The 57,671-nt window shown below is 39.5% G+C and carries 52 protein-coding genes, 5 pseudogenes and 1 riboswitch (1 of these 58 only partly in view); of the genes and pseudogenes, 46 read left to right on the top strand and 11 right to left on the bottom strand.

Annotation, left to right across the window (positions count from 1 at the left end):
* Positions 1 to 117: 117 nt before the first annotated feature.
* Entirely contained in the window at positions 118 to 336 is a 219-nt protein-coding gene (locus tag LI074_RS04885; protein WP_173698283.1) for a hypothetical protein, read from the bottom strand.
* 132 nt (positions 337 to 468) lie between these two features.
* Here LI074_RS04885 and LI074_RS04880 point away from each other — a divergent pair.
* The 6 genes and pseudogenes from LI074_RS04880 to LI074_RS04855 all read left to right on the top strand — a co-directional run.
* Positions 469 to 1,089 (top strand): annotated as a pseudogene (locus LI074_RS04880) (AAA family ATPase); the annotation flags it as partial.
* A 115-nt stretch (positions 1,090 to 1,204) separates the two neighbouring features.
* Entirely contained in the window at positions 1,205 to 1,387 is a 183-nt protein-coding gene (locus LI074_RS04875; protein ID WP_055152723.1) for a hypothetical protein, read from the top strand.
* A 14-nt stretch (positions 1,388 to 1,401) separates the two neighbouring features.
* On the top strand, positions 1,402 to 1,479 hold the full coding sequence (locus tag LI074_RS04870; protein ID WP_334291871.1) for a hypothetical protein: 78 nt from the start codon (positions 1,402 to 1,404) through the stop codon (positions 1,477 to 1,479).
* Positions 1,480 to 1,776: 297 nt separating this feature from the next.
* Positions 1,777 to 2,592, top strand: coding sequence for a hypothetical protein (locus tag LI074_RS04865; RefSeq protein WP_055152721.1), 816 nt, complete (start codon positions 1,777 to 1,779; stop codon positions 2,590 to 2,592).
* A 69-nt stretch (positions 2,593 to 2,661) separates the two neighbouring features.
* The gene (locus tag LI074_RS04860; RefSeq protein ID WP_055152719.1) at positions 2,662 to 3,351 is read left to right on the top strand and encodes a response regulator transcription factor; all 690 of its coding nucleotides are present in this window, start codon (positions 2,662 to 2,664) and stop codon (positions 3,349 to 3,351) included.
* Between the two features lie 40 nt (positions 3,352 to 3,391).
* Positions 3,392 to 4,504, top strand: a complete 1,113-nt coding sequence (locus LI074_RS04855) for a sensor histidine kinase (protein WP_173684008.1) — start codon at positions 3,392 to 3,394, stop codon at positions 4,502 to 4,504.
* Positions 4,505 to 5,106: 602 nt separating this feature from the next.
* On the opposite strand, the gene LI074_RS04850 is transcribed toward LI074_RS04855, so the two are convergent.
* The 3 genes from LI074_RS04850 to panD form a co-directional block, all read right to left on the bottom strand.
* Positions 5,107 to 6,090, bottom strand: coding sequence for a bile acid:sodium symporter family protein (locus LI074_RS04850; protein ID WP_173684007.1), 984 nt, complete (start codon positions 6,088 to 6,090; stop codon positions 5,107 to 5,109).
* Positions 6,091 to 6,093: 3 nt separating this feature from the next.
* A complete protein-coding gene (gene panC / locus LI074_RS04845; RefSeq protein WP_173684006.1) occupies positions 6,094 to 6,933 on the bottom strand; it encodes a pantoate--beta-alanine ligase in 840 nt (279 codons plus the stop codon).
* 109 nt (positions 6,934 to 7,042) lie between these two features.
* Positions 7,043 to 7,435, bottom strand: a complete 393-nt coding sequence (panD, locus tag LI074_RS04840) for an aspartate 1-decarboxylase (RefSeq protein ID WP_173698282.1) — start codon at positions 7,433 to 7,435, stop codon at positions 7,043 to 7,045.
* Positions 7,436 to 7,969: 534 nt separating this feature from the next.
* Between panD and LI074_RS04835 the strand changes: the two genes are divergently transcribed.
* The 15 genes from LI074_RS04835 (at position 7,970) to LI074_RS04765 (ending at position 26,331) form a co-directional block, all read left to right on the top strand.
* The gene (locus LI074_RS04835) at positions 7,970 to 8,590 is read left to right on the top strand and encodes a DUF3786 domain-containing protein (protein ID WP_173684004.1); all 621 of its coding nucleotides are present in this window, start codon (positions 7,970 to 7,972) and stop codon (positions 8,588 to 8,590) included.
* A 375-nt stretch (positions 8,591 to 8,965) separates the two neighbouring features.
* A riboswitch (cyclic di-GMP riboswitch) is annotated at positions 8,966 to 9,041 on the top strand.
* Between the two features lie 217 nt (positions 9,042 to 9,258).
* On the top strand, positions 9,259 to 11,037 hold the full coding sequence (locus LI074_RS04830) for an ABC transporter substrate-binding protein (protein WP_055058322.1): 1,779 nt from the start codon (positions 9,259 to 9,261) through the stop codon (positions 11,035 to 11,037).
* Between the two features lie 58 nt (positions 11,038 to 11,095).
* Positions 11,096 to 13,330, top strand: coding sequence for an ATP-binding protein (locus LI074_RS04825; RefSeq protein ID WP_243868832.1), 2,235 nt, complete (start codon positions 11,096 to 11,098; stop codon positions 13,328 to 13,330).
* Between the two features lie 174 nt (positions 13,331 to 13,504).
* Positions 13,505 to 14,347 (top strand): MurR/RpiR family transcriptional regulator, encoded by an 843-nt coding sequence (locus LI074_RS04820; protein ID WP_029677143.1) that lies wholly within the window; start codon positions 13,505 to 13,507, stop codon positions 14,345 to 14,347.
* A gap of 332 nt (positions 14,348 to 14,679) precedes the next feature.
* A complete protein-coding gene (locus tag LI074_RS04815) occupies positions 14,680 to 16,596 on the top strand; it encodes a beta-glucoside-specific PTS transporter subunit IIABC (protein ID WP_025580245.1) in 1,917 nt (638 codons plus the stop codon).
* Positions 16,597 to 16,663: 67 nt separating this feature from the next.
* Positions 16,664 to 18,097 carry a 6-phospho-beta-glucosidase gene (locus LI074_RS04810; RefSeq protein ID WP_025580246.1) on the top strand — a complete coding sequence of 478 codons (1,434 nt, stop codon included), beginning with the start codon at positions 16,664 to 16,666 and terminating at the stop codon, positions 18,095 to 18,097.
* Positions 18,098 to 18,741: 644 nt separating this feature from the next.
* Entirely contained in the window at positions 18,742 to 20,382 is a 1,641-nt protein-coding gene (locus tag LI074_RS04805) for an AAA family ATPase (RefSeq protein ID WP_025580247.1), read from the top strand.
* Between the two features lie 334 nt (positions 20,383 to 20,716).
* Positions 20,717 to 21,226, top strand: a complete 510-nt coding sequence (locus tag LI074_RS04800) for an RNA polymerase sigma factor (RefSeq protein WP_025580248.1) — start codon at positions 20,717 to 20,719, stop codon at positions 21,224 to 21,226.
* A 1-nt stretch (position 21,227) separates the two neighbouring features.
* A complete protein-coding gene (locus LI074_RS04795; protein WP_022381005.1) occupies positions 21,228 to 21,881 on the top strand; it encodes a zf-HC2 domain-containing protein in 654 nt (217 codons plus the stop codon).
* A 188-nt stretch (positions 21,882 to 22,069) separates the two neighbouring features.
* Positions 22,070 to 22,924: a YitT family protein gene (locus LI074_RS04790; RefSeq protein WP_022381004.1), complete on the top strand. Its 855-nt coding sequence runs from the start codon at positions 22,070 to 22,072 to the stop codon at positions 22,922 to 22,924.
* A gap of 90 nt (positions 22,925 to 23,014) precedes the next feature.
* A complete protein-coding gene (locus LI074_RS04785) occupies positions 23,015 to 24,328 on the top strand; it encodes a Na+/H+ antiporter NhaC family protein (RefSeq protein WP_173745069.1) in 1,314 nt (437 codons plus the stop codon).
* Positions 24,329 to 24,481: 153 nt separating this feature from the next.
* Positions 24,482 to 25,123: a MerR family transcriptional regulator gene (locus LI074_RS04780; protein WP_055060018.1), complete on the top strand. Its 642-nt coding sequence runs from the start codon at positions 24,482 to 24,484 to the stop codon at positions 25,121 to 25,123.
* Positions 25,104 to 25,421: a YbjQ family protein gene (locus LI074_RS04775; RefSeq protein WP_019163048.1), complete on the top strand. Its 318-nt coding sequence runs from the start codon at positions 25,104 to 25,106 to the stop codon at positions 25,419 to 25,421. Before LI074_RS04780 ends, LI074_RS04775 begins: the two co-directional genes overlap by 20 nt.
* Before the next feature lie 88 nt (positions 25,422 to 25,509).
* Positions 25,510 to 25,845, top strand: a complete 336-nt coding sequence (locus tag LI074_RS04770; protein ID WP_019163047.1) for a hypothetical protein — start codon at positions 25,510 to 25,512, stop codon at positions 25,843 to 25,845.
* Between the two features lie 57 nt (positions 25,846 to 25,902).
* Entirely contained in the window at positions 25,903 to 26,331 is a 429-nt protein-coding gene (locus tag LI074_RS04765; RefSeq protein ID WP_173745070.1) for an SseB family protein, read from the top strand.
* 23 nt (positions 26,332 to 26,354) lie between these two features.
* Here the strand turns inward: LI074_RS04765 and LI074_RS04760 are convergent, their stop codons facing one another.
* Positions 26,355 to 27,722, bottom strand: coding sequence for an MATE family efflux transporter (locus LI074_RS04760; RefSeq protein ID WP_173745071.1), 1,368 nt, complete (start codon positions 27,720 to 27,722; stop codon positions 26,355 to 26,357).
* 358 nt (positions 27,723 to 28,080) lie between these two features.
* Here LI074_RS04760 and LI074_RS04755 point away from each other — a divergent pair, with 358 nt between their 5' ends.
* Positions 28,081 to 28,539: a ferritin-like domain-containing protein gene (locus LI074_RS04755; protein ID WP_026649487.1), complete on the top strand. Its 459-nt coding sequence runs from the start codon at positions 28,081 to 28,083 to the stop codon at positions 28,537 to 28,539.
* 243 nt (positions 28,540 to 28,782) lie between these two features.
* Here LI074_RS04755 and LI074_RS17755 read toward each other — a convergent pair.
* Positions 28,783 to 28,836 (bottom strand): annotated as a pseudogene (locus LI074_RS17755) (hypothetical protein); the annotation flags it as partial.
* Between LI074_RS17755 and LI074_RS17750 the strand changes: the two are divergent.
* The 9 genes and pseudogenes from LI074_RS17750 to LI074_RS04715 form a co-directional block, all read left to right on the top strand.
* Positions 28,813 to 28,920 (top strand): annotated as a pseudogene (locus LI074_RS17750) (DUF6783 domain-containing protein); the annotation flags it as partial. The pseudogenes LI074_RS17755 and LI074_RS17750 overlap by 24 nt on opposite strands.
* Before the next feature lie 376 nt (positions 28,921 to 29,296).
* Positions 29,297 to 30,277: a LacI family DNA-binding transcriptional regulator gene (locus LI074_RS04750; RefSeq protein ID WP_118330553.1), complete on the top strand. Its 981-nt coding sequence runs from the start codon at positions 29,297 to 29,299 to the stop codon at positions 30,275 to 30,277.
* 349 nt (positions 30,278 to 30,626) lie between these two features.
* Positions 30,627 to 31,856, top strand: a complete 1,230-nt coding sequence (locus LI074_RS04745) for an ABC transporter substrate-binding protein (RefSeq protein WP_173721209.1) — start codon at positions 30,627 to 30,629, stop codon at positions 31,854 to 31,856.
* A gap of 179 nt (positions 31,857 to 32,035) precedes the next feature.
* Positions 32,036 to 32,914 (top strand): carbohydrate ABC transporter permease, encoded by an 879-nt coding sequence (locus tag LI074_RS04740; RefSeq protein ID WP_118340273.1) that lies wholly within the window; start codon positions 32,036 to 32,038, stop codon positions 32,912 to 32,914.
* Between the two features lie 50 nt (positions 32,915 to 32,964).
* Complete coding sequence (locus LI074_RS04735) at positions 32,965 to 33,795, top strand: carbohydrate ABC transporter permease (RefSeq protein ID WP_118136107.1); 831 nt, start codon at positions 32,965 to 32,967, stop codon at positions 33,793 to 33,795.
* 18 nt (positions 33,796 to 33,813) lie between these two features.
* Complete coding sequence (locus LI074_RS04730; RefSeq protein WP_118136105.1) at positions 33,814 to 35,295, top strand: glycoside hydrolase family 32 protein; 1,482 nt, start codon at positions 33,814 to 33,816, stop codon at positions 35,293 to 35,295.
* Positions 35,296 to 35,360: 65 nt separating this feature from the next.
* Positions 35,361 to 36,719, top strand: a complete 1,359-nt coding sequence (locus LI074_RS04725) for a NosD domain-containing protein (protein WP_265107647.1) — start codon at positions 35,361 to 35,363, stop codon at positions 36,717 to 36,719.
* 334 nt (positions 36,720 to 37,053) lie between these two features.
* Positions 37,054 to 37,254: a hypothetical protein gene (locus LI074_RS04720; protein WP_055058821.1), complete on the top strand. Its 201-nt coding sequence runs from the start codon at positions 37,054 to 37,056 to the stop codon at positions 37,252 to 37,254.
* Positions 37,255 to 37,273: 19 nt separating this feature from the next.
* A complete protein-coding gene (locus tag LI074_RS04715) occupies positions 37,274 to 38,641 on the top strand; it encodes an MATE family efflux transporter (protein WP_173705130.1) in 1,368 nt (455 codons plus the stop codon).
* Between the two features lie 223 nt (positions 38,642 to 38,864).
* Here the strand turns inward: LI074_RS04715 and LI074_RS04710 are convergent, their stop codons facing one another.
* Together LI074_RS04710 and LI074_RS17745 are read right to left on the bottom strand one after the other, a co-directional pair.
* A complete protein-coding gene (locus LI074_RS04710) occupies positions 38,865 to 40,895 on the bottom strand; it encodes a right-handed parallel beta-helix repeat-containing protein (protein ID WP_265107646.1) in 2,031 nt (676 codons plus the stop codon).
* 93 nt (positions 40,896 to 40,988) lie between these two features.
* Complete coding sequence (locus LI074_RS17745; RefSeq protein ID WP_318269296.1) at positions 40,989 to 41,078, bottom strand: DUF6783 domain-containing protein; 90 nt, start codon at positions 41,076 to 41,078, stop codon at positions 40,989 to 40,991.
* Here LI074_RS17745 and LI074_RS17740 point away from each other — a divergent pair.
* Together LI074_RS17740 and LI074_RS04705 are read left to right on the top strand one after the other, a co-directional pair.
* Positions 41,037 to 41,273: pseudogene (locus LI074_RS17740) on the top strand (DUF6783 domain-containing protein); the annotation flags it as partial. The gene LI074_RS17745 and the pseudogene LI074_RS17740 overlap by 42 nt on opposite strands.
* Positions 41,274 to 41,428: 155 nt before the next feature.
* Complete coding sequence (locus LI074_RS04705; protein WP_265107645.1) at positions 41,429 to 41,659, top strand: hypothetical protein; 231 nt, start codon at positions 41,429 to 41,431, stop codon at positions 41,657 to 41,659.
* On the opposite strand, the gene LI074_RS04700 is transcribed toward LI074_RS04705, so the two are convergent.
* The 3 genes and pseudogenes from LI074_RS04700 to LI074_RS04690 form a co-directional block, all read right to left on the bottom strand.
* On the bottom strand, positions 41,625 to 42,809 hold the full coding sequence (locus tag LI074_RS04700) for an SAM-dependent methyltransferase (protein ID WP_026649491.1): 1,185 nt from the start codon (positions 42,807 to 42,809) through the stop codon (positions 41,625 to 41,627). The two genes, LI074_RS04705 and LI074_RS04700, sit on opposite strands and share 35 nt — an antisense overlap.
* Positions 42,810 to 43,381: 572 nt before the next feature.
* Positions 43,382 to 43,504 carry a hypothetical protein gene (locus tag LI074_RS04695; RefSeq protein ID WP_259838393.1) on the bottom strand — a complete coding sequence of 41 codons (123 nt, stop codon included), beginning with the start codon at positions 43,502 to 43,504 and terminating at the stop codon, positions 43,382 to 43,384.
* Positions 43,505 to 43,646: 142 nt separating this feature from the next.
* Positions 43,647 to 43,952: pseudogene (locus tag LI074_RS04690) on the bottom strand (IS1634 family transposase); the annotation flags it as partial.
* A 347-nt stretch (positions 43,953 to 44,299) separates the two neighbouring features.
* On the opposite strand from LI074_RS04690, the gene LI074_RS04685 reads away from it, so the two are divergent.
* From LI074_RS04685 to LI074_RS04625, 13 genes are all read left to right on the top strand, one after another.
* A complete protein-coding gene (locus tag LI074_RS04685; RefSeq protein ID WP_055058817.1) occupies positions 44,300 to 45,022 on the top strand; it encodes a GntR family transcriptional regulator in 723 nt (240 codons plus the stop codon).
* Between the two features lie 269 nt (positions 45,023 to 45,291).
* Positions 45,292 to 46,863 carry an amidohydrolase family protein gene (locus LI074_RS04680; RefSeq protein WP_055058816.1) on the top strand — a complete coding sequence of 524 codons (1,572 nt, stop codon included), beginning with the start codon at positions 45,292 to 45,294 and terminating at the stop codon, positions 46,861 to 46,863.
* A gap of 35 nt (positions 46,864 to 46,898) precedes the next feature.
* The gene (locus LI074_RS04675; protein WP_055058815.1) at positions 46,899 to 48,320 is read left to right on the top strand and encodes a YfcC family protein; all 1,422 of its coding nucleotides are present in this window, start codon (positions 46,899 to 46,901) and stop codon (positions 48,318 to 48,320) included.
* 43 nt (positions 48,321 to 48,363) lie between these two features.
* Entirely contained in the window at positions 48,364 to 49,335 is a 972-nt protein-coding gene (locus LI074_RS04670) for an SIS domain-containing protein (RefSeq protein WP_055058814.1), read from the top strand.
* 59 nt (positions 49,336 to 49,394) lie between these two features.
* Complete coding sequence (locus tag LI074_RS04665) at positions 49,395 to 50,255, top strand: PfkB family carbohydrate kinase (protein WP_025577722.1); 861 nt, start codon at positions 49,395 to 49,397, stop codon at positions 50,253 to 50,255.
* Between the two features lie 143 nt (positions 50,256 to 50,398).
* Complete coding sequence (locus tag LI074_RS04660; RefSeq protein ID WP_173700945.1) at positions 50,399 to 51,385, top strand: SIS domain-containing protein; 987 nt, start codon at positions 50,399 to 50,401, stop codon at positions 51,383 to 51,385.
* Between the two features lie 66 nt (positions 51,386 to 51,451).
* Positions 51,452 to 52,288 carry a sugar phosphate isomerase/epimerase family protein gene (locus LI074_RS04655; protein WP_055058823.1) on the top strand — a complete coding sequence of 279 codons (837 nt, stop codon included), beginning with the start codon at positions 51,452 to 51,454 and terminating at the stop codon, positions 52,286 to 52,288.
* A gap of 24 nt (positions 52,289 to 52,312) precedes the next feature.
* The gene (locus LI074_RS04650) at positions 52,313 to 53,794 is read left to right on the top strand and encodes an ABC transporter permease subunit (protein WP_081026552.1); all 1,482 of its coding nucleotides are present in this window, start codon (positions 52,313 to 52,315) and stop codon (positions 53,792 to 53,794) included.
* A complete protein-coding gene (locus LI074_RS04645) occupies positions 53,787 to 54,509 on the top strand; it encodes an amino acid ABC transporter ATP-binding protein (protein WP_055058812.1) in 723 nt (240 codons plus the stop codon). The genes LI074_RS04650 and LI074_RS04645 overlap by 8 nt, the downstream gene beginning before the upstream one ends.
* A gap of 384 nt (positions 54,510 to 54,893) precedes the next feature.
* On the top strand, positions 54,894 to 55,196 hold the full coding sequence (ureA, locus tag LI074_RS04640; protein ID WP_008705098.1) for an urease subunit gamma: 303 nt from the start codon (positions 54,894 to 54,896) through the stop codon (positions 55,194 to 55,196).
* 14 nt (positions 55,197 to 55,210) lie between these two features.
* Positions 55,211 to 55,570 (top strand): urease subunit beta, encoded by a 360-nt coding sequence (gene ureB / locus LI074_RS04635; RefSeq protein WP_195480774.1) that lies wholly within the window; start codon positions 55,211 to 55,213, stop codon positions 55,568 to 55,570.
* A gap of 12 nt (positions 55,571 to 55,582) precedes the next feature.
* Entirely contained in the window at positions 55,583 to 57,304 is a 1,722-nt protein-coding gene (ureB, locus tag LI074_RS04630; protein WP_008705097.1) for an urease subunit beta, read from the top strand.
* A gap of 172 nt (positions 57,305 to 57,476) precedes the next feature.
* A protein-coding gene (locus LI074_RS04625; protein WP_008705095.1) for an AmiS/UreI family transporter crosses the window boundary here: on the top strand, positions 57,477 to 57,671 show its start. 312 nt of this gene lie beyond the right edge of the window; the window shows 195 of its 507 coding nt (coding positions 1-195); it begins with the start codon at positions 57,477 to 57,479; its stop codon lies beyond the right edge, outside the window.

Raw genomic sequence — 57,671 nt, 5'->3', positions numbered from 1 at the left:
AAACTAACCGCCTACCGTTATGATAGCACCCATGTTTCGATTATAACAGTCAAGGTGGGAATCTGCAACCGGAAAGTTGACAGCTCATGAAAATCTGGCTGTGATACTGTTATGATACTATTTCTGTTCGTTATTGGAAAATTTCTGTGTTAAAAGTTCATCTCGTTTATGGATTCGTGTCTCAAAATCCAGTTCTTCAGTTTCTTTATGGGTGACAGGTTTGGAAGTGTAGTATTCCAACGTCTGCTTTTTCCACATATCAAACATATCTTTGCCTGTGAAATAAGATTCCAGGCTTTCTCTGTTCTCCTGCAGATCAGCAAGAAAATTACACATATCTGCGTTTAAAGAATGTTCCGGATTATTTCCATAAAAGCGAAGTCCGGCATACCATTTCTGTGTTTCTGTTTCTATATCACTGGGAAGTTTATTATTTATATCCAGTTCATACCAGAGTTCATTGGATTCATGATTGATGAGAGACTGGAATCTGCTATCAAACAGACTGGTGCGAGAGTGCTTATTTTAGATCCGATTCAGGCATACCTTGGAGGAACAATGGATATGAACCGGGCAAATGAAGCAAGGGATATGACAAAAAGATTGAGCTTGCTGGCAGAAAAGTATAAATGTGCAATTTTATTAATCGGACACATGAATAAAGCTGGGGGAAATAAAGCTGCACATAGAGGAATGGGTTCGATTGACTTTTTTGCGGTAGCCAGAAGCGTATTACTGGTAGGAAGAATAGAGGGAGAATCGGATTTAAGAGCAGTGGTTCAGATTAAAAATAATCTGGCTGCATTTGGGCATTCCAAAGCATTTCACCTGACAGAAACAGGATTTGAGTGGATAGGTGACTATGAAATCACAGCAGATGAGGTGCTTGGTGGAATTGCCCCAAAGGTAAATAAACTGGAACTGGCAAAAACATCAGCTTCTGTGCAAAGCAGTGAAATCTTTGATAAGGCAGAAGAGTTGAACATTTCTAAAAGAACACTGGAAAATGCAAAAAAGGAGCTTGGAATTAAGGCAAGACGAATCGGTAATTCATGGTATTGGGATTTAGATAAAGTTAAGCCGGAATAAATTAAGGGTGCAACATTGCAGAGTATATAGAAAATGCGGAATTAAAATGCAAGGTTGCAATCTGTAAAGACATTGCAGTGTTGCGTCCTTACATAAATTGTAAGAAGGTGAGAACTTGAAAAACGTTATGATTCCAGAGGAGTTATTCGGAAAGATTATAAAATATCATTTACTGGATCAGGAACAGGAAGCAGATGATATAAGAAAAGGTCTAGAGAAAAAGCTGGATGCAATGGTAAATCGTGAGGTATACAGTAAATCCAAAACTGCACCAACAAAAGAAGAACTGAAGAATTAAAGGTACAGGATCAGATGAAGTGGGTTGGGTTAATGAATAATATAAAAGTTAGTGCAGAAGAGATTATATTGAAAAACATGGTATATGTGTGAGTGTGAGAGAAGAGATCGCTCTTTTACACTTTTGTATATATTAGAATAGCACTTTAGAAAGCACTATGGTATAATAAGGTGAAGGTAAATCGGAATTGCAGATTTAGAAAAATTTTGGGTATTTGAAAAAAGATTGTAACCCTTAAGAGGCGAGAGTAAATATGGTTTATAGGAAATCTTGTGCTGTTACACTTTCTTGACATTTTCATGACTGTTCTAAGGATATTTTTACATTTGCCTGAGCTATACTTTAGCCATACCGAACAACCGGTAAATAAAAAATCAGGAGGTACTAAAATGATGAACAGATTATTCAAAAGAGGAATGGTAATAGCACTTGCAGCAGCAATGACTACATCCGCAGGTATTCCTGCCATGGCTGCCCAGAAGGAGACACAGGAGGAGACAGTGACTACATCAGAGGTAACACAAACAAATGTAGATTATGGCTCTCTCACTCAGAAGGAGATTGAAGAGTTTAACTCCATTTATGACCGACTTGACGCTATCGACAAAGAGGTAATGAAAGATGCAGATGGTCTTTCTGATGAAGATATCTATGCCAGATACGATCAGTATCAGGATGAAACCGATACCCTCATGGATCGCCTTGAGGAGCTTGATAAAAAAGCCGGGTGGATCGACAACGAGGAATATGAATATTCCGAGGATGGGTATAATGCTCTGTACGATACAGGCAAACTCACCGCAGAGGAAGCAGAACAGCTTCAGAAAGCATATGAAAGAATCGAAGAAATTGATGCGGAAGTGTGGACGGACGATGATCTTTCAGACGATGAGATCGAAGCCCGCTATGCAAAGTATGATGACGAGATTACATCACTGAACGCACAGATTGAAACGCTTGAAAAGAAAGCGGGTTGGTATGAGGGATACTATGGAAATTTGAGCGAAGATGAAGTCAATCAGCTTAACAGTATTTACAATAAAATTGATGCAATCTATGACAATATTTATAACGGCTCTGATAACCTCTCTGACGAGGAATTTGCTTCTCGCTATGCGAAGTATTCAGATGAGATTGATGCTTTGGAGGCACAGGCAATCGCTCTTGAAGCGAAAGCAGGTGGAACTAAAATACAGACATACTGATTTTGAAAGATATAATATGGGGAATCTCACGGAATTTCTGAGGGACTCCCCTCATGTGGGATTAAAGATATGGCAAAAAAAATCTATTTGGCAGATGATGAACAGGATATACGAGAAATACTCACAGAATTTTTATCCAATGCCGGATATGAGGTAACAGCATACAAGAATGGTGATACACTCTTTTCTGTTTTTCAGGAGAAGCCCTGTGATCTTGTTATTCTTGATATTATGATGCCGGGTTCAGACGGTCTTTCCATATGTAAAAAGTTAAGGACAATATCATCAGTTCCTATTATTATTTTGACGGCAAAGGATTCAGAGTCTGACCATATGAAGGGATTTATGTATGGAGGGGATGACTATCTGATTAAGCCATTTTCGCCGTCACTTCTTGTTGTCCGGGTAAATGCGTTGTTCCGAAGAGTTGAAATGAATATACCGGTAAAGGCAGATATTTCCTTTGGTGATGTGTGTTTTTCATGGGAGAAGCATAATGCCATTGTGAAAGAGCATGATATTGGTCTGACTATGACAGAATTTTCGCTTCTGGGATGTCTTATGGAACATGGTGGAACGGCAATCCCCCGGAATGAAATTCTCGACAAAGTATGGGGAATAGATTCTACGGAGATAGAAACCAGAGTTGTCGATGAGACAGTAAGAAGAGTCAGGCAGAAAATGAAGACCGCAGGCAGCAAAGTTCGCATTAGTGCTGTCTGGGGCTATGGCTATAAACTGGAGGATTGTAATGAATAAGACACGTTATAAAATTGCCACACTTACAGGTTCCGCCGTTATGGCAGCCATGCTTTTGAGCCTGCTGATTCTGAACATAGTTTTTAATAAAAAAATAGAGCTGAGAGCTGAGAATGCAATTAAAAACGTTTTTACTTTGAATTCAGACGAATATTTGAATTACGAATCTGAAAATGATACGGGCTCTTTATATTATGCCTCACTTGTATATATGGGGGCAGATTCAGAAAACAGGGATGACATATATCAGATTCTGACACCCAAAGAGAAGAAACTTATTGACTGGTATGAAACACACCCGTCTGATGAAATGCAAAGGGCAAAAATTAACGAAGCAACTTATTATATGAAAGCCAGAACAGAGTATTACGAAGACAGCAATGAGAGATTACTTGCTTATGTGGATGTTACCGGCGAACCAGAACTCGTAAAAGAAATCAGTTTTGGTGTTTTGCTGGATGCTTTTGTCATTGCCGCTCTCGGTGCTGCCATTGGATATTTTCTCGGGAAAAAACTTGAACAAAATGACAAAGCTCAGAAGACCTTTTTTGAAAATACATCTCACGAATTAAAAACCCCGCTTATGGCAATTTGCGGATATGCGGAGGAGATTGAAATGGGAGTCATTACCGATTATTCTCAAGCGGGCAGAATGATAGTGTCTCAGACGGAGCGTATGAGTAAACTTATTGAGGATATCCTGTATTTATCAAAAATGGAAAGCGGTACGGAACCATTAAAGTGTGAACCAATAGAAATGGCATCACTGGTTCAAGATATTTTGATGCCGCTTGAAGGAATTGTGAACAGGCGAAACCTTTCAGTATCGTTAGAACTGGACGAAGGATATGTCAACGGAGACCCGGAGAAGCTGGAACACGCTGTTGCTAACCTGATAACTAATTCCGTAAAATATGCGTGTAGTCAAATCGAAATATCGTGGAAAAATCAAGTCCTTTCCATCTGGAACGATGGAGGAGAACTTAGCACAGAGGATTTTTCCCATATGTTTGAACGTTTTCATACGGGACAAAACGGAAACAGCGGAATAGGGCTTGCCCTCTCAAAAGAAATCGTTGAAATGCACGGATGGAAACTTAGTGCGAAAAATGACAGGCATGGCATATGTTTATCAATGGTATGCCACAGTTAATTTAGAAACAATCAGGTTTACAGCTTCCAGTTTGTTGAGATGTTGCAAAATTTGGAATCAGGAGAGAATAAGAATGATTAACAATTTAATGTACATAGAATTAAAAATGGGATATTCTGATGATGATCCGGCATGGATTGGATATGTCAAAACTTCAAAAAGTAGAATAAAAATTTTTTGACATTTCTGCATATGGCTTAGCCCTCCTTTCCAGTGGATTCTCTTTCGAGTTTCTATGTAATCAGAGGGTCACAGGTCTCCGTTTCACTTCGGTCGTTGCAAAACGAGTGCCGCTGGCACTCAGCAACCTCTGCTGAAGGACTAACCGCCTACCGTTATGATAGCACCCATGTTTCGATTATAACAGTCAAGGTGGGAATCTGCAACCGGAAAGTTGACAGCTCATGAAAAATCGGCTGTGATACCATGTTGATACTAAAAAATGAAGAGAATAGAAATATAGCTTGGAAAATCCGCAATACAGGACAATATAGACACGAAAATCATAGAAAATAATGAGATTTTAAGAACCTCACAAACGTAAGATACCCCGGAACCGTAAGGTTTCCGGGGTTTTTCTGTTTTCTATGTTCTTTTGTTATTTATGCTGCAGACACACCATTTTCACCTGTGCGTGTCTGGTTCTCTGCGCCGGAACGGCGGATCCCTGCAAAGATAGAGCCGGCAATATTATGCCATACACTGAAAATAGCACCTGGAAGTGTTGCCAGTGGATTGGCTGCAAAGTTAGCTGCTGCCAGAGAAACTGCCAGTCCGCTGTTTTGCATGCCGACTTCAATAGCTATAGCTGTTGTCCGTGTATATTCTACATGGAAAATTTTGGCTGCAAGGAGTCCAAGCATCATACCACAGAAATTGTGGATTGCAACAACACCAAGGACCAGAACTCCGCAGTTTAAGATTTTCTCTGCATTAACGGCCACGATTCCGCCAATGATCATAACAATGGCAACAACAGAGATCAATGGCATGACATCTGAAACTTTATCTACATGCTCTCCTGCAAGTGTACGAAGAAGGATTCCAAGAAGTACAGGAATCAGAATTACTTTTACAACAGACAGTACCATTGCCCAGAAGGATACTTCCACCCAGGCACCTGCCAGAATGTACACAAGAAATGGAGTCATAACAGGAGCAGCCAGAGTGGAAACAATTGTCATTCCTACTGAAAGTGCAACATCACCGCCTGCAATATAGGTGATCACATTGCTGGCTGTTCCACCAGGACAGCATCCCACAAGGATCACACCCAGAGCCAGATCTGCAGGAAGATTCATGACTTTGCACAATACCCAGGCCACGACTGGCATAATCGTATACTGTGCAACTGCGCCAATGATCACTTCCTTTGGTCTGGAAAAAATTGCACGGAAGTCTTCCAGACGTATGGTCAGTCCCATGCCAAACATGATCACACCCAGAAAAACAGACGTATAATTTGTCATCCATGCAAATCCATCCCTCCAGAAAAAGGCAAGGCATGAAAAGGCAATGATGATGATTCCAATATATCTGGATGCAAAACTGCTGATTTTTTCGATTTTCTTTAAAATATTTTCCATATATTATACCTCGTAGCTGAAGTTATCGATCAGTCTTGTTTTGCCAATATAGACAGCCATTGCTACGAGAACATTATGATCTGCTTTTTCCACAGGCTGCATGGTAAGTGCATCTACCATGGAAACGTAGTCGATTTTTGCCAGAGGCTCTTTTTCGATCACTGCACGCATTTTGCCGAGAAGTTCTTCTGCGGAAATGCCTGCGTGGATGATTTCCTGTCCGAGTTTTACGGATCTGGACAGACAGAGAGCAGCCTTTCTCTCTTCATCGCTTAAATATGTATTTCTGGAGGATTTTGCCAGTCCGTCCTCCTCACGGATGATTGGGCAGCCTACGATCTCTATATCAAAATTCAGATCCTGGACCATCTTGCGGATGATGGCAAGCTGCTGAGCATCCTTCTGTCCGAAATATGCTCTGTCCGGGGCTACAATATGAAACAGTTTGGTTACAACTGTGCACACACCCTTGAAATGGATAGGACGTGTTTTTCCACAAAGTGTTTCAGATAATGTATCGATACTTACAAATGCATGGGGATCATGATACATTTCAGAAGGTTCAGGGCAGAAGATCAGGTCTGCGCCAAGACTCTCACAGAGTTTACTGTCTCGCTCGAAATCTCTTGGATATGCCTCAAGATCCTCTGTCGGACCAAACTGTGTTGGATTGACAAAGTCAGACACAACTACAATGTCGTTCTGCTCTCTGCATTTTTTGATCAGACTTGCATGTCCCTCATGAAGAAATCCCATTGTTGGAACAAGACCTATAGTTTTACCTTCTTTTTTCCATGCTTTGATCTGTTTTTTTGTTTCTTCTACTGTTTTTGTTACCTGCATTGTTATCTCCTCTTTCTCGGTCAATGGACCGGTATCATAGATTTTGAGATAGCCTCTTTTCTGAATTCACTTTCATCTTATGATAGTCTCTAACCTGATATCAATGTTTTCAGGCCATGTCTTTCAGCAGACCATGTTTCTCATAATTGGTCACTCTGCTGATCTTATTCTCTTCATCTACAAATACAACTGCAGGCTTATGAGTACGTGCCTCTTCAGGCTCATACTCTGCGTAAGCCATGATGATAATCTTGTCACCTGTGCTTACACATCTTGCTGCTGCTCCATTCAGACAGATCATACCGCTTCCGCGTTTTCCGCAGATTGTGTATGTCTCGAATCGACTGCCGTTGTTCACATCTACAATCTGAACTTTCTCATATTCCAGTATTCCGGCAGCTTCCAGCAGTTCTTCATCCACAGTAATGCTTCCCACATAATCCAGTTCGGCCTGGACAACAGTTGCTCTGTGGATTTTTCCTTTTAACATTTCTATTGTCATCTTATATAGTCCTTTCCTGCGGGAAAAATCAGAGTCATGCAGCTCCATAAAAAGGAAATATACCTTTATGATCTGCAAAAAAAGCGCATCAGGATACACTTTGACCCTGAAACGCTTCTGATTGATTCCCTGTATATTGAGTCCTGTTTCTGATACATAAAATATGGCTTGTTATTCCATAGATTAGGGGAAATCTGATTTCCTGTATCATAAATACCGGCTCCTATCTTTTAAAATTACATACATCCTTCCGTTTCCGCTTTCGGGTTCCGGCTGGCTGTTTTTATATAAGATTCCAGTGATTTCAGCCAGAGTATAGTTTTGAGTCCAAATACTATCTCTGAGTGGTATTATTACATCTGGTCGGTTATTTGTCAATAAATTGTTTATCTACTGTTCACATACAACTATCCCAAATCCCGAGACGATAAAACATAATTGATTTCTGACAGACAGTTTGCTAGAATATATCTATGAAAAGAGAGTAGTGTGCCGGGCGGATTCGGTTAAATAAGAAATGGAATAAAGTATATTATGGATAATTATGAAAAACAGGTATATACGGGAAGAAAGTTGTTTCTAAAGTATGATCAGGATAAGCTGATAGAGAAATATGGATTGAAACATGATGAAGAATATCTGTATTTGAAATATATCGGAACAGAATATCGGATCGATCGCGGAAATGGTGCCATTGAATATGTTGCGGATGATGAATGGACGGATTGCAGAGAATATACAATTGTTATGACAATTTATGATTTTCTCTGTTGCTCCGGACAGGAAGTACTGCCGCCTTTGACCGGGCAGTGGCAGCCTGTGAGCAGGTTTGTAACTGCCGGAAGCAGTCCGTCAACAGCCCCCTTTGTGGAAAAGTATGCAAAAGCATTTTCAGGAAAAGTGGAAGAGGTAAAGCAGGCCTGCACCTGTCTGGGGGGAAAGCAGACGGAGCGTTTGGCAGGGGCGGATCTGACATTTGAAATGCCTGTTCTTCCGGGTTTTTCTGTGTTGCTTCAGTTCTGGGATGGGGATGAAGAATTCCTGCCAAAGATTTTACTGTTGTGGGATAAGGTATCGTTATCATATCTTCATTTTGAGACAACCTATTATCTTCAGGGAGATCTTCTGAAGACTATACTGCAGACCATCGGCTGAATACATTGCAGCCGGTCATTTGGAGGGCGGTACGCAGTATCTGAAAGCTGAACACAAAAGAGGGAAAGAACCGGATGAACTTGTCACTGCGAGAATTGAAGTGGGGGATCAGATGGAGCTGTTGTTTTAAGAATATGGAATAATCAATCTATAGCAATCCTCGTAAATAATGCATTTAAGAGGATTGCTATAAGTACAAATGAGCAGAAAACAGTAATGTCAATGTTGCGTGGAATTCGGAAGTAGGAGAACAGTTCGAATATATAATCGGCTGTTCTTTTTTTAGCGTTAAAGCGGCGAGGTTTTTCTTGTGTACAGTGGAATGTAGGAGTATAATGAAATCAATATTTTGCACAAATTTACAATCTGTAATAGAACGACGATCGGCAAAGCAGATGAAAGTCTGTGACGCAAAGCTACAGGGCCTGTAAAATGGCAGCCAGTTGCATGAAATGATGTGCGCTGTCTGTGAGACGGTGTTTTTTTATGTTATAGGAAATTACTCCGTAATGTTCCTATAACATAAAAAAGCCCTCCGGGCAGGATCGCACTGCGACGGAGGGGAATTATGTCGCTGAAGCGACCCTTCGCAGGCGAAGAATCCTGCAAGCAGGGATGTTATTTCATAAACGGAACCATAATGATTTTATCGGAGAAGAGAGAAAAATATGAAAATCAAAAAAGTACAAAGTGCATGTCTTATTTTGGCATGTATAGCGGCAACAGGACTTATAGGGTGTGGGAAAACAGATGAAACACCAAAGAAGCACGAAGCAATTACTTTTATGGCTCCTTATCTGGAAGTGGACAATTTTATAGAAGAAGTGCATAAAACATATCCAGAGATTGAGCTTGAAGTAGTCCCGTACAGCGGAGCAAATACAACAACCTGTCTGCAGAATATGTTAGAGGCAGATGATCTTCCGGACATCTGCACACAGACTTTTTATAAGCCAGATGTGGTGGATGTCAGTGATAAGATGATTGATCTCTCAGGATACGATTTTACAGATAATTATGTGGAATCACGTCTGAAAGATGTATCCGATGAGGGTGCACTTTATATGCTTCCATCTTTGTACAACTGTTATGGAATCACCTATAATAAAACACTGCTTGAGAAGCATGGCTGGAAGCTGCCAACATCTTTTACAGAGCTTGAAGAACTTGCAGACAAGGCAAAAGAAGCAGGAGTTACGTTATGTATGGCACAGATTCAGTATCCTGGTTCAGCCTTCCAGTATATATGTAATATTGCGGATGCGGGATTCCTTGGTACTATGTCTGGAAAGCAGTGGCAGAAAGATTACCTGTCAGGAAAGGCAAATGTCAGTGACACGGAAGGCATGATGGACAGCATGGAATATATCCAGAAATGGAAAAATCTCGGTATGCTTGACTGCAGCAACAGTGATCCGGTAGATGATAGTAAAACAAGAGAAGCTTTTATAAAGGGAAATTCACTGTTTCTATTGGGACCACAGAATGGCATTATGGAATCAGAAGATACAACGGACAAATTTGGTCTGATGCCATACCTGTCTGAAGATGGAAGCAAGAATGTATTTATTTTAAATGTAAACCGTTTTTATGGATTGAATAAAAAGCTGGAGAATGATCCTGAGAAACTTGAAGATGCATTAAAAGTCATGAAGGTGCTGTCTACGGTAGAAGGAACCAGTGCCCTGTATCCGGACAGTACATTAAAAGCAGGACTGCTTCCTTTCAAAGATGCAAAGGCAGATGACACCTTCTATGCAGATATTTCGGATTTTATCAATGCAGGGAATACGACACCGTTTATTTATTCCGGATGGGAAAATACGATTGTAAATACCGGAACCAAAATGCAGGAATTCATGCAGGATAAGGCATCAATAAAGGATGTGGCAGATCAGCTGGATGAGGATCAGGACAGCGTGGTAAATAATCAGCCGGAAGTGATCACAACAGCTACAGAGGAAATTTCACAGGAAAGTTGTGCAAAGCTGGTGGGCAGATGCTTTGCCGAGGCAACCGGAAGTGACGTTGCTCTTATATCCCTTGGAACATGGATCAGTGGAAATGGTACGAACCAGAACAATGATGGTGTGAGCGGAAAACTGTATGCAAAGAATATTACAGACTATGATGTATGTATCATTCTTCCGACTGGCTGGTCACAGACGATTAAAACAATCAGGCTGACAGGAAAACAGATTCAGGCATTGTATGAAGAAGGTTATGATGCAGTTGGTACAGGCAAGAATTATCCATATATGTTGGTAAATCCTGAAGATATGGAACTGGAGGATGGAAAGACTTATCAGGTTGCAATTTCCGGAATCAGTGAAAAACTGGCATCGGAAACGGAAGTGACAGACAGTGGTATTGTAGGTATGGATGCGGCAAAAGAGTTTTTTGGGCAATTTAAGACTTTAAGTGAAGCAGACGCTCAATGGAAATAAGCGGAGGGGAAGGATGCAGAAGGCAAAGAGTTACCGGAACTTAATATGGGGTTGTTGTATGACTGGTATAGCGATGTTTTTTGCATTCTTTTTCCTGTATCATACTTATATCCAGGATATTATCTATGAAGAACGATTAAACCAGATGGAAGAGATTACCCGTCAGATGTTTCAAAATCTGGAGGATGTGATCGATTCCCACTGGGATCGGGTAACGGAAGAATGTAATTATCTGAGAGATGCAAACATACAGACTACAGATGAACTCTGCAGACATATGAAAAAGAAATATGAATTATCAGCATATGCAGATCATAAGATCACGTTGATGGCCGTGGATTCAGAAGGCGGATATTATACAGAATCCGGAAAAAGGGGACTTTTCCGGGATCTGGATTATTTTGAAGAAAGTCCTGAAAAGACCAGTTTTGTTTTTGATTCCATGACAGACAATCAGTCAAAGATGGTATTTCTGAATCGTCTGCCGGAGCCCATATATCTTCAAAACGGAGAAAAGAAAACTTCAATTCTTTATTTTGGAATTGCCCAGGACATGGAACAGTTGAATCCATATTTTAACTGCGAAGCTTATAACGGAAACAACAGTGTGTATGTACTGGATGATAATGGATCTAAACTGTTCAACAGCAATCAGGTGGAACTGATCAAGGGCCATAATGTATTTTCTGTTTTACAGAATATGAAGTATCTTCACAATTCTTCCTTTGAGAAAACAAAGGCGGAACTGGAAGAAAAAGGCTGCAGTTATTCTAATGCAGTTCTGGATGGAACAGAATATTTTTACGGATTAAAAAGAATGGAAAATGCCGAATGGACACTTATCTTTCTGGTTCCGGCAGAATATGTTGCTACGAATACATTAAAACTTGTCAATTTTGTTATGGTATTTATTGTTATCTTTACGGTTATCGTAGCTGTCTGTGTTATGCTGGGGATTTCCTTTGTCATGTACAGAAACCAGCAGGAAGCGATTCGCGTGGAGCGGGAAAATAATGCCAAACTGGAAACAGTGAATACAAAGCTGCGGCAGGCAAAACAGGCAGCGGAGGATGCTTTTCAGGTGGCACAGGAGGCGAACAGATCAAAGAGCAGTTTTCTTGCCAATATGTCTCACGATATACGTACTCCTATGAATGCGATCATTGGTATTACGTCCTTGATCAGACATGATGCCGGTGATAAAGGCAAGGTAATAGAGTATGCGGATAAAATTGACACTTCCTCACAGCATCTGTTGGGGATTATTAATGAGGTTCTGGATATGAGTAAGATTGAGGCAGGAAAAACTGTCTTCAAGTATTCTGATTTTTCTATTCCGGATTTCATACAGGAGCTTGATACTATATTTCGTTCTCAGATATATGAAAAGAAGCAGACTCTTACAATTACAAAAGAAAACATCCGGCATGAGTGGGTGAATGGGGATCAGGTTCATCTGATGCAGATTTTCAGCAATCTGCTGTCTAATGCAATAAAATATACACAGGAAGGCGGAGAAATTCAGCTTCTGGCAGAGGAATGTGAATCAAATTCATCTGTTTATGCAAAGTATCGTTTTTTAGTTTGCGATAATGGTATGGGAATGTCGGCAGATTTCAAGGACAGGATTTTTGATGCCTTTACCCGTGCAGAAAATTCTCTGACAAATAAGATACAGGGAACCGGTCTTGGAATGGCAATCACCAAAAATCTGGTTGACTTGATGGGCGGAACCATTGATGTAGAAAGTGAACCGGGACAGGGCAGCTGTTTTGAGGTTTTTATGGATCTGAAAATCGCAGAAGAAAGATCTGCTTCTCCGGCTTCACAGGCAGAAACAGAAGAGCAGGATGGCAATATCCTGAAAGGAATGAGATTCCTATGTGCAGAGGACAATGAACTGAATGCGGAGATTCTGACGGAACTGTTAAAGATTGAGGGCGCAGAGTGTACAATCTGTGAAAATGGTAAAAGGGCTCTGGAGACATTTGAACAGTCTGTTCCTGGTGACTATGATATGATCCTGATGGATATACAGATGCCTGTCATGAACGGCTATGAGGCGACGAAGGCAATCCGCAGAAGCTCCCATGAGCTGGCAAAGACAATTCCGATTATTGCCATGACCGCCAATGCATTCTCAGAGGATATTCAGCATTCTCTGACGGCTGGTATGAATGCCCATATTTCAAAACCGGTTGATATGAAGACGCTGGAAAAGACAATAAGAAGCATAAAATCCGGCGGCGGGGGGGGGGTACCGAAACGCAGGTCATTGCTCAGTAACCATTAAATAATAAACCCGTACTCTAAAGAATAATAAGAAAGCAAATATCCCAATCGTTGCCATGACCGCAAATGTATTTGAGGAAGATAAAGAGAAGTCATTTAAAGCCGGTATGAATGCACATATTACGAAACCAATTGGTACAATTATAGAATCAAATCAGACGATGGAGGAATGTCTATGTCGCTGATACAGGATATGAAAAAACATAAGAATCTGACGGAACGGGAACAGGATATCCGGAAGTATATTCTGGAACATCCGGAAAAGATTGAAGAGATGTCATCCAGAGAACTTGGTCATGCCACATTTGCCAGTGCGGCGTCGGTGACAAGATTCTGTCAGAAATTAGGAACGAAGGGATTCCCGGAATTCAAACTGCAGCTGGTCAGGGAATTACAATATGAAACGATTGAGGAAGAAGAAGTCATAACGATGTCTGAACGTGAGAACGTTGTAACGATGGTGAGAAAGGCAACACAGGTTCAGAGGCAGGCAATTGAAGAAACAAAGAAGGAATTGTCGTATAGTCATTTGGTAAAGATCGGCCGTATGATCGCAGATGCATCGTGCGTGGACTTTTACGTATATGATATGAATGTGTATCTGGCAGATTATGGATGTTCACTTTTCTTCCATGCAGGAAAAGTGGCGAATGTCCATTCCGCGACGAATATTCAGGGACTGCATGCAGCAATGCCGGCAGATGGGCATGTAGCGATTCTGATCAGTCATACGGGGAAAAATGAACGACTGGCAGAGATTGCCGGAATGCTGCGAAAGGGCGGTACGAAAGTTATCGTAATCTCTGCAGTGCGTGACGGGATTGTATCAAAACAGGCGGATGAGTTCCTGTATGCAGCAGGTTCTGAGAAAGTAGAAGAGTTCTGGAGTTCAATGTTCTTTGCTTCGGGAAAATATCTGCTGGATATCTTATATGGCATGGAATTCAGCAGGAAATACGATGAGAATCTTGCATTGAATAATAAATATGAGAAGTCGGGCAAAAAGTTGTTATGGTAAATGTTCTGGATCAATGTCGGGAAGTGATACCGGAAATGTAAATTTTGATATAGGCAGATTTCGCAAAGACATGTTGTGCAATATATACAAAAACAACATGTCTTTTTTTACGCCTGAAACATTGTTTCGAGAAAGATAAAAAACAAAAAGAAAAATATGAAACGATTTAACAGAATAAAGCAAAAGAATTGTAAGAAAACGATAAATTATTTATAGTGTACTTGTCAGATAGAAAGAGAGATACATGCATGTAAAAACTCTTAAACAAACATACAGAGGTATACAGATTCCGGAGGATACAGGGATCAGAAAAAGGAAAAGGAGAGTTTCATATGGCAAAGGTAAGAGATTATCATAAGCTTGCCCTGGATATCATCGATGTCGTGGGCGGACAGAAGAATATTGTAAATGCCACAAGATGTGCGACAAGACTCCGTCTGGTATTAAAAGAGACGCCGGAAGGAGCAAAAGAAAAAGTATCTGCACTGGCAGGAGTTATCACGGTTGTGGAAAATAACGGACAGTTCCAGGTTGTAATCGGAACTCATGTTGGAGAAGTCTATGATTCGGTTGCAGAAGCCCTGCATCTGGATGCATCTGCACAGGAAATCGAACAGCCTAAGCAGAACATTGTTAACCGTATTATCGCAACGATGTCTGCAGTATTTGCACCATTCGTATACATTCTTGCAGCAGCAGGTCTGTTGCAGGGAGCCTTGATTCTGATCACGATGGCGGCACCTTCATTTGCAGAGACAGGAACTTATGAAGTGCTGAACTTCATGTCATGGACGCCATTTACATTTTTACCAATCTTCATTGCGATCACTGCATCAAAGCATTTTAAATGTAATACATACATTGCAATCTTATGCTGCTGTGCACTGGTTAACCAGTCATGGGCAGATATCGCAGCAAGAATCGCAGATGGTGATGTGGTAAGATTCTTAGGTGTGAAGTTATCAGAGACAACTTATACATCTACCGTACTTCCACCACTGCTTCTGGTATGGGTACTTTCTTATCTGGAGCATTTTATCGAAAAGAAACTTCCGGATGCAGCCAAGCCGCTTTTGACACCACTGATCTGTTTTGTGGTCATGGTTCCGGCAACGATCATGGTAATCGGACCTGCATCTGCGATTACAGCAAATGCAATTGCGAATGGTTACAATGCATTAGTAGCTTTTGCACCGGCACTGGCAGGAGCGATCATCGGTGGATTATGGCAGGTAGTCGTTATCTTTGGCGTGCACTGGGGAATTACACCGGTCGTACTTGCCAACTTCGATATGAATGGCTGTGATACATTCCAGGCATTCCAGACAATCGCTGTTGTGGCACAGGTAGCTGCAGCATTCGGAGTATTTATCAAATCCAGAAATAAAGAATTTAAAGGTGTGGCACTTTCAGCCGGAGTAACAGGAATCTTCGGTATTACAGAGCCTACCATCTATGGAGTAACATTAAGACTTAAGAAACCATTTATCTGCGGATGTGCAGGCGGTGCAGTCGGAGCAGTTGTAATGAGTTTCTTCCATTCTGCATACTACGCATATGCCGGACTTCCGGGACTTCTGACAATCGTAAATGCAATCAGCAAAGATGCACCGATGTCCTTTATCGGGGAGGCACTGGCATGCGTGATTGCTTTTGTGATCACGATCGTGGCAATTCAGATTGTCGGATTTGACGATCCGGTTGATGAAGCAGAAGAAAGTGAAGAAGAAACAAAAAAAATTACAGGGACAGAGATGCTTTCCGGTGAAAAACAGGAGCAGAAGGAACAGACAGCAGAGATCAAAAAGATTGAGAGCCCACTTGCAGGAACAGTCATTCCGTTAAGCGAAGTACACGATGAGGTATTTGCAAGTGAGATGATGGGAAAAGGATGTGCGGTCATTCCGGAAGAAGGAAAGGTTTATGCGCCGTTCGATGGTAAAGTTGTCGGATTATTAGACAGCCATCATGCAGTTGGAATGGAAAGTACAGACGGAGTAGAAATTCTGATTCATGTAGGTATGGATACTGTAAAACTGAATGGAAGATGCTTTACCATCCATGTAGAAGAAGGTGAGCAGGTGAAAAAAGGACAGCTTCTTCTGGAATTTGATATTCCGGGAATCAAAGAAGCCGGATATGAAGTGACTACACCGATTGTTGTTACAAACAGTGACGAATTCAATGATGTAGAGATGAAGGCAGAAGGACAGGTAACTGTCGGAGTGGAGCTTCTTGAACTATCTTAAAAAATATAGAAAAAAGAGTGCGGAAATCTTTGAAAAGATTTCCGCATGAAGTGCAGGAGGAAGAATTATGGCATTACCAGATACATTTTTATGGGGCGGCGCGGTAGCTGCCAACCAGTTAGAAGGCGGATGGAACGAAGGTGGAAAAGGCCCAAGTGTCATTGATGTTATGACTGGCGGAAGCGCAACAAAGATGCGTGAGATTACAGACGGAGTAGTAGAAGGAAAGTATTATCCGAACCATGTGGCAGTGGATTTCTATCATGAATACAAAGGAGACATTGCTCTGATGGCTGAGATGGGATTCAAGTGTTTCAGAACAAGTATTGCATGGACACGTATTTTCCCAAATGGTGATGAGGCAGAGCCGAATGAAGAAGGTCTTAAATTTTACGATGATATGTTTGATGAATTGTTAAAATACGGTATCGAGCCGGTTATCACATTAAGCCACTTTGAGATGCCGTATCATCTGGCTAAGGAATACGGCGGATGGATCAACCGTAAGGTGATAGATTTCTTTGTACGTTATGCAGTAACCGTTATGGAACGTTATAAAGATAAGGTAAAATACTGGATGACATTTAACGAGATCAATAACCAGAGTAATACATCGGCAGACATCTTTGGATGGACAAATTCAGGAGTGCGTTTCTCGGAATATGATAATAAGAAGAAAGCCCTGTATCAGGCAGCACATCATGAACTGGTGGCAAGTGCACTGGTGGTGAAGAAAGGCCATGAGATCAATCCGGACTTCCAGATCGGATGTATGTGTTCATTCGTACCGTTTTATCCTTATTCCTGCAACCCGGATGATATTATGGTTGCAACAGAGTGTATGCATGAGAGATATTATTTCTCAGATGTACATATCCGCGGCCATTATTCGGCATTCGCAAAGAAGGAATGGGAAAGAGAAGGTACAAAACCAGTGATGGAGTCTGGGGATGAAGAGATTCTGGCAGAAGGAAAATGTGATTACCTTGGATTCAGTTACTATATGACCAATGCAGTGAAAGCAGATGTTCAGAAAGATACTGCAGAATCCCTGGACGGAAGTTCTCCAAATTCAATTGCCAATCCATATGTAAAGGCAAGTGACTGGGGCTGGCAGATTGACCCGGTGGGACTGCGTTATGCACTGGTTACTTTATATGAACGTTATGAAGTACCTTTATTTATAGTAGAAAATGGATTCGGAGCAATTGATATTCTGAAGGAAGATCATACCTGTGATGACGATTACCGTATCGAATATCTGAAAGAACATATTACTGAGATGAAGAAAGCGGTAGAGATTGATGGCGTAGATTTGATGGGATATACTCCATGGGGATGTATCGATCTGGTATCATTTACAACAGGTGAATTAAAGAAACGTTATGGTTTTATCTATGTTGATAAGAATGATGATGGAACCGGAAGTGGTAAGAGATATAAGAAGAAATCCTTTGGCTGGTATCAGAATGTGATCCGGACGAACGGAGAAGAGCTTTAATCAGTTATAATATAAAAAGAAGATGAGGACTGTTATTTACATATGCAGATGTAAAATAACGGTCCTTTATTGAAAACTAATAATAACTTAAAAACTTGATTTTAACAAATACTAAGTTAAAATGAAATAAATTAAGTTAAAAGGAGAATGAGAAATATGCTCACAAGCGTATTCGGGATTTCTATAAAATATGAAGCATGGAATCAACAGGATTCTTTGCCTGTTTATATTGCAGGGAGTTATGATTTTTGCACAGCATATACAGTATCTGGTACGTTGTAGCTGTAATAGCTGTGGGTATGTTGGCAGTGTCTTTGACCAAAGGAATATTGCATTATAAAGTCAAACAGGTAGTGTAAGTATCCGCAGTCATAGTTATTATTTGTAGAAGAAAAGTCGATAATCAGCTACATGGTGTCCAAACGTAAGATATCCCGCAACAGTAAGGTTTCTGGAGGTTTTTCTGTTGAGAAAATGAAAATGAAAAATCGCATATAGAAATAGAATTCCCAAAAGAATTATGATAAAATAAAATCAGTATTGATGATTCACAGAGTAAAAAGCATAATGACATAAAATTGTTGGTGTTTATGAGCAAGTAGCGAAGCGGATGATTTTATCCGCCTGACTTATGAGGTGACAGTATGGGGATATATCTGAACAGTATTTCATCCTATTCTTTATACAAAAGCGAATATACCAGACCTTATTTTGTAGATAAATCCAGTCTGTTGAAGGAATTGATTCCACTGGCAGAGCAGGGAAATGCACATATATGTATTACCCGCCCCAGGCGATTTGGAAAAACTGTCATGGCAAACATGATTGGAGCATTTTTCAGTAAAGGTGTTGAAAGCAGTGATGTTTTTGACAGGCTTCAGATTTCAGCAGATAAAGATTACAGAAAACATTTGAATCAGCATAATGTAATTTATATTGATTTCAGCAAAATGCCGGGAAATTGTAAATCCTATATGGAATACATTACACGTATTGAGGAACGTTTAAAAAGGGATCTTCTGAAAGTATATTCTGAAATAGAAATATATCCGGAAGACTCTCTGTGGGATATTTTAGAGAGCATTTTCATCGAATATAATGGACAGAAGTTTATTTTCATTTTTGATGAATGGGACTGTATTTTTCATAAAAATTTTGTTACCGAGGAAGACAGACAGAATTACATTTCTTTTCTGAGCAATCTGTTAAAAGATCATGCCTATGTTTCTTTATCCTACATGACTGGAATTTTACCGATTGCCAAGTATTCCAGCGGTTCTGAATTAAATATGTTCATTGAATATACAATGGCTTCAGAAGAGAAATTCAGTGAGGATTTTGGATTTACTGAATCAGAGACAGATATGCTTTACAGAAGGTATCTGGAGATATGCAGAAATGAAGAGAAAACACCTTATGTGACCAGAGAGGGACTGGAAACATGGTATGACGGATACTATGCTAAAAATGGAGAGAGAATGTACAATCCAAGATCAGTAGTGGCTTCTCTGACAAACAATAATCTTGACAGCTACTGGACAAGTTCAGGACCTTATGATGAAATTTTCTACTATGTAAAAAATAATGTAGCAGAAGTAAGAAATGATCTTGCAGTTATGATATCAGGTGAAGGAGTTCCGGCTAAGATAAAGGAATACGCAGCTACGTCTATGAATCTGACAACCAGAGAGGAAATTCTGTCAGCAATGGTAGTGTATGGTTTCCTGAGCTATTATCAGGGAAAAGTTTATATTCCGAATAAGGAACTGATGGACAAATTTGATGAAATGCTCCAGAAAGAAGCCTCTTTGGGATATGTGTACAGACTGGCAAAAGAGTCCGAACGCATGCTTAAGGCAACACTTGAAAAAGATACTTCTACTATGGAAGAAATACTGGAATATGCTCATAATACGGAGACGCCGATACTTTCTTATAATAATGAAGTGGAGTTATTTTCTATTGTAAATCTGGTGTATCTTTGTGCGAGAGACAGCTACCGGGTGGAGAGAGAGGACAAGGCAGGACTTGGATTTGTGGACTTTATTTTTTATCCTGAAAATCCGGCAGATACAGGCATTATTCTGGAATTAAAGGTAGACCATACTGCAGATGAAGCTGTTCAGCAGATTATAGATAAAAAATATAGTTTACGCTTTTCGGGAAAAGCAGGAGAAAAGGCAAAATACACAGGAGAAATCCTTGCAGTAGGAATTGGATATAACAAAAAGACAAAGAAACATCAGTGCAGAGTGATTACTTTACGGAAGGGCACGTTATATTAATTCTTGTATAAGGTGGAAGATAGAGGATATAAGCGGCTGTATAGAAATTTTATACAGCTTTTTTTATGTATAAGTTTGGTGAACTTTTTTTCATCATTTATGGTTATATAAATTTTCCTGTAACGTTTCTTCTGTCTGTGACTTAGTTATATAGAAAGACATCAGATAAAATAATGATACAGCAGACAGGAGGATCATCATGAAACGATATTTTGGAATATTCAATGCAGATGAAACAAAATCAGGATCATGTTCAGACATTCAATGGAAGAAGACCGGGCTATTAAAAATCCCGAAAGATGCAGTAGGATAATAAAAAATACAAGGAGCAGGAATGGAGAAATCAGAAATCGAAACAATCTACCGGAAGTATTTCCATGATGTCTTTCTCTATATCCGGGCACTTTCCGAAAATGAAAGTCTGGCAGAGGAGATCACCCAGGAAACATTCCTGAAGGCAATGAATAATATTGAGAAATTTGATGGCCGGAAGGATATCCGCGCATGGCTATTTGTAATTGCGAAGAATACATATTTTCGCTATTGCAGACGAAATAAAATCTATGTAGGCGAAGAATTTTCAGAAATAATGCAGGATTCCATGCAGGATACATCTCCGGCAGTACTGGATCAGATCGTGCAGGATGAGACAGTTCGGAATCTCAAACGCTATGCAGAACTGATACCGGAACCCTACAGGGAAGTATTTCACCTGCGGATATACGGTGAGCTCTCCTTTGAGCAGATCGGAAAATGCTATCAGAAAAGTGCAGGGTGGGCAAGAGTAACCTGCCATCGTGCACGACAGATGATAAGAGCACAGATAAGTCAGGAGGAAAAGTAACATGGAAAAAATAAACTGCAACGTGATCCAGGATATTCTGCCATTATACATTGATGATGTGGTAAGTGATGACACAAAAGAACTTGTAGAAGAACATCTGCAAAACTGCGAAATCTGCCAGCGGGTATACCATGAGACAAAGACAGACCTTGAAAATGATATGAAGGTTTCAGTGCAGACAAAAGAAAGCAGCAATGAAGCAAATGATCTGAAGAATTTCAGGAAATTTTTAAAGAAAAGAAAGATAAAAACAATTCTGCTTTCCATAGCAGCAACCATAGTTTGCTTTGTGGCAGTGTTCATGTTCATGAATAAACATGTCACATATATCAGCTACAAAGATGCAGGGATAACTATTATTGAGGATAATAAAGATGAAGTAACATATAGAACAAATATAAAAGGAAATTATCGCTGGAGAACATCCTTAGACAGGGAAACAGGCGTAATGACTATCCATTTTGAACAGAGCCTGTGGGAAAAATATGTAAGCTGTATTTTTTATCCATATGATCATATTCATGATATTTTGAAGAAAGATGAGATAAAAGAAGTATATGTAGATAAGGATGGAACTACAACAACAATCTGGGAAGCTCCGGAGGAAGAACAGAAGGCTTATTTATCTGAAGAACATACAGAGCCGTTAGGATAAAATATTAGAGTATTTTTCAAACACGCTCTAAAATATGAAAGTGAATTTTAAAGCAGTCCTATAGGTTATAAGGATTTACAAAGGGGTTGTCATGGAAGGCAGCCTCTTTTTGTAATTGCTGATGGACATTCTCTTCCCATATGTTACAATAGAACAAGAATATGGAAAGAAAGACAGGAAACCTAACTATGAAAAAACAACTAAATTATGCAGATATCATAAAGGAAGCGCTGATCCTGACAGGTGCGGTAGCGATCATTGCGGCAGCAGTTTATTTCTTCCTGGTGCCGAGCCATACCTCTGTAAGCAGTATCTCCGGTCTTGGTATCGTGTTATCAAACTTTGTACCTTTATCATTGTCTGCAATCACCATGATTTTGAATGTGGTACTTCTGATTATTGGCTTCATCACCTGCGGACGCGAATTTGGCGTAAAAACGGTTTACACCAGCATCGTTTTGCCTTTATTTCTCGGATTATTTGAGAAAGTATTTCCGGATTTTGGCTCTATGACCAACAGTCAGGAGCTGGATGTGCTGTGCTATATCCTGGTGGTCAGCGTAGGACTGAGCATTCTTTTTAACAGAAATGCATCCTCCGGCGGACTGGATATTGTGGCAAAGATCATGAACAAACATCTCCACATGGAACTGGGAAAAGCAATGTCTCTTTCCGGTATGTGTGTGGCTCTTTCCGCAGCACTTGTATACGATAAGAAAACAGTGGTGCTGAGTATTCTCGGAACATACTTTAATGGAATAGTTCTGGATCACTTTATCTTTGACCATAATATTAAACGTCGTGTCTGCGTCATCACTCAGAAAGAGGAAGAACTGCGTAAATTCATTATCAAAGACCTGCACAGCGGAGCGACGATCTATGAAGCGACAGGTGCCTATAATATGAAGAAACGCAATGAGATCATCACGATAGTAGACAAAACAGAATATCAGAAGCTGATGGCTTACATTAATCATGAAGATCCAAAGGCCTTTGTGACAGTTTACAATGTATCGGATATGCGTTATCAGCCCAAGCTGTGAGAAATATTATGGCAGGAAAGCTGTGGGTATGATAGAATAGCAGAGTGATTATATAACCATAAAGAGATTATGGTAGAAAGAGGATGAAAGATGAAAAAAGGAAAAGGAATTGCCCTACTTCCCATTGTTGTATTTCTTGTATTATACCTTGGACTGGGCATTTTATTTGAGTATGTGATGGAAATCCCCATGGGATTTTATAATGTGCCGATCGTAGTAGCATTTCTTGCTGCAATCCTGGTTGCCTGTCTGCAGAACAGAGCACTGGATTTTGATAAAAAACTGGAGATCATGGCACAGGGAGTGGGGGACAAAAATATCATCACCATGCTTCTGATCTTCCTTGCTGCAGGTTCCTTTGTAGGGGTTGTGGGAAGAAGCAGTGCTGAGAGTGTTGCATATTGTATGCTGAGCCTGATACCTGCCAGATTTTCAGTATCTGTGCTGTTTATAGTTGCCTGTTTTGTGTCTGTGGCTATGGGAACTTCTGTGGGAACCATTACCCTACTGACACCGATTGCAGCAGCAGTTTCCACAGCATCAGGATTTGATCTGGCATTTTGTGTGGCTTCTGTTATGGGAGGAGCCATGTTTGGGGACAATCTTTCTTTTATTTCAGATACGACGATTGCTGCATGTAATGGTCAGGGATGTGAGATGAAAGACAAATTCAGGGAAAACTTCTGGATTGCTCTTCCGGCAGCCGTCGCCACACTGATCCTAATTCTGATCCTGTCATTTCAGACAGAAATCCAGGGGCGTGTGATCCAGCCCTATCATCTGACTCAGGTAATACCGTATGTGCTGGTATTGATCGGAGGAATTGTTGGGATCAATGTGTTTGTGGTATTGCTGACAGGAATCGTATCCGGAGCATTTATTATGCTGATCGGAGGACATACCACACCTGTAGAGATCCTGAAAAATATGGGATCCGGTGTATCCGGAATGTTTGAGACCTGTATGGTGGCGATTCTGGTAGCTGCCATGTGTGCGCTGATACGTGAGTATGGTGGATTCGATGCACTTCTTGGCTGGATCCATAAAATTTTCCGCGGAAAGAAAGGCGGACAGCTTGGAATGGGACTTCTGGTAGGAACTATGGATATTGCCACTGCCAATAATACAGTGGCGATCGTAATGGCAAACCCTATCGCAAAGGAAATGGCAGAAGAGTATGGGATTACACCGAGAAAGACAGCTTCCATACTGGACACTTTTTCCTGTGTTTTCCAGGGAGTGATTCCATATGGTGCACAGATGTTGGTTGCAATCTCAGCAGTGAACGAATTGGGCGGTGAGATTTCTGCATTTCAGATTATGCCGAAATTGTTTTATCCCATGCTATTGCTGTTCAGTTCTCTGATCACAATTATGAGAGGTTCAGACCGTACAGGAACTTAAAAGATTCCCCCTGCCGGAAGCTATACTTTTTTCGATTTTTTTCAAAAAATACTTGACCTTCCTCCTTGTGGAAGCAGTATAAAGAAAGCACAGACAGGGCAGTAGAGCAGCGGATCAGCTATATCTGCTGTCAGGAAAGCAAGAGGTAGCAGTATGAAGATCAAACAGGTGGAAGAGCTGGTAGGCATCACCAGAAAGAATATCCGTTTTTATGAAGAGCAGGGTCTCCTGAATGTGGAGCGTGCAGAGAACGGATACCGGGAATATCATACGGCAGATATTGCCAGACTTCAGGAAATCAAATTATTCCGGAAGATGGATATTTCCATAGAAGAGATGAGAGCTCTTTTTGAAAAGAGGAAAAGCCTGCAGTTTTGTCTGGAACAGCACCTGGGAGAACTGGAACGCCGCAGGGAGGGCCTTGTGAAAATGCAGGAAATGTGTGAGCGCCTGATCGCAGAGCATCAGTCCCTGGATACCTTGAATGCCGAGAACTGTCTGGAAGAAATCGAGCAGATGGAGAAAGAGGGTGCAAGGTTTATGGATATAAAGAAAACAGATATCCGTAAGAAAAGAAGGACAGGAGCGATCATTGGAGCAGTAGTTATGATCTTGCTTATGGGATTTACCATAGGGCTTATGCTGTGGGCAAATACACAAGATCCCATACCGACCGGACTGCTGATATTCCTGATTGCCATACCGGTTGTGATCATCGGAGGAATCCTGGCAGCACTTGCAGGACGCATGAAAGAGATTGAAGGAGGAGAAGAGGATGAAGCTTCTAAGTATTGAATACATTCCGGGTGTAGAGTTTGAGGCACTGGGAATTGTAAAGGGAACAGTTGTACAGACAAAAAATGTAGGAAAAGATTTCATGGCAGGGATGAAGACTCTGGTAGGCGGAGAGATCACAGGCTATACGGAAATGCTCAATGAGGCAAGACAGATTGCCACCAAGCGTATGGTGGATGAAGCCAAAGAGATGAATGCGGATGCTGTGATCGGTGTGAAATACGGCTCCTCCCAGGTAATGTCAGGGGCAGCAGAAGTGATCGCATATGGAACTGCTGTGAAATATAAACAGGATTAAAAATTAAGAACAAGAGCAGAGAACGCATAAAGAGATCTTAAGTAAAGCAGAAAATCCGTAATGAAGGCTGGGAAAGGAAATTCAACATATGAAGATTGAAGGAAATCAGAAGGAATTAGACGCAATGGCTGAGTTTCATAAAGGAAACCGTGCAGAGGGTCTGCGTCTGCAGGAGGAATTCGCGGCAGAATTTCGTGAAGAATACAAGGAGAAGGATCACTGTTCCTGCCAGAAGGCCTGTCGTTATCACGGAAACTGCAAGGAATGTGTGGCAATCCACAGAGCACACCAGGAACATGTTCCGAACTGTATGCGGCCTCTGCTCAATAAGAAGCTGAAACTGTTATCAGAGCTGACAGAACATACGCTGGCAAATGAGATAGAAGCACCGCATGAAATCCTGAGAAAGCCATCAAAAAGCTGAAAAATTCAGAAAATGTACTGGAAATAAAACGATGAAAGGCATAAAAGAGATATTAATATGAGCGATAATAAGAATGTAAATCAGGACAAAGGTCTTCAGGAAAATGAAAAAATAGAGCAGGCGATCGCTGCTCTGCAGCAGGAAGCCACTCAGGAAATGCTGGCACATACACTGACTGTAATCCGTAGACGAATGAGAGAAAACGGCCAGTTTATCCTTTCAGTAGAACCGCCCACAGGAGACAACCAACTCCGGATCGGCACAGTGAAAACCGGAGATGGAAAAGTCTGGTGGGCGGCATTTACAAGCTTTGAGGAAGAACTGAAAGGCGGCGGAAGCGTACAATCCACTTTTCTGACAGACATAGATCAGCTTTTTCATTCAGCATTACAGGTAAATGAAATTGAGGGAATCATCCTCAACCCATGGAACCGGACGATCATGCTGGATAAGAACCTGATTAATATTATATTGGGAAATGTGTGAAGCTATGTAAAGGACTTTTCTGCTTATCGGGAGTTTCCCATTTTGTTTAATTCAGGCAATATTGTAACCAACATGGTAATAAAACACAGAGAACCACCGATCACATTGGATACCGGTTCTGCCATAAACACGCCATCTGTGCCCATGTGTAATCCATAGGGCAGGAAATAAGTCAGCGGAACCACGATAAATACTTTACGAAGCAGGGAGAAAAAAATAGCCTGCTTTTTTTTATTCAATGATTTAAACACTGTCTGACCAATATACTGCAGATCCATAAAAATAAAGGCTGCAAAGTAAAGCTTCAGCGCAGGAACGGCATCCTTCAATAACAATTTATCTGAACTGAAGATTCCAATCAGAAATTCAGGGGCAATGAGAATGACGCTCCACATGATACCTGTATAGATCAGAACCATAATGATCAGAACAACCCCTGCTTTCTTTACCCTGTCAGGACGTCTGGCTCCGTAATTGTAGCTGAGAACAGGAGAGGTTCCCTCATTGATCGCATGGATAGGCGTCTCCACCATCTGGCGAACACTGGATATAATAGTCATGACAGAGATATAAATATCACCGCCTGTCACGGAAAGAACATTATTGCAGCAGATACTTACCAGGCTGTTAGTCAGCTGCATGATAAATCCAGCAGACCCCAGACTGATGATATCCCTGGCATGTCTGGTGCACTCAGAAATCTCATTTATATGAATCCATCTTACCTTCAATTCTGATTTTCCATGAAGAAAATAAAATACAAGCAAGGCAGAGAGAATCTGAGAGATGACAGTAGCAATCGCTGCACCCTTAATCCCCATATTCAGAACAAAAATAAAAATCGGATCAAGAATAATATTTGCCACTGCACCGACTGTTACTGACAGCATACCGATAATGGCATATCCCTGTGCATTGATAAAAGGATTCATTCCTGTTGCTATCATGGAAGGGAGAGTACCCAGAAGGTAAATCATCAGATAGGGATACGCATAAACCAGAGCATCATCTGAAGCACCAAACAGAGTCAGTAAGGGGCGGGCAAAAAGAAATCCGATCAGCATCAGCACAGCAGCACTTCCACATAACATGGTGAAAGCAGTATTCATGATCATGTCAGCAGTCCTGGAATCTCCTTTTCCGCGGTTGATAGAGAAAATTGGTGCACCTCCGGAACCAAAGAGATTACTGAAAGCAGTAATGATCATGATGATTGGAAAGCATAAGCCCACAGCGCCAAGTGCAGTTGTTCCTATATCATGGATCCTGGCGATATAGATACGGTCCACAATGTTGTATAAAAGATTCAATATCTGCGCTACCAGCATGGGAAGCGCAGCGCTTAATATATTGTTGGTCACAGTTCCGTTTTCAAAATCAATTCGTTTCATTATAAATCTTCCTAAGTTTAAAACTTTTATCGTGCATATAAGTATATCATAAAGTAAACAGAAATTCACTCTGATACAGTGGTGTTGGAACAAAATAGTTACTGTTCACTCCGTTCACAGTAACGTAGCCAAAATTCATTCCAGATTGCCTGCGGCAATGGAATTTTGGCTTGTATGTCTCGGGATTTTGGCATATTCATGCCAAAACACCTCGCGGGACAGTGGCATGTGAACAGTAACACAAAATATTCTCTGAAATTGTCATAAGTCATGATACAGAGAATAAAAAAGCATTTTTTATCCATACTATTTTCATGTAACAAAATACAGTATTTCTTAAAAAAGGAGACAACAGACTATGATTTTAAAAGAAAAGGAACGTTCAGTAATCGAAGATCTTCAGACACAAGAGAAAAGCTGTGTGGAAAAGTATGGAAAATACGCAGAACAGGCCAGAGACCCGGAGCTTAAAAATCTTTTCAGGAATATCCAGCAGGAAGAACAGAAGCATTATGAGTCTTTGTCAATGATTCTTTCCGGAAGTGTGCCTGAATGTAACTGTAATGACAGATCAGGCAGAGATTATCAGCCAAAAGCGGTCTATACAGCTATGAGTTCACCGGAAGATAAACAACACGATGCGTTTCTTGCAACAGACTGTATTGGTACAGAGAAGCTGGTGTCAGGAACATACAATGATGATGTATTTGCCTTTGGCGATAGTGGTGTACGCAAGCTGTTGGCTGATATACAGATTGAGGAGCAGAATCATGCAGAGATGCTGTATAAGTATAAGACTGTGAATGGAATGGCATAAGAAGTCTTAAGGCATTGAGCAGAGTAGCATATTGGGAAAATTCTATACCAGGACTGCTATAATTACCTGACAGGAGACAATTGGTTTTGACTGTCTCTTGCCAGGTACATCTTATTTTACAAAAAATATGATGGTATAAATGTTGGGATATTTTATGAAAAATTTTGTAAAATTTGTCATGATAAAAGCCATAAGATAATTGCTAGAGCGTGTTTGAAAAATCATTCCCATAATCTGCACGCCCTACTTTGCGATATATTTTGCCCAAATTTGTTTTCCGTAGCTCGCTACGACGCCCTTATTCGAACAAAATCTCCTACAAATTGTGATGCACATCTTGCGGAAAGCATTTTTCAAACACATTCTAGGAATTCCGATTAGTTACGTAAGGTGTAATAGTGAATTTTGGCAGGAATGAATAAGAATTTTTTATAAATACTTGAATGAATATAGTAAATATAATACACTACTCATTAGTAGTATATTATTTATATTTGTTGGAGTATTTGTATTGGATTTTTTGGGTCTGATAATATTAAAAATAATTTATTTGCAGAAGGTATATCTCTAGATGATGAATTTCAGGTATCTTCTAAGTGAAGTCATGAAATCATAAATATTTGGAATTTGCTGATTCATTACTTGAATCGTTGTTTCTTAATGTTTGACAAGTTCTAAGTTTAAATATCTCATCGTGTACGCTCGAACAAATTTTAAACTTGGGAATTTAATATCATAATATGAAAGTGTGGAAAAAATGGCAGGGATTAAAGATGTTGCAAAAATGGCAGGAGTAGGTGTGGGAACAGTTTCAAGAATGCTTAATGACAGTGGATATGTTTCTCTGGATACGAGGGCCAAAATAGAAGCTGCTATGAAGGAATTGAATTATACACCGAATGAACTTGCCAGAAATCTGTATTATAAAAAAAGTGGTATAATTGCGGTACTTGTACCGAATGTATCCAATCCTTTTTTTGCTGAGTTTGTTGATTGTGTAGAAGGGGAACTGCGCAAAGCCGGCTTCAAAATTATGTTATGTAACACATTGAAAGATGTAAAGGCTGAAGCTGAATATCTGGATTTGCTGAACAGACATATTGTAGATGGGATAATTGCGGGAATGTCTTCTTTGGATGAAAGTGAGTATTCTAAAATTCATAAGCCGATTGTTGCGCTTGACAGATATCTGGGAGAAGAAATTCCGGTAGTAGCTGTGGACCATAAAATGGGTGGACGCCTGGCAGCAGAAGTGTTGCTGCGTAATGGCTGCAAAAGAATACTTCATTTCAGAAGTACAGCAGAAAAAGAGTCTTTATATCATGATCGTCATGCAGAATTTCAAAAAATTATGGATGAGCAGGGAATAGAAACCTATTGTTATGATCTGGACTGGCGGCGTTTGGATATTCAGTATTATCATCAGGTTGCAGAAGAAGTTATGGAAAAAAATCTGAAATTTGATGGTGTGTTTGGTGTAGACCGACTGGCTATTGAATGCATGAATGGATTGCTCAGGCAACACAAAAAAATCCCGGAAGAGGTAAAAATAGTTTCTTATGATGGAACGTATATTACAGAATTGGTAGAACCGCAAATAAGTACAATTGTTCAGCCCATTGACAGAATGGCAGAGGAATCTGTAAAAAGCCTTTGTGAGCTAATTAATGGAAAAAAAGTGAAAAATAAAAAAAGTATTTTAATACCTGAATTCCGTAAAGGCGGAACAACAGTATAAACAGACGTCATACATAAGTTGTGCATTTGTTACAAAATAAAGGATGAAAAACAAAGACAAGTACAAAATATTTGGACATAATTTATAAAAAAAATAAAAAACACATAATCAGATTGACAAAAACTATAAAAAGGTTATAATAAAATTAACAAGACGAAGAAAACAAATAATTTTTTTAAGCAATGTGGAACGCGTTCCACATTGCAAAACAAAATCTGTTTTCTCAATGTTAACCCGTAAAATTAGATTACTCCGGAGAATATCTAAAGCGGTTGAAGCAGTATGTAAATGGAACGGCATGATATTTAATATCATGGAATTTAGAATCTTTAAGAATAGGAGATTAAAAATGAGAAAAAAGATTGTTAATTCATTAATTACAGCAACTGTGATTGGAAGTATGCTTACAGGAATGGCAGTTCCCTGTTTTGCAGGTGAGAAAAAAGACGATGGAAGCAGTATTACAGTTCTTGTAGAAAGTGGTTCACCTGCAGAAGCACTTGCCAATGATACAGCAGCTGATTTTGAGAAAGAAACAGGCTGTAAGGTTGTTGTTGATGCTGTTGCCTATACTGGTATGTATGATAAGCTTTCTACCGAAATTAAAGCAGGACAGGCTGCTCATGATGTTTCATGCATGGATTTCGTATGGCTGGCAGCTTTTGCTGATGCAATCGAACCAATTACAGATGCAGATACCAGTGATTTCCTTCCAACGCTGGAAGAAAGCGGAACAGTAGATGGTAATCTTCTGGGATATCCGATGTGGGTAAACGCTAAGATTCTTATTTACAGAAAAGATCTGATTCCGGAAGATAAAGTGCCAAAGACCTGGGATGAATATAAAGCACTGGCAAAAGAAATGAAAACAGACGATATGTACGGAACAACAGTTTTTGGAAGTGGTTCTGACGCAGTTTGTTCCTTCCTTGATTTTGCCTGCCAGGCCGGTGCAGATGGATTAGTATATGACAAGGATGGAAATGTAAATATTACAGATCAGCCATATGTGGATGCGCTTGATTTTATGGTTGAAATGGCAAATGAAGATTGTACGCCATCAGATTCTCTGGCTACTGCTTCTACAGAGTCTCAGGAACTTTTCAATAATGGTAAAGTTGCAATGCAGTTGAACTGGAGCCATCAGTATCCTGCAGCTGTTGAGGCACTTGGAGCAGATAAGGTGGGATGTGCACCAATGATTGCCGGCAGTGCAGGAGCAGGAGCAACCACAGGTCCATGGTATGAATGTGTAATGAAAAATTCTGAGAATAAAGACATGGCACTGAAATATGTAGAATATATGTACGATCATAATGCAGATTATATGAACGGAACCCTTAAAATTGCCGGCAGAACTTCTGTTTATGAGGAAGCTGGAAAAGAGGCTGGTAATGAGCATACAACAGCAGTTCTTGACACATTGAATGAAAAACAGTCTCAGCCAAGACCTATGATTTCAACCTGGTCACAGGTAGAGCAGGTTCTTACAGGTGTTGTAGAATCCTGTCTTGGTGGAGCAGATGTGAAAGAAACCCTTGAATCTGCAAAAGAAGAGATTGAAGCAATTGGGAAGTAAAGTGACAAAGTAATAAAGAAAAAGCAGATTGCAGACATCTACCAAATAATAAAAAATGTAATTAAATCAAGGGTGATTTTACCTGGACATCGAACACACTAACTATGAATTTACTAATCTATGATGTATGATGCAGGGAGTAAATCGCCCTTGATTTTTATAAGAAAGCGGGAAATATTATGAAATTGATATCAAAAAAAACACTATTGCTGTTTTTTCTTCCTGGCGCGATTTTCATGGGTGCCTTTTTGATTTATCCTATTTTTAAAATGGTATTTGACAGTTTCTTTAAGGTTGGAATTACAGGAGCCAGAACTTTTATTGGATTTGATAATTATATTAAAGCATTTACAGCTGGCGGTTTTTTGAAGCAGCTGAAAAATACATTGATTTATATTTTGATTGCGGTATCTGTGGAAACAGTTTTGGGATTTATTTTTGCATTATTATTTGAACTTGATTATAAGGGCAGTAAAATAGTACGTTCATTAATGATGACACCACTTATGATCGCACCGCTGGTTGCAGGTCTTATCTGGAAATTGATGATGAGTTCAAACTTTGGTATTGTCAATGAGTTTCTGACCAGAATAGGGATCTTATCCAGTCCAAGTGAAATTTTGTGGCTTGCAGATTCCCGATGGTCATTGATCGCCTGTTGTATTGCAGATATATGGCTGACTACACCGTTTATGATGCTGATGATTCTGGCTGGCCTTCAGGGATTGGATACCAGCGTGTCAGAAGCAGCAAGAATGGATGGAGCAAGTAAGCTGCAGGAAATTTTTTACATAAAAATACCGGGAATTAAACCGGTTCTGTTGACAGCATTGTCAGTGAGAATTATAGATGCGGCAAAGACTTTTGACATTATCTGGGCAATGACAGAAGGTGGACCTAACAGTTCATCGGAGACAATTAGTATTATTATTTATAAGACACTTGTAAAGTATAATAATACAGGATATGCCAGTGCAATGGCTGTTATCTTTATCATAGTTCTTGTAGTGTTTACATTAGTATTTATGCAGAGTTTATGGAATCCAAAGAAAAAGTAAAAGCTGTCAAAGAAAAACAGTAGTAAAAAGGATTCAATAAGGAGACCAAAATGAAGAAAGGTAATAGTATCAAACTAAAAATAGCAGTTATTATTTCTATAATTATTACAATATTCTGGCTGCTTCCATATATTTATGTAATTTGTTGTTCGTTTAAACCCGGATCAGAGGTAATTGCTGTTCCACCATCTTTTCTTCCAAAAAGCTTTTCGGTTGAAAATTTCACTCAATTATTTGTAAGAATGAACGCGGGTGGGTATCTGCTGAACAGTTTGATTACAGCAGTTTGCAGTACAATTATTGCAGTTATCTTGGGTTCACTGGCTGCATATGCTATTCAGAGATCTGGAGCGAAGCTGTCAGTAGGGCTGGTGGTATTGATTTTATGTCTGAAAATGATTCCTACATCCAGTATTGCAGTACCTATTTATGAGATTATTTGTAATATGGGATTGTATGATACCAGAATTGCATTGATTATTGTTTATGCGGCAGTAAACATGCCTTTTGTAATGTGGACAATGCTTAGTTTTTATGAGGGAGTACCGTCTACTTTGGATGAGGCTGCATATGTAGATGGCGCTTCCAGCCTTCAGACATTCAGAAAGGTTATTTTGCCGATTTGTAAGCCGGGACTTGCAACTGCCTTTATATTTACATTGTTCTTGGCATGGAATGATTTTCTTATTTCTCTGTTGCTGACCAGTATGAATGCTAAAACATTTACAGTAGGTCTTGCCGGTTTCCTGTCAGCGTATAATCTTGACCTTGGACCGATGTGTGCAGGAGCATTTTTATTTAGCTTCCCGGTAATGATTTTATCAATGTTTGCACAGAGATACATTGTTCAGGGAATGACAGCAGGAGCTGTAAAAGGATAATAAGAATGGAGAAAGCCAGTGAATAAAATATTAATGAGACAAAGAATAGAAAACGCGCAAAAAGAAATTGACAGTAAAAAGATGATTGTTCAAAATGGAAAAATGCGTCAGCATTATCATTTTATGCCCCAGAGCGGGTGGATGAATGATCCTAACGGACTGATCTTTTTTAACGGACAGTATCATGTGTTTTATCAGACTAATCCATATAATGGATTTTGGGATTGTATGCATTGGGGACATGCAGTCAGCAAAGATTTAGTTCATTGGGAATATTTGCCTCTGGCATTGGCACCCAGTGAAGAGTATGATGATTATCAAAAAGGTGGATGTTTTTCCGGCAGTGCAATCGAACACGAAGGTAAGTTATATGTATTTTATACGGCAACTGCAAATCATGGAAACGGAAGTGAGCAAAGCCAGTGTCTTGCTATAAGTGAAGATGGAATAAATTTTGAAAAGTATGACGGAAATCCTCTCTTTGATGCACCGGAAGGTATTCAGCCGGATTCATTCCGCGATCCAAAGGTATGGAAGCATGAAAATAAATATTATATGGTTGTAGGGGCCAGTCGTAATAACAGAGGATTAGCATTGATATATGAATCTGCAGATCTTTATCATTGGAATTTTTTAAACGTGCTGGCAGAAAGCCGTGGAGAATGGGGATTCATGTGGGAATGTCCGGATTTTTATCAGCTTGGCGATAAATATGTTCTCACTTTTTCTCCAATGGGCTCAGGAGATCATACATCAGTATACCTGACAGGAGATTTTGATTACAAAACAGGAAAATTTGACTGGCATATCAGTGGTGAAATGGATTGGGGATTTGATTTTTATGCGCCACAGTCCATGGTTGCTCCTGATGGAAGACGTCTGATTGTTGCCTGGGCGAATGAATGGGAATGGATGCCTCTCTTTAAGGACTGGGGACCTACTTATCAGGAGGGCTGGTGCGGATTTTTTAATGTGATTCGTGAAGTTCGGATGTGCAAGGATGGAACGCTGGCGTTTGTTCCTGTAGAGGAAATGGAAAAAATCCGTGAAAACAAATTTACGCAACGGGAAATACAGATTACAGAAACACCTCAGCAGTTAAAAGCAGGAGATGGAATCAGCTTTGAGATGAAATTTACATTGGATCTTGAAGAAACTGATGCAGACAGGGTAGAACTGAAGCTCAGATGCGGAAAAGAAAAAGAATCCCGTTGTATTTTTGATCTGAAAAATGGTGAATTGCTGGTAGACAGAAGCTGTGCAGATGGATGGAGTGTAGGAACATCCAGAAGTGTACTTAAGGTCAGCGAAAAAAGTCTGGATGTACATATCTTTTCAGATCAGAGTTCTCTGGAGATATTTACAGATCAATACAGAAATAATCATTCCAATAATATTTTTGCAGGAAATGATCAGGATGCAATAAGTATATCTGCGTTTGGTGGAAGAGCGGTAATCAGAGACTATGAAGCATATGGATTGCAGGAGTGTTTTAACTGAATCAAGTAGCGGAGCGGATTGCGAATATCCGCTTGACATGAACTGAAAGCAGGAGGAGTATTGAAATGAAACGTAATAATTATTATGATGTCACTGACTGGCAGGTAGGTAACCCATATACGGATATCGGAGAAGTGATCAACAGTATCATTGCAGACATCAAGAACAGACAGAAGGATACAAATGTAAATGATGGAGGAAAACCGGGAGCAGTAATTTATATTCCGTCTGGAGATTATCATTTAAAAACGCAGGTGAAAATTGACATCAGTTACTTGAAAATCCAAGGATCAGGACATGGATTTGTGTCTTCAAGTATCCGATATAATGTGCCAAAAGAACAGTGGAAGGATCTTCATGACATCTGGCCGGGCGGTAGCAGGATTCTGGTAGATTTGGAACCATTAAAGGGGGATGAAAGATCCGGTGCTGCTTTTCTGGTGGAACGAGAGGGAGATCCGAGAATCAGTTCCGTGGAGTTTGAAAATTTCTGTATTGATGGACTCCATTTTGTAGATGACGGAAATGGAGATCCAGAGAATACATATTTAAATGGAAAAACAGGAATTTATGTAGCCAGTGCACAGGATTCTTTCAGAATTACAGGCATGGGTATTATTTATCTGGAGCATGGAGTGACTCTTTACAATTCTGATGCATTATCTGTTCATGATAATTTTATAGCAGAATGTGGAAATTGTGTAGAACTTCGTGGAGCCGGACAGGCATCTAAAATAACAGATAATCTTATGGGGGCTGGTTATAGAGGTTATACAATTTTTGCCGAAAATTTTGGAGGACTTCTGATTACTTCCAATAACATTTTTCCAAGAGGAAAAAGTATAGTACATCTTAAGGGTGTTCTTAGATCATCAGTAACTGCAAACAGATTTCATTCTTTTTATCCGGGAATGCTGATAATGGAAAATTGTAGAGAAAATCTCATATCTTCCAATCATTTTCTCAGAGACCATGAACCATGGCCTCCGATGCTGGAATATGATAATGGATTAGAGGATGATTTTGGCCTGATTCATATTCAGGGAAGTAGCAATTCACTGATTGCTAATCACATTTCGGAGACGATTGAACAGCAATATCTGAAACCGGCAGGCGTAAAACCGATAATCATTCGTTTGGTTTCCGGAAGAGAAAATTACATTGCAAACAATCATATTGTGGCAACTACAAAAACTGATAAAAAAGAAAGTGAAGAAAATCAATCCTGCTTTGATGCGCAGGTTGGAGCATTGTTAAGTATGGATGAACTGGTTAAACTTCCGATTGAAGCAGTATATGTTGATGAGGCATCATTGGATAATATAATACTGGATACATGCAGAGAAAATGAAGCAGTTATGGATTTTGCAGAAAATGTGTTTCGGGGAATTCCTTGTCTTTCGCAGTCTGCGGAACTGTCTTGATTGCATTATTATAAATTGTAAAAAATTTCATGATTTTAAAAGAAAAAAGGCACAGTAATCAAAGAGAACTGGGAAAATTTATAATACTCTCGTATAGTTATAACGAGGCTACTGTAAATAAACATAAGTTAACAGTAAAAAGGATGTCGGATTTGCTCCCGGCATCCTTTTTATATGGGATCATACAGGATAAAATAGTATAAAAAAATGTCAAAATATTTTATTGAAACTCCTCGTGATTTTGCTATGATATAGTAAGATTATGTCGGCAGAAGGTCAGTACTATAGATATATAGTGAATCGGAGACAAAATTCAGAAAGGGGATTTTTACATATGTACACAGGAAACTATGAATGTCTGGAATTATTTGTAAAACCAGAAGCCGGGAAAAAAGGCAGTGTGAGCCTGAAGAAGGTAAAAGAAAACAAAACAGAAATAAAAGAACTGCAGCATATCTATGGGAACTGGATCAAGTTCCGAGCCGGGAGCTTATGGAAGCATGACTTTGCCAAGAGAACTCCATGTGAAGAATGAAAATGAGGGATAAATAGAAATGACCACATCTATGATAAAGGGCAATCCGCTGAAGTTGATGTTACAGTTTGCGTTTCCTTTATTATTAGGAAACTTGCTGCAACAGACTTATAATATTATTGATGCTGCGATCGTAGGCCAGATTCTTGGCGCAAAAGCACTGGCAAGTGTAGGAGCCAGCAGCAGTATTCAGTTTCTGGTACTGGGATTCTGCATGGGAAGCTGTACAGGCTTTGGTGTTCCTGTAGCTAAATATTTCGGTGCAGAGAAAATAGAAAAAATGCGGGATTATATCTTTAATGGAGCTGTACTATGTGCAGGAATCGCAGTGATCCTGACAGCATTATGCAGTGTTTTATGTCCTCAGATTCTGCATATTTTATCTGTACCAGAGGACATTTATGACAATGCATATAGTTATCTGCTAATCATTTTCCTGGGGATTCCCTTTACGATTTTATATAACTATCTGTCCAGTATTTTGAGGTCAGTGGGAGACAGCAGGACACCGTTTATATTTCTGGCGTTATCTGCTGTTCTGAACATTTTTCTGGATTTATTCTGTATCGTAGTGCTGAAACTTGGATGTGCCGGAGCTGCCATTGCAACCATTTCCGCACAGGCGATCAGTGGAATCTTGTGCCTTATTTTTATTATCCGCAAAATGAAACTTCTGTGGCTCAAGAAAGAAAACAGGACAATAAAAGGGGATGCAGTAAAGGAACTTCTGGCAATGGGAATGCCTACGGGACTTCAGTTCTCCATCACAGCTATCGGAAGTATGGTTATGCAGTCTGCGAACAACGGGCTTGGAAGTACATATGTATCAGCTTTTACTGCAGCAATGAAGATCAAGCAGTTTACCATGTGTCCATTTGATGCTATCGCAACCTCTGCTTCTGTATTCTGCAGCCAAAATCTTGGAGCAGGACAGTCTGACAGGATTAAGAAAGGATTGCGCTGTGGTATTACAGTGGGAGTAGGATATGGTATTGCGGCAGGAATTTTACTGATTTTTGCAGGGCATACACTTTCTATGCTGTTTGTTGGAAAGAGTGCGGTGGCAGTTTTGGATGCCTCTGCCAAATACCTCAGATGTATGGGATTTTTCTACTGGAGTCTTGGTATTCTCAATGTCGCCCGTATGGTAACTCAAGGACTTGGATATTCAGGCAGAGCCGTTTTCTCCGGCGTAACAGAAATGATCGCCAGAACAGTTGTCTGTCTTGGATTTGTAGGAACTTTTGGCTTCACAGCCATCTGCTTCGCAGACCAGACTGCCTGGATCACAGCAACCTGCTATATTTTTCCGACATGCCTGTGGTGCATCCGAAAGTCTACAAAAATGCTTGCATCTATAGCAGCCCGAGTAAATAATGCATCATAATCCAGCCCATCAGAGTGTGAAATTCTGCGTCAGATATCTTCCTTGTCTTTCGCACTCTGCTGAACTGTCTTAAATGCATTATTTATTAGGACTGCTATAAAAAAGTATGACAAAATAAGAAAACAGCTATGCAAGAGCTGCAGATAAAAATATCTGTACTCTTCATAGCTGTTTTTATGTATGGTTTATATATGGTAAAGCTATTGACTATATGGATATCAGGTTAAAAGAGCTTCTGCTCAGATGCTTTTTTATCCGTAAATGGTCCTGCGACAGTTTTGACATCTCTGTGATTTCCAAAGAAATCCTGATTAAAGATAATCGGGCTTCCGTCAGGATTTTCGTATTTCTGCTCCGGTTCGAATGCCATACCAAGTGTTTCAGTTGAGATGATACCGTCGTTTTCTTCTTTGATGATATCATACAGGTTGGTCTTCAGATACCAGCCATCTTCTTTCTCTTCAACAGAGATATCTACAGTGTGTTCTGTATCTGTGACTGCATCTGTTTCTTTTTCCCATGCACGTGCTCCATTGAAATAGAGATTGCCGGATGCCCATACAGGAAGATGATCATAATAGCAGTTGCCTGTTGTCTCAGAACCCATTCCGCAGTAACCTTCGAACTGTCTGTTCCATTCATCAAAGGTTGGATATCCGTTAAATTTGAAAGTTCCTGTGATCACATTGCAGTCATCCCACATATTTCCATTGTTACCCATAAGATCAGCCAGATCCTGCATACAAGGACGGATTGGTTTCTGAACGAAGATGTTGTTGTAGAATCTGTCATCTCCATGAAGGATGGTCATAAATCCTGCAACCTGAGTTTCGTGTTTGGTGTGATATGGAGTATATCTCGGAGATGGAATATCAGGTGCACCGTTGTCTGTACCGATACCAACAGAAACGAAGCCACCGCAGATCAGGTTATGTACAAGGGCAACACCCTGAGTTGCAATTTTCAGTGCACGGTCAGACAGCAGGATATTGTGGTCGATTAATGTCGGACCATGGGAAACCTCAACGAAGATATCTTCTCCTACGCTTGTGACAGCGTCATCCCCTGCCTCGAAGTCATTAGGAAGAGCATTGTCATGGAAGAGATTTCCTGTAACGCGGGTTCCCTGTGCCTGCCAGTCAAGCCACAGACCACGGGTGCAGTTGTGGATATGGTTGCGGCGGAAAATAACATCGATAGCAGCATGCATTTTGATACCGCCGATCTCTGCTCCTGCCAGATTCTGCTTGTTGTTAATGTGATGAATATGGTTGTCTTCAATAACAGAGAATACGCCTCCAAGATGTCCTACAATACCTGTCTGACCGCAGTCATGGATCTCACATCTGCGTACAATATGGGAACCGATGTGTTCTTTATCCCATCCTTCATAGGAAGCCTGGCAGATGCAGTCGCGTTCTGTCTGAGTTCCGTCTTTGTATTTCCACTTTAACCATTTGTTATCATTTTCAGGCTGCAGATATTTACCAAGAGAAATACCGCTGCATTTGGATTCATAGATTTCACAGTCTTCGATGATCCATCCTTTGGACCAGTGAGGACCGACCATTCCCTCCTGATAAGCGGTAGGGGGAGCCCACTGAGTAGCAGCCTGACTGATGCGGAAACCGGAGAGAGTGATATATCCGATTCCTTCACTTTCTGGATAGAAGCAGTTTCTTCTTACACTGATCTCAACATTTTCTTTATTGGGATCTTTTTCATGGAAGTTTGCATAAATAATTGTCTGATTATTGGCTTCATCCTGTTCTGCGTACCATGTATATACAGAGAAATCAGGATCCCATGAGATAGTACTTTTTTGTGGATTTTTAACTTTATCCAGAGTGGTTACTTCATACATGGATTTTTCATTTAGATATACATCTCCTGTATGAGCAATAAATGTAGCGATAAACCAATCTCCGGATACCAGGGTAGTAAATGGGTTATAATCACCGAAGATTCCGTTTGGAATGACTGCTTTCCATACAGTGCCTTCTACATTTTCCCAGTCTTTGACAGCTTCACTTCCTGTAATGTGCGCCTGTCCTTTTATTGCAGAACGGTAGGTGATACGCTTGTCTGCCGTTCCAGCGTGAATCGGATTAACAGCTTCACGGTATAATCCCGGTGCAACGATGACTTCATCTCCCGGAAGTGCCTTTGCAGCGGCCTCCTGAATAGTTTTGAATGGATTTTCTTTTGTTCCGTTTCCGGTCTGGATCACGGATGCATCAACGTAAATAATCATTATAAAAACCTCCCGGCCTTCTGGCCTGAATCCTTCTGTTTGCGGGCGAAATGCCCATAAGATATGTAATCTAGAGCGTGTCTGAAAAATGCTTTACGCAAGATGTGCGTCACAATTTGTGGGAGATTTTGTTCGGATGAGGGCGTCGTAGTGGACTACGACAACCGAATTCGGACAAAATATACCGCAAAGTGGGGCGTGCAGATTGCGGGAATGATTTTTCAGATACACTCTAGTGTAGCATGTAGATATGCAGCGAAACAATGGAATCCTGTGTCATTTTGTATGAATTTTGTGATGATTCATTACTGTTCACTGAAAACGTCGGATTCGAAAATAAGAGAACGAAAGAATTTCTGGCAAAAATCCTATAAATAGAATAAATCTTGATACTTAAAACTTAAAATAGTGAGTAAATACCGGGCTTTATTTACCAGTAACTTTTGCCTGCATATCACATAGATTTTGATGTAAATACTCTGCAGATGATATATTATAAAAAATACAAATATTTTCAGAAAGTGCAGGCTATCATGAATAAAAAGAAATCAAAGAATAAAAAACAGGATAAGCAGAGTGAGAAGCCGGTTCCGAGGAAAAAGGAAGAGGAGCAGACAGAAAGAACTGGTAGAAATTCAGCTCAGAACCCTTGCTATGGATTACTGGTCTGTACTGGAATATCATATATATACTGCCTGGATTTTAAAAACAAAAATCCAGGCAGTTATTTTAATACCAGCGTGTCATTGGCAGATCATTATTGATTCCTTTAGTCATCAGAATCTGGTGCAGATCAATAATTCCGTTATGGAAGGTTGCAGCACATGCTGACAGGTAAAGTTCCCACATACGCAGGAAGGATTCATCAAACATGGTCTTTTCCTTTTCTATATTCTCACGGAAATTCTTTTCCCAGTGGAGCAGAGTTTTATTGTAATGCAGACGTAGATTTTCAATGTCCAGAGTGTGGAAATTGTCCTCTGCCATATGATTCAGGATTTCTCTCAGACTGGGAACGGTTCCGCCTGGAAAGATATATTTCTTGATCCATGGATCACCCGGATGTTCTTTCAGTGCACTGATAAAATGAAGCAGGAATAATCCGCCCGGTTTCAGAACTTTCTCTACACAGTCAAGGAAGAGCTGATAATTGTCACGGCCAACATGTTCCAGCATTCCCACACTGACTACCCGGTCAAACTGATAGTCATGCTTTGGCAGATCGCGGTAATCCATCAGTTCCACTGTAAGATAATCTTCCAGGCCCTGATCTTTGATGCGCTTTTGGAATTCTGTATATTGTTCGTGGCTTAAAGTGATTCCTGTACCATGTACTTTGTATTTTTTGGCAGCCTCAATCAGCAGAAAACCCCATCCGCAGCCGATATCAAGAAGACTCATACCTTCTTCCAGATGCAATTTTTTCAGAATATAATCTACTTTATTAACCTGTGCCTGATATAAAGAGTCATCGTCATGAATGAAGTAGCCACAGGAATAACTCATGGTTTCGTCCAGCCATAATTTATAAAAATCATTTCCGATATCATAGTGGCTGGTGACTTCCTTTTCCTGATTCTTTTTGGATGTAGAACTGAACATGATCTTTTTCAGAGCAGATTCATTGGTAGAAAATTTGCTCATCTGTCCCAGAAAATGATCCAGTGCCTCGTAAAGATTTCCTTCAATATCCAGATCTCCCCGCATATAAGCCTCGCCTAATGCCAGGGAAGTGCTTTTGAGCAGCTCGGCCAGAGGAATTGTTTCCTTAAAATTTACTGTAAATGTGGGTTCTCCCTCTCCGATTGGATATTCGGAATTCTTGAACTTTACCAGAAATGGATAGTCCGTAAAGCGTTCAAGGAATTGCACCATTGCTTTTTCTTCAGCCTTTTCTCCTAATGTTTCAAACATAATAGTTTACCTCCTTTAACACAAAACTATGATACACCTTTGGGGGCGCTTATCGTCAAGGGGAGAATTAAACAAAGATATCTGGGAAATTGGTCAGACTTGTAGCAGAATAATGGAAATAGAAGAAGAAACAAAAAGTTCACAAAAAACATCTTGACCATCAAAGAAACACAAGTTATAATCCTGTCTTTGACAGTTACTAAACAAAAAAATTGCTGTACCTCTTGATTTTACTGAGGTTCGGCGATTTTTTGTGTTGTTTTGGAATATAGTATTTTATTCCCGGCCTTTTCATCGTTCTTAGTTTATCCAAGATCGTTTCGTAGCTGATGGCATTTTCCAGGTCTCTTTCAAGGTAACGATATATCACTAATGCAAGGAAACAGATAAGGAAATGGGCTTTTATGCGTATATCGTCTTGAAGAAAAAATGGTTTTGTTTCAAAATCAGTTTTCATTATACGGAAACATTTCTCGATTTCCCATATGTCGATATTTTAGAAATGCCGATAAATTTTCTATAAGATTCCATGCCTGACCCAATGTCAGGCACAAGTAATGAACTATCGGCATTTATTTCAATCCACAAAGCCGCTTGATAGTATCTTCGTCATTGGCATACTTGAACATCACATCATCCTTAAAGATGGAACTGTCACTATCGCTAAGTTTATACCGTGTCTTCATCATCAACATCGCTTATCTCATAGATTGTCTCATACTCATCAAATGAAATACTATAATAATGACTGATTACGTCTCTATAGTGAGAAATGCCGATATATTTACAAAGTCTTATAAATCCAATATTTCAGAAAGTCAAAAATCGGCATTTCTAAAATATCGGCATAATATTCCAACGACCTTCGCTGACTTTTAAGATATCTTTTACGTCATCGTCTAAGAGGTCTGTAGTTACTGCATACATCCCATCATATAAGGCTTCCTGTTCGATCTTTTCTGTGTCCAGATAATTGTGGATCTTTGCAGTTTCTCCATCTTCAGTTGCTGCGACTTTCCCTATGAATCGAGCAGGATCATTCGGATTCCTACGTTCCTTCTTTATCGTACCGGTGCTGAGCATTTTTTCAGCACGTTCTATCTGGGCATCTCAAACGGATTTCTGATATCTTGCATACTGTGGTTTTAAAGAAGTTTGTTTATTTGCATTTCCCTTATTGTTAATATAGCTTTTGGCAATATAAAAGGATTCCGAATTTTTTGATTTTGATGTAGTTACTTTCATGGAAAATCCCTCTACACACTTCTGAAAATAATGCTATATAATACTATAAAATAAAGCAAAAAATTTGACATAAAAAAGCAGGTACCATAAGGACTGCAAGCATTTTTTCTTATATTCAACTGTCAAACTCCCGTGTTCACTGACAATGTCGGATTCTGATTTTTTTCTGACAGTTTTTTGCGATTTTCTAAGAAATATGATATAATATAACATTATATAATGTTTGCATATGGAAGGAGTCATCAATGAGTTTGGATAAAAAATCACAGTTACCATTATATGCTCAGTTAATGAAAGAGATAAAAGATCAGATTCGAAAGGGAACATATAAGGAGGGAGATCAGATTCCCACAGAAGGAGAATTATCCGCTGCCTATCAGGTCAGCAGGATTACAGTGCGCAGAACAATTGAAGAGTTATGCTCTCAGGGATTTCTTGTAAAAAGACAGGGAAAAGGAACTTTTGTGGAAATACCCAAAATATATCGTAAAATAGAAAATGATAACAACATGAGTTTTTCTGAAGCGTGTCGTTCAAATGGAAGAAAGCCGTCTTCACATATCATTTCCTGTCATATTATGGAAATGCAGGAATGGCAGCAGGATTTTTTTAAACCTGAACATACTAAGATATATCACATAGAACGAATTTTGTCAGCCGATAACTTGCCGATTATTTATGAACATATTTATATTCCAACCGATTTTCTTCCAGATTTTCAGGTGGAAAAGCTGGAAAATGGATCTCTTACACGTCTTCTCAATAAAGAATATCATATGAAAGAATCTGAAAAAGCGAGAAGTACAGTAGAAGTCAGTACAGTTTCTCAACCAGTGGCAGGATACCTTAGAATGAATGAAGGAGAACCTGTTATGATTCTGGCAAGCTATATTAATAATGAAAAAGAAGAACCTTTATATATCAGTTATGAAATTATTGCTGGTTCACGTTACAAAATTTCCATATAGACAACGAAAATGTAATATTAATAGATGGTGAAGAACCGTTTAAACACGAAAGGTTATATTGAATAAAAAGAAGGATTTCAAATCTTGTTTTCAGCACAGAAATATACTCTGAAAATGAGAAACGGAAATCCTTTTTTTGTGTGTTATAGACAAAAAAATAAAGAATAAAATATCAAGAATTCACAAAGTTATGATTTGCCCAAAAGATCATATTGTATTATGACGTTATATGATGATATAATACAAACCAAGAAAGGAGGACGTGATAAATGAAAAAAAGATTTTCAAAAGTGATTATTGCAAAACATCTTTTTGACGGTATAAATGAGAAAGATTACGAAGGATATCTGTGTTTAAGTGGAAATCATATTGTCGAAAAAAAAGCAGGAAAACCTGAAAAAGATATTTTGAATCAGGCACAGGAAGTTCTTAATTTCAGGGATGAACTGGTTATGCCGGGAATTACAGATACTCATACATTTTTTACCGGATATGCAATTTATCATGTAGGAGCAGATTTTTCGAAAGTGACAGATAATGAAGAGGGATGCTGTATTCTGAGAAAATATGAGCAGAAGAGACATCCGGAGGGAGCATTACTGGGGCATGGATGGAATCCGGAGATGTGGGACAGGCAGAACGGAGAAGAAATGCTGGAAGAGAAATTTCCAAATAAAGCGGTGATCATTTTTTCGGCAGATCGTTCCTGTTGTATTATGAATCAGAAAGCCAGAAATATTTATCAGTTTTCGGCAGAAACATGTTATCCGGAAAGCTATTACCGCATCATGAGAGAATATCTGAATGACCGGGAATTTATTAAAAAGGAATTTTCAGATTATATGAAAATGATGAATTCCAGAGGGGTAACTACTGTAAAGGAAATGGGATTTGATGACTTCTATGGATTTACAGATTATCTTAAAGAACTGGAAGATTCTGAAGATCTTAATCTGAGAACCTTCTTTATGTCACAGCCTGTAGGTGAAGGAATGAATCTTGTTTATGCCCGCAGAATGAGAGAGCAGTTTACAGGAAATAAGATTCGTTTCAGTGGTTTTAACCGGATGACTGATGGTACGATTGCTTCTTATAAGGGTGATTTAAAAGAGCCATATGAAAATCAGGATTTCTGCTGTAAAGATCCGGTTCCATATGAAGAAATTGAAAAAGACGTTCTGGCAGCAGATGCAGAAGATTTCAGATGGTCTTTACATGCACAGGGAGATGGTGCAGTAGGAAAAATTACAGAAATTTATCAGAAATGCAAGAAGGTTCAGGGAAAGCTGAAAAACAGACATGCAATTACAGATATGGAGTTTACAGATCCAAAGGATTTGGAAATCCTTGGTCGGATTGGGGTAACAGCAGAATTATATTTTCAGATTATGTCACTGGATCCGGCAGATGTGCTGATTAATAATATTAAACAGACGATAGGTACAGAGCGTGGAAAATATTACTGGAACCGCCGTAAAATGCAAGACAGTGGAATGAATTTAAGTGGTGCCACAGATTTACCGTTACTGCTTACCAGTATACCGGAATCTATCTATTATTCCTGTGGAGGATACATGGATGGACGTGCTGAAGCATTTCAATCAGAAAATACTCTTACTGTACCGGAACTTCTGAAAGCATGGACAATCGGTGGACAGAAAAATCTGGGTATGGAAGAAGTGCTTGGAACGTTAGAAGAAGGGAAACTGGCAGATATTACTGTGTTTGACAGAAATTTACTTGAAATTAATCCGGTAGATGCCAGGGATGCAAGGGTTGTAATGACAATCATGGACGGAAGAACCGTTTTTACAGAAAATAGTCAGACAGAAAAAAACTGATCTGACAGAAAACAATAAGAAAAGGGGAAGGTAAAATGGAAGAAAAGAAAAAATTCAAACTTCATATGCCACATGTGCTCACATTGATTTTTTTCCTGATAATTGTAGTGGCAATACTTACATGGATTCTTCCAAGTGGTGAGTTTGAACGAAAGGTAATGGAAACTTCTGCAGGAGAAAGAAGTGTAGCAGTAGCAGGAACTTATCATTCGGTAGATAAAGTTCTTGAAGATGGAACAAATTTAAGACAGGGAATTGCTCAGGTACTTATGGCACCTGGAAAAGGAATTCAACAGATGGTAGAGGTTCTTGCATTTGTCTTTATTATCGGCGGTGTATTTCAGATTATGGCCAAGACTAATGCACTGAATATGGGAATTCAGAAGATTGTGAAAAAACTTGGAGCAAAAGAAATTCTGATCATACCGATTCTAATGGTTCTTTTTGGATTGGGTGGAAGTACCTTTGGAATGTCAGATGAGTTGATTCCATTTTATTTATTGATCATGCCAATTATGTTTGCAATGGGATATGATTCCATGACTACTTTTATGACAGTCTGCTTATCTGCAACAGTTGGTTATGCTGCATCTACAGTAAATCCATTTTGTGTATTGATTGCACAGGGCATTGCCGGGATTCAGGGAAATCCACAGCTGGTATTTAGAATGCTCCAGTTTGTGATTATGATGGCTTTGGTTATTGCTTTTGTAACCTGGAGAGCATTTAAGATTAAGAAAAATCCTGAAAAGTCTATTACGTATCAGGATGATTTGCTCAAGAAAAAAGAAATGAATACGGATATTGATTTTAATCAGGAAATGACAATTCGTCAGAAGCTGGTGCTCCTCACTTTTGTAATCGGAATGGTTATAGTGGTAGTAGGACTTGTAAAAAATGGCTGGTATATGAATGAATTATCCATGTGTTTTCTGGGAATGGGAATCCTGATGGGAATCTTTGGTGGTATGAATGAAACAGAAATAGCAGAAGAGTTTATCAATGGCGTAAAGGATATTGCATTTGCAGCTATGGTAATTGGTTTTTGCAGTGGAATCATGGTAATTGCGCAGGATGGAATGATTATTGATACTATTTTAAATGCATTAAGTGGACTGGTAGAAAAATCCAATAATGTTGTTTTCTCGGCAGTGATGTATGTGGTTCAGTCTTTACTGACATTGTTAGTACCGTCCTCCTCAGGACTGGCAGCATTATCTATGCCAATCATGGCACCTTTATGTGACCTTCATGGTGTAAATCCGGAAGCGGCAGTTACAGCTTTACAGTATGGAAATCAGTTGACAAACCTTATGAGTCCAGTAGCAGGAACAACAGTAGCGGGGCTTGCAATCTGCAAGATTTCATTTGGACAGTGGTGGAAAACTATCTGGAAAATGTTTTTGATCATGGCTGTTATAGCAATTGTATTCTGTACAATTTCAGCAGGATTATAGAAAACTATAAAATAAAAAATATAAATAAAAGGAGATTATTAAAATGAACAGACCAGAAGAATTAATCAAAAAAATCTATGAAGAGCAGGGACAGATTAAAGATGTATTTTTTACAGCATGTGGAGGTTCTTTAGTGGATCTTTATCCGGGATTCTATTTTATCAATGCAGAATCAGAAACTATGCACTCTCATTGGCTTACAGCAAAAGAGTTGATTGTATCCCCATCCAAATTTCTGAAAAAGGGTGCACTTGTAATTCTTTGCTCTCATGGTGGTAATACAAATGAAACTGTAAATGCAGCGAAACTTGCCAAAGAACGTGGTGCAGCAGTGATTACTATGACACATAATCCAAATTCTATCTGTGCACAGGAAGATATGAATCCAGTCGTATATAGCTGGGAAGATGATACAAATGAAAAAGAAAGACCGCAGGGAATTGTAATGCGTGTTCTTAATGAACTGATGAAGTTACAGGAGCCATCTTATACAAAATATGAAGCTGTACTGGATGGACTTGAAAAAGCTGACGGTATTGTCCGTGCAGCAGTAAAGAAAGTACAGAACCGTACATGGGTATTTGCTGAGAAATATTTTGAAGAGCCGTTCCTTTATATTATGGGCTCTGGTGCTTCTTATTCACAGGCATATGGTTTCTCTATCTGTTCTCTTCAGGAAATGCAGTGGATGGATTGCTGCTATCTGCATTCCGGTGAATATTTCCATGGGCCATTCGAATGCACAGATGAAGACCATCTCTACATTCTTCTTATGGGAACAGGTGCAGCCAGAGTTATGGATGAACGAGCACTTACTTTCCTGAAAAAATACGGAAAGAAATATGAAGTAATTGATGCTAAGGAACTTGGAATTGATGCAATTGACGAAAGCGTAAATGAATACTTCTGCCCAATGGTATTCTATGCAATGTCAGTAGCATATCGTACAGGTTTACAGGACAAGAGAAGACATCCTCTTGATATGAGAAGATACATGGGTGTTGTAGAATATTAATATTCTTTCGTAACAAGTCTGGCAGATATGAATCTGCCAGATGAAAAAGGAGAAGAAAAATGGTAAAGTATAATACAAAAGTACTGGGATTTGGTGATAATGTAGTTGATCTGTATGAACATTCTCATATGATGTATCCAGGCGGGAACTGTGTAAATCTGTGTGCATATTCCAAAATGTTTGGTGTAGAGAGAGCTGCATATATGGGATATTTTGGAAGTGATGACATTGCAGAATTTGTAATTTCAGTATTAAATGAACTTGGAATTGAAACTGTAAAGTGCAAACAGTTGGTAGGAGAAAACGGATGGTCTAAATGTACACTTCGTGATGGAGACCGTATATTTGGGGATTATAATGAAGGTGGAGTAAGAGGAAAGACTCCGTATATTCTTGACCGTTTTGACCTTGAATATATGAAAGAATTTGATTTTGTGCATACGGGAAATTATTGCTATACAGAATCACAGCTGAAAGTTATGAAAGAGGCTGGTATAAAAATTTCCTTCGATTTTTCTGATGACTCTTCCAAAGAATATTATGAAAAATATGCACCATACATTACATATGCATTTTGTTCTTTTGACGGAGATGATGAAGCAGCAAAAGAACATCTGAAATTTATTCATTCCCTGGGACCGGAGTTGGTATCTCTTACCAGAGGTTCTAAAGGCTGCATTATGTATGATGGTGAACAGTTTTATACACAGCCGGCAACACTTATTGACAATGTGGTAGATACAATGGGTGCCGGAGATTCTTTTTTGACCTCTTTTATGGATTGTTATATTGATCAGCTGAAAAGAGGAACTGACAGACAGGAAGCAATCCGTACTTCTTTAAAAGAAGCTTCTAAATTTGCAGCACATGTATGTACACTCAATGGTGCTTTTGGATACGGAAAACCATACGAGGATTAGAAATATAATATATAGAGTGAATGACAAAGAGGAGAAAATATATGCTGTACCATGGAAATGCAATGGATTACATATATGAGACTCCTGATATCCTGCAATACATATTGGAAAATAAGAAGGAAATTCTTGAGGACAGCAACAGAGTGCTGAAAGATAAGAAAATATCAGAAATTTACCTGACAGGTTCAGGATCTTCTTATAATGCAGCAGTAGCTGTAGCCGATTTTGCAAAGAAATTACTGGGTATACGGGTTACACCTGTATACCCAGTAATGCTTATAGAGGATTATGAACTTATTTCAAAAAGCGCAGTGGTAACAGGAATTTCACAACAGGGAACCAGTGCAGCAGTCATAAAGGCACTGGATGATGTTAGAGAGCGCGGCATTGTCACAATTTCAATGACCGGTGAATATGATACGGAAATTACCAGACATGCAGATGCTAACATATATATTGAATGTGGTTATGAAGATGCTGGTGCAACAACCAAAGGTTTTACGGCAACAGTATTGACTTTGATGATATGGATTATTGATACTGCCGAAAGCATTGGAAGGATTACAGAAAAAGAAGCTGAAAACTATAAAAAGCGAATAGATGTTGTAATAAAGAATATGAAAAATATTCTGCAGATAAGCAAACTCTGGTGCTCAGAAATATCAGAGAAACTAAAAGATAATGAAGATATGATACTTATTTCCGGTAATAAAATGAGGAGTTTGCTACTGGAGGGAATATTAAAATTTTCTGAGACCTGCAGATTTCCGGTGAGGGGATATGAGGCAGAAGAATTTATGCATGGTATGTATAATGCTGTCACTTCAAAAACTAACTTTTTATATATTTTTCCACCTAATGGTTATGAAAGAAATCGAATGGAAAAATTGTTCGATTATTATACAAAGCAGGGTTACTGTTTATTTGGGATTAATTCCAAACAGGTAGATGAAAATATAAAATATATACTGAACTGTAAATTTACAGACGATCCTGAGTTTTCAATTCTGGAATATATTCTGCCTGTACAAATGTTGTTTGTTATGACATCACGGGCAAGAAAGATAGATTTGAATATTCCGTCAGATCCTGATTTTCATAGATATATGGGTAGTAAACTGGAAAAATAGGAAAGTGAAATTATATGGGTATTATTGAGCTGTGAACAGGTAACAGAAGAAAGCATGGAGGATAAAATGGAGAAATTAATCAACAGAGAACAATTGGCAGGTATGAATATTCATTATTTATTTTATTCATTGGAATATTTTCTTGATGCACAAAAAGAAGCCGGATTTAAAACAATTGAGTTATGGCCTGGAACACCGCATTTCTTTTTAAGCTATATAGAATATTCTGACTGTAAACATGTCAGAAAACTTCTTGATGAAAGAGATTTGACTGTGAAGGTGATTACACCGGAAAATTGTACATACCAATATCAGTTCGCTGCACAGGAAAAAGAGCAGTTTGAAAAAAGTATGGCATATTTTAAGAAAGCTCTGGATGCCGGTGAAGAATTGGGTGTAGAAACAATGGCAATCAATTCAGGATGGGGATATTGGAATGAAGACAGGGAGGAAGCCTGGAAACGTTCAAGGGAAATGCTGTCTGTTCTGGCAGAATATGCCAAAACAAAAAATATCCGACTGGCAATGGAATCTCTTCGTCCGCAGGAATCCAACCTTGCTACTACGGTATATGATGTAAAAAGAATGCTGGATGAAGTAAATCATCCAAATCTGAAAGCGATGATTGATACCACAGCAATGGGAGTTGCCGGTGAAACAATTGATCAATGGTTTGATATACTTGGAGATGATATTATCCACATGCATTTTATTGATGGAAATCCTTATGGTCATCTGATTTGGGGGGATGGAACGCATAATCTTGAGGAGTTTCTGAAGGCAATCAATCGTCATGGATATAAGGGATATCTGGGACAGGAAATTACAGAATTTGACTATTTTAAAGATCCGGCTAGGGCAGATAAACAGAATATGAAAGCATATGAAACATTTATACGCTAAAACTCACATTATAGGAGACCAGCTATGAGTGATAAAATGAGAATAAAAATTTTTTCATGCATCATGCTTACTCTGTTTTTCTTATGTGCATGTAGAACGCAGAGTGTCTATGCTAAGGAAAAGATAACTGTCGGAACGAATGCAGAATATGCACCGTTTGAATATCTGGACAGTGATGGAAATCTCACGGGTTTTGATTATGAACTTCTGGAAGCAATTGCCCAAGAAGAAAATCTGGAATTGGAATGGAAAGATATGCCCTTTGATTCTTTGGTTGGTTCTATGGAAACCGGAAATATTCAAATTATTGCGGCAGCGATAGGACCAACAAAAGAAAGGGAAAAAAGTGTAGATTTTTCGGATGTTTATTATACGGGATCCCAGAGTATTGTAAGCAGTCAGAAAACACCTTTGTATGATTTTGCTGGATTATCCGGGAAAAGAGTAGCAGTTTTGGAAGGATCCCAGAGTGATTTCATTGTATCCGGAGAGAATACAGACTATGGTGTTGTTGAAAATGCAACAGTTGTCCGCTTTAAAAACGCTGCAAGTGCAGTAATGGAACTGAAAAACGGAGGTGTAAATGCTGTCTTAATTGATACTATTATGGCAGAGATTTACTGCAGACAGAATGATGATATTGTTTATCAGAAAGTGGATGGAACGGAAGAGGATACAGTGTATTGTATTGAAAAAGGAAATACAGAACTTTTAAATACAGTAAATAAGGGACTGAAAAAGTTAAAAGATAATGGAGAATATGACCAGATTTATGAAAAATTTTTCTCAGGAGAAAATGATACAACGCAAGTTCAGATAGCAGATAACACAGGAATAATTGGAACTTTCAAATTTATTTTTCTGCAGGATAACCGTTGGAAATATTACCTGAATGGACTACAGGTTACGCTCCTGGTTTCAATCATGTCAGTACTTTTGGGAACTGTGATTGGATTAATGGCAGCAATGATAAAATTGAATGCCGATCGTAAGAAAAAAGAAACTGTATTGTCGAGGATTATCCATATATATGTAGATGTGATTCGTGGAACCCCTTCGGTATTACAATTGATGATCGTGTATTTTGCTGTCTTTCATAGCCGGTTGGGATATGTGGCAGCAGTTGTGAGCTTCGGGATTAACAGTGGTGCCTACGTGTCTGAGGTGATACGTGCCGGAATTATGGCAGTTGATAAAGGACAGCAGGAAGCCGGAAGATCTCTGGGACTTGGATATAAAGATACAATGAGATTTATTATTATTCCACAGGCTTTAAAAAATATTCTGCCTGCAATGGGAAATGAATTTATACAGTTGATTAAGGAAACTTCCATTTTGGGATATGTAGGTATTATGGATCTTACCAAAGCTTCTAGTTATGTTTCATCAAGAACCTATCAGATGTTTATACCATTGATAACTGCTGGAATTATGTATTATCTGATTGTGAAAATACTCTCTATATTTCTCGAAAAGATGGAAAGGAGAATGAGACAAAGTGATTAGTGTACATAATCTGAAAAAATCTTTTGGAAATGTGCAGGTTCTCAAGGGTATTAATATAGAAATACGAAAAGGTGAATGTGTCTGTATTATTGGCCCTTCAGGATCTGGAAAATCTACTTTTTTGAGATGCCTGAATCTTCTGGAGGTACCAGATGAAGGAGAAATTATTATAGAAGGGGAGCGCATTCTGGAAAAAAGGAAAGATATTGATAAATATCGAGAAAATGTAGGAATGGTATTTCAGCATTTCAATTTATTTCCAAACATGACAGTGCTGAAAAATATAACTCTTGCACCTGTAAGATTAGGAAAATGGAAAAAAGAAGAAGCGGATGAAAAAGCAATAGGACTGTTAAAAAGAATTGGGTTGGAGAAGAAAGCACTGTCTTATCCATCAAAGCTTTCCGGAGGTCAAAAACAAAGGGTTGCGATTATAAGAGCACTGGCTATGAATCCTGAAATTCTTTTATTTGATGAACCAACTTCAGCATTAGATCCTGAAATGGTAGGAGAAGTACTTGATGTAATGAAGAAATTGGCAGGAGAGGGAATTACAATGCTTATAGTTACCCATGAAATGGGATTTGCCAGAGAAGTGAGTGACAGGGTATTGTTTTTTGATCAGGGAGCTATATTAGAAGACGGTTCTCCAGAAGAAGTATTTGAAAAGCCACAACATAAGAGAACGAAAGAATTTCTTGCGAAAGTTTTATAAAATTCGAGTTACAAAAAGAAGATAGTGTTATGGTTGGTGTAATGTAAAAAACAAAAAATTCACAAAAAACATCTTGACCATCAAAGAAACACAAGTTATAATCCCCTATATAAAAATTTTCGTACAAAGAGCAGACAATGGGGTCTGAGAAAGAATCCCATTGCCTGCTCTTTTTTGTGTACTGCGAGGATTTTTATTACTGTTCACACACCACTATCCCGCGAGGTGTTTTGGCATGAATACGCCAAAATCCCGAGACATACAAGCCAAAATTCCATTGCCGCAGGCAATCTGGAATGAATTTTGGCTACGTTACTGAGAACGGAGTGAACAGTAACAGATTTTTGCATATTATAATCCGCACAATTCGAGAGGAGGAATATCATGAGGCTGAATCCCAAAGAACAGGAAAAATTAATGCTTCATATGGCAGGAAATCTTGCAAAAGAGAGAAAGGAAAGAGGTCTGAAACTGAATTACGTGGAGGCACTTGCGTATATCAGTTCTGAACTCCTGGAGCTTGCAAGAGATGGTAAAACAGTAGTAGAGCTGATGCAGCTTGGAACCAAGATTCTTACAAAGGATGACGTAATGGATGGTGTTGCTGATATGATCGGTGAAGTTCAGGTAGAGGCAACATTCCCGGATGGAACCAAGCTTGTGACAGTACATAATCCAATTCAGTAAGGAGGAGAATGAGCATGAAGATCGGTGAAATTATGGCCGCAGATCGTGAGATCACACTTAATGAAGGCAAGAAAACAGTGACAGTAACAGTGGCAAACAAAGGCGACAGACCGGTTCAGGTCGGTTCTCATTTTCACTTCTTTGAAGTAAATAAATGCCTTTCTTTTGACAGGGAAAAAGCCTATGGATATCATCTGGACATTCCTTCAGGAACATCTGTAAGATTTGAGCCGGGTGAAGAAAAAGAGGTTCAGCTTACAGAAATAGGCGGCAGACAGAGAGTATTCGGACTGAATGATCTCACCCGCGCCCAGGCAACTGACGATACAAAAGCAGCATCCATGGAAACTGCGAAATTAAAAGGATTTCTGTAAGGAGGGACAATAATGAGTACAAAAATTTCCGGAAGCAAATATGCGGCAATGTATGGCCCGACTACAGGAGATAAGGTACGTCTGGCAGATACAAGCCTTGTGATCGAGGTAGAAAAAGATTATACAACCTATGGAGACGAAGTAAAGTTCGGCGGCGGCAAGACAATCCGTGACGGTATGGGACAGTCTGTAAAAACCTGCAGTAAAGACGGAGATCTGGATCTGGTAATTACCAATGCATTGATCGTAGACTCTACAGGAATCGTAAAAGCAGATATCGGTATCAAAGACGGCAAAATCGCAGGAATCGGTAAAGCCGGAAACCCGGATATCATGGATGGTGTGACACCCGGAATGACAGTGGGTGCATCTACAGAAGCACTTGCAGGAGAGGGAATGATCGTAACTGCAGGTGGAATTGATACCCATATCCATTTCATCAGTCCGCAGCAGATTGACTGTGCATTATACAGCGGTGTAACTACTATGATCGGTGGTGGTACAGGCCCTGCAGACGGTACAAATGCGACTACCTGTACACCTGGACCATGGAACTTAAAAATGATGTTAAAGGCAGCCGAGGAATACCCGATGAACTTAGGTTTCCTTGGAAAAGGTAACTGTTCAGACGAAGCTCCTCTCATTGAGCAGGTTAAGGCCGGAGCTATGGGACTGAAGATTCATGAGGACTGGGGTGCAACACCTGCAGTTATCAATCACTGTCTGAATGTGGCAGATGAATATGATGTACAGGTTGCCATCCATACAGATACATTAAATGAAGGTGGATGCGTGGAAGATACACTTGCAGCCATCGGCGGCAGAACTATCCATACTTATCATACGGAGGGTGCAGGCGGTGGACATGCACCGGATATCATCCGCGCAGCAGCAGCTCCGAACGTACTGCCATCCTCCACAAACCCTACAATGCCATATACAGTAAACACTTTGGATGAGCATCTGGATATGCTTATGGTCTGCCATCATCTTGACAAGAGAATCCCGGAAGATGTTGCATTTGCAGATTCCCGAATCCGTCCGGAGACAATCGCAGCAGAGGATGTTCTTCATGATATGGGTATCTTCAGTATGATGAGCTCTGACTCTCAGGCTATGGGACGTGTAGGTGAGGTTATCACACGTACCTGGCAGACAGCAAGTAAGATGAAAGATGAGAGAGGTGCACTTCCGGAAGATGCAGGACATGACAATGACAACTTCCGTGTAAAACGTTATATCTCCAAATATACCATCAACCCGGCGATCACACACGGTATTTCCCAGTATGTGGGCTCTGTGGAAGAAGGTAAATTTGCAGACCTCGTTCTCTGGAATCCAGTATTCTTTGGCGCAAAACCGGATATCATCATCAAAGGCGGTATGATTATTGCATCTAAGATGGGTGATGCAAATGCGTCCATTCCGACTACACAGCCGGTTCTCTATCAGCCAATGTTTGCTGCACATGGAAAAGCTAAGAATGAAGCCTGCCTGACCTTTGTATCCCAGGCTGCCATGGATGAAAATGTAAAAGAGAAATACGGTCTTGAGAAAACTGTAGTACCTGTAAAGGGATGCAGAAATATAAGCAAAAAAGATATGGTATTTAACGACAGAACACCGGAACTGACTGTAGATCCGGAGACATATAAGGTTACTGTTGACGGCGAAGAGATCACTTCCAAACCGGCAGAGAAACTTCCGCTGACACAGCTTTACAGTCTGTTCTAAACAACTTTAAACCATTACATTCTGGTTATCTGATCATAAAAATGATATTCGCAGGACTGTTATTTATGGAGTTTTGTGAGAACTTTTATAAGAACTTACCAAACAATATAATGACAGTCCTGTCAGATTTAACAGAAAAATATACTGAAAAGGCAGGAGAGGAGAGAATATTATGTTAGGAGTTTGTCTTTTATTCGTAGGAATCGTACTGATCAACAATGGTATGTGTTCTTTATACAATGTAGACGGAAAATCAACCGCCATTATGAACATCTTTACAGGTGGTCTTTCTTTATTTATTAACTTTGTCAATCTGGTGCAGGGCAATTATTATGCAGCAGGAACAGGATTACTGTTCTGCTTTACC

Origin of the sequence: Blautia sp. MSK18_10 (genome assembly GCF_020553185.1) — a bacterium.
Taxonomy (GTDB): Bacteria; Bacillota; Clostridia; order Lachnospirales; family Lachnospiraceae; genus Blautia_A; species Blautia_A wexlerae.
This window is presented reverse-complemented; position numbering and strand designations above follow the sequence as displayed.

What these genes read in the sequence shown, in the direction of transcription:
- LI074_RS04700 (WP_026649491.1), bottom strand. Translation starts at nt 42,809, where the DNA reads ATGTTTGAAACATTAGGAGAAAAGGCTGAAGAAAAAGCAATGGTGCAA.
- LI074_RS04795 (WP_022381005.1), top strand. Translation starts at nt 21,228, where the DNA reads ATGGAAAAAATAAACTGCAACGTGATCCAGGATATTCTGCCATTATAC.
- LI074_RS04790 (WP_022381004.1), top strand. Translation starts at nt 22,070, where the DNA reads ATGAAAAAACAACTAAATTATGCAGATATCATAAAGGAAGCGCTGATC.
- LI074_RS04735 (WP_118136107.1), top strand. Translation starts at nt 32,965, where the DNA reads ATGAAGAAAGGTAATAGTATCAAACTAAAAATAGCAGTTATTATTTCT.
- LI074_RS04750 (WP_118330553.1), top strand. Translation starts at nt 29,297, where the DNA reads ATGGCAGGGATTAAAGATGTTGCAAAAATGGCAGGAGTAGGTGTGGGA.
- LI074_RS04680 (WP_055058816.1), top strand. Translation starts at nt 45,292, where the DNA reads ATGAAAAAAAGATTTTCAAAAGTGATTATTGCAAAACATCTTTTTGAC.
- LI074_RS04740 (WP_118340273.1), top strand. Translation starts at nt 32,036, where the DNA reads ATGAAATTGATATCAAAAAAAACACTATTGCTGTTTTTTCTTCCTGGC.
- LI074_RS04815 (WP_025580245.1), top strand. Translation starts at nt 14,680, where the DNA reads ATGGCAAAGGTAAGAGATTATCATAAGCTTGCCCTGGATATCATCGAT.
- LI074_RS04675 (WP_055058815.1), top strand. Translation starts at nt 46,899, where the DNA reads ATGGAAGAAAAGAAAAAATTCAAACTTCATATGCCACATGTGCTCACA.
- LI074_RS04655 (WP_055058823.1), top strand. Translation starts at nt 51,452, where the DNA reads ATGGAGAAATTAATCAACAGAGAACAATTGGCAGGTATGAATATTCAT.
- panD (WP_173698282.1), bottom strand. Translation starts at nt 7,435, where the DNA reads ATGACAATAGAAATGTTAAAAGGAAAAATCCACAGAGCAACTGTTGTC.
- LI074_RS04725 (WP_265107647.1), top strand. Translation starts at nt 35,361, where the DNA reads ATGAAACGTAATAATTATTATGATGTCACTGACTGGCAGGTAGGTAAC.
- LI074_RS04710 (WP_265107646.1), bottom strand. Translation starts at nt 40,895, where the DNA reads ATGATTATTTACGTTGATGCATCCGTGATCCAGACCGGAAACGGAACA.
- LI074_RS04810 (WP_025580246.1), top strand. Translation starts at nt 16,664, where the DNA reads ATGGCATTACCAGATACATTTTTATGGGGCGGCGCGGTAGCTGCCAAC.
- LI074_RS04720 (WP_055058821.1), top strand. Translation starts at nt 37,054, where the DNA reads ATGTACACAGGAAACTATGAATGTCTGGAATTATTTGTAAAACCAGAA.
- ureB (WP_008705097.1), top strand. Translation starts at nt 55,583, where the DNA reads ATGAGTACAAAAATTTCCGGAAGCAAATATGCGGCAATGTATGGCCCG.
- LI074_RS04860 (WP_055152719.1), top strand. Translation starts at nt 2,662, where the DNA reads ATGGCAAAAAAAATCTATTTGGCAGATGATGAACAGGATATACGAGAA.
- LI074_RS04665 (WP_025577722.1), top strand. Translation starts at nt 49,395, where the DNA reads ATGGTAAAGTATAATACAAAAGTACTGGGATTTGGTGATAATGTAGTT.
- LI074_RS04755 (WP_026649487.1), top strand. Translation starts at nt 28,081, where the DNA reads ATGATTTTAAAAGAAAAGGAACGTTCAGTAATCGAAGATCTTCAGACA.
- LI074_RS04800 (WP_025580248.1), top strand. Translation starts at nt 20,717, where the DNA reads ATGGAGAAATCAGAAATCGAAACAATCTACCGGAAGTATTTCCATGAT.
- panC (WP_173684006.1), bottom strand. Translation starts at nt 6,933, where the DNA reads ATGCAGGTAACAAAAACAGTAGAAGAAACAAAAAAACAGATCAAAGCA.
- ureB (WP_195480774.1), top strand. Translation starts at nt 55,211, where the DNA reads ATGAAGATCGGTGAAATTATGGCCGCAGATCGTGAGATCACACTTAAT.
- LI074_RS04670 (WP_055058814.1), top strand. Translation starts at nt 48,364, where the DNA reads ATGAACAGACCAGAAGAATTAATCAAAAAAATCTATGAAGAGCAGGGA.
- LI074_RS04835 (WP_173684004.1), top strand. Translation starts at nt 7,970, where the DNA reads ATGGATAATTATGAAAAACAGGTATATACGGGAAGAAAGTTGTTTCTA.
- LI074_RS04865 (WP_055152721.1), top strand. Translation starts at nt 1,777, where the DNA reads ATGATGAACAGATTATTCAAAAGAGGAATGGTAATAGCACTTGCAGCA.
- LI074_RS04870 (WP_334291871.1), top strand. Translation starts at nt 1,402, where the DNA reads ATGAAGTGGGTTGGGTTAATGAATAATATAAAAGTTAGTGCAGAAGAG.
- LI074_RS04820 (WP_029677143.1), top strand. Translation starts at nt 13,505, where the DNA reads ATGTCGCTGATACAGGATATGAAAAAACATAAGAATCTGACGGAACGG.
- LI074_RS04775 (WP_019163048.1), top strand. Translation starts at nt 25,104, where the DNA reads ATGAAGCTTCTAAGTATTGAATACATTCCGGGTGTAGAGTTTGAGGCA.
- ureA (WP_008705098.1), top strand. Translation starts at nt 54,894, where the DNA reads ATGAGGCTGAATCCCAAAGAACAGGAAAAATTAATGCTTCATATGGCA.
- LI074_RS04765 (WP_173745070.1), top strand. Translation starts at nt 25,903, where the DNA reads ATGAGCGATAATAAGAATGTAAATCAGGACAAAGGTCTTCAGGAAAAT.
- LI074_RS04825 (WP_243868832.1), top strand. Translation starts at nt 11,096, where the DNA reads ATGACTGGTATAGCGATGTTTTTTGCATTCTTTTTCCTGTATCATACT.
- LI074_RS04855 (WP_173684008.1), top strand. Translation starts at nt 3,392, where the DNA reads ATGGCAGCCATGCTTTTGAGCCTGCTGATTCTGAACATAGTTTTTAAT.
- LI074_RS04785 (WP_173745069.1), top strand. Translation starts at nt 23,015, where the DNA reads ATGAAAAAAGGAAAAGGAATTGCCCTACTTCCCATTGTTGTATTTCTT.
- LI074_RS04715 (WP_173705130.1), top strand. Translation starts at nt 37,274, where the DNA reads ATGACCACATCTATGATAAAGGGCAATCCGCTGAAGTTGATGTTACAG.
- LI074_RS04780 (WP_055060018.1), top strand. Translation starts at nt 24,482, where the DNA reads ATGAAGATCAAACAGGTGGAAGAGCTGGTAGGCATCACCAGAAAGAAT.
- LI074_RS04885 (WP_173698283.1), bottom strand. Translation starts at nt 336, where the DNA reads ATGTGTAATTTTCTTGCTGATCTGCAGGAGAACAGAGAAAGCCTGGAA.
- LI074_RS04705 (WP_265107645.1), top strand. Translation starts at nt 41,429, where the DNA reads ATGAATAAAAAGAAATCAAAGAATAAAAAACAGGATAAGCAGAGTGAG.
- LI074_RS04745 (WP_173721209.1), top strand. Translation starts at nt 30,627, where the DNA reads ATGAGAAAAAAGATTGTTAATTCATTAATTACAGCAACTGTGATTGGA.
- LI074_RS04685 (WP_055058817.1), top strand. Translation starts at nt 44,300, where the DNA reads ATGAGTTTGGATAAAAAATCACAGTTACCATTATATGCTCAGTTAATG.
- LI074_RS04760 (WP_173745071.1), bottom strand. Translation starts at nt 27,722, where the DNA reads ATGAAACGAATTGATTTTGAAAACGGAACTGTGACCAACAATATATTA.
- LI074_RS04850 (WP_173684007.1), bottom strand. Translation starts at nt 6,090, where the DNA reads ATGGAAAATATTTTAAAGAAAATCGAAAAAATCAGCAGTTTTGCATCC.
- LI074_RS04830 (WP_055058322.1), top strand. Translation starts at nt 9,259, where the DNA reads ATGAAAATCAAAAAAGTACAAAGTGCATGTCTTATTTTGGCATGTATA.
- LI074_RS04770 (WP_019163047.1), top strand. Translation starts at nt 25,510, where the DNA reads ATGAAGATTGAAGGAAATCAGAAGGAATTAGACGCAATGGCTGAGTTT.
- LI074_RS04650 (WP_081026552.1), top strand. Translation starts at nt 52,313, where the DNA reads ATGAGTGATAAAATGAGAATAAAAATTTTTTCATGCATCATGCTTACT.
- LI074_RS04805 (WP_025580247.1), top strand. Translation starts at nt 18,742, where the DNA reads ATGGGGATATATCTGAACAGTATTTCATCCTATTCTTTATACAAAAGC.
- LI074_RS04695 (WP_259838393.1), bottom strand. Translation starts at nt 43,504, where the DNA reads ATGTTGATGATGAAGACACGGTATAAACTTAGCGATAGTGACAGTTCC.